This window comes from Fibrobacterota bacterium, assembly GCA_019509785.1.
In the GTDB taxonomy this organism is placed as follows: Bacteria; Fibrobacterota; Fibrobacteria; order UBA11236; family UBA11236; genus Chersky-265.
In genome coordinates, this window is record JAEKLQ010000056.1 from 1 (window position 1) to 42,505 (window position 42,505).

Consider the following 42,505-nt stretch of genomic DNA (forward strand, 5'->3'; position numbering starts at 1 on the left):
CGCAGCCGCCTTGCGGATGGCCTGCTTGGTCTGGGCATGGTATTCCCAATAAGTCGTTCCGTCCGAAACGAAGGTGCCGCCCGGGATCTCCAGGCGGAACTTGTCCGCGCCCTTGAGCAGGAAACGCCCTTGGTATGCATCATGCTTATCGAGGGCGGCGTTGTAGACCTGGGCGGTGAATTTCAGCGAGAGATCCTGGGCTTCGCGATGGAAGGCGATGGCTTTGCGGAGCGCGGCCTTGGCTTCCTTGAAGGCGGAGGAATCGGCCGGGGCGGCCGTGGCCGCGGGCCCGGCGGCTACGGGCGGGGCCGCCGGCGCATCGCCCGCCAGCGCCGTCCGCGCGGATGCGGCCATGCCGATCGCGATCAAGATCGCAATCGCCGGTAACAAGCCGCGCCCATTGGAATTCGCCGAATCCGCCACGAATCGTTTCCTATTCATTAACGCCAGGTTAATAAACGAAAAAGGCGATGGAAAGCCAACGAGGAATGGGCGACCAGGCCGCAAGCCCTTTTCCGGCGGGATTGGAGGGCCTTGCGCGGGGCCCGCGCCGGAGATGACGGCGGGAATATTTCTTAGTTTTATGCGCATGGAAAACGCCTCCCCCATGGACGAGAAGCTCCAAATACTGAAGCGCATCGAAGACATCGGGAACCGGGACTTCGACGGCGTCGACGTGACGAAATTGCTTCGGGGCTATTTGCAAGCCACCGATCCGGAGATCATGCTTTCCGCCTTGCAAGCCGCCAGCAATTACGCCAGCGACGAAGGGCTCTTCCAGGACATCTTCAAGATGGCCCACGAGTATCCGGACGAGGAAGTGCGGGCCATGGCCAATAGTTGCCTGGGCGCCGTGATCCAGGACGGGCTCGAATTCGAGGAAACCTTGCCGCAGGGATTCCCTTCCGGATACGCCCAAGTGTCCCGCGACTTCTATATGGAAGTGCGGGAATTCCTTTTGGAAAAAGTCGACGCCCCCATGGAAAGCATGGAAGTGCGCCGCCGGGCGCTGGAGGCCCTCGGTTATCTCGCCTTCCAGCCGGAAGTGCGCGCCATCGTAATGCGCTTCTACCATCAGGCGCCGAACCCCTACGTGCGCGTCAGCGCCCTGTACGCCATGGGCCTGATCAAGGACGCCGTCTTCGAACGTCTCATCCTGGAAGAACTTTATTCCACCAGCGAGCCCGCCCTCCTGGAAGCGATCCATTCCGCGGCTTGCCTGGAACTCCACGCCGCCGAGGATCGCCTGCTCGCCTTGACCAAGTCCGCCAGCACGGACGTGCGTTACGAATCCATCCTGGCCCTGGGCACGGTCGCCCCCTTGTCCCGCCTCCCCGAGATCCTGAAGACGGTCGAAGCCGTCGAGCAGAACGAGGAAGTGCGCGAAGCCATCAAGGCGGCCAAGATCACCCTCCAGCAACGCTCGGCCATCAAGCAGGGCGAACCCATCTGGGACGACAACCTCATCCTCAACGAGATCGAGGATATCCTGGAAAACCGCGAAGCCGGCGGAGGGGAAGATCTCCCCGGCAAGGACGGGGAGTAGGGACATCCTTTCCCGCCCCTTCTTCTCCGGCATCGCCGGAACGGGCATGAGCGCCCTGGCGCAATACCTCGCCTTCCAAGGTTCGGCCGTGGCCGGATCGGATCGCAGCCTCGATCGCGGAGCCGAGGCGGAAAAGCGCGCTTACTTCCAACGCATCGGCGTGCGCCTTTCCCCTCAGGACGGGACCGGGCTGGACGGTTGCACCTGCCTGGTCGTCTCCACCGCCATCGAGGACGCCAACCCGGAAGTGCAGCGCGCCCGCGCCCTGGGGATGCCCATCATCCACCGCTCCGATCTGCTCGCCGAACTGGCGCGCAGCAAGAAGACCATCGCCATCTCCGGCACCTCCGGCAAGTCCACGGTGACGGGCATGGTCTGGCATGTGCTGCAAGCCGGGGGCCTGGAGCCCTCCCTCATCACCGGCGCCAATCTCAACTCCCTGATGGCGGAGGGATGGCTGGGCAACGCCAAAGCCGGGTCCGGCGAATGGCTGTGCATCGAGGCGGATGAGTCGGACGGGAGCCTGGTGAAGTACGCCCCCGAGATCGGAGTCATCCTCAACGTCGAGAAGGACCACAAAGAAATCGCCGAACTCATCCCGCTCTTCATCCGCTTCCGCGATCAAACGGCGCGCCGCGTGATCGTGAACGCCGACGATGCCCATTGCCAGGCGCTACGGCGCCCCCAGGACGCCGTCTTCCGGAGCGCGGGGATGGCCGACGGGGCGGCGCAACGCGTCCGATACGGGGACTGGGAAACCGCCTTCAGCTTGGCTGGAACCGATTTCATCTTGAACGTTCCGGGCAAGCATAACCTGGCCAACGCCATGGCGGCCTTGGCCATCGGCCGCGAACTGGGGATCCCCTTGGAAGCCTGCGCGCGGGGCCTGGCGGCCTATCGCGGGGTGGAGCGCCGGCACGTGCGCGTGGGCGAAGCCGGCGGCGTCACCGTGGTGGACGATTTCGCCCACAACCCCGCCAAGGTGCAGGCCTGCCTCGCCACCGTGAAGGCCGCGCCCGACGGCGGGCCCCGGCGGGTGTTGGCCATCTTCCATCCGCACGGCTTCGCGCCCATGAAACTCATCGGCGAGGATCTGATCCGCGGGGCGGCCGACGCGCTGGACGCCGGCGATCGCCTTTTCCTGCCCGAGATCTACTACGCGGGCGGCACCGCCGACAAAAGCATTTCCTCCGCCGATCTGGCGCGGTCGGCCAACGCCCTCAAGCCCCAGGCCGGCGGGGCTTTCGCGCGCTTCTTCCCGACCAAGGACGAGGTCATCGCCGCCGTGGCCGCCGAAGCCCGTCCGGGCGATTGGGTGGTAAGCATGGGCGCGCGCGACCCTTCCCTGGGCGATTTCGCCGCGCGCTTGTTCGCGGCCATCCGCGCAGCGCGCGGGACCACCAGCCCCGGAACCTGATGAACGAGGCCCTACGCGCCCCCAGGTTGACAAAGGCCGACTCAATTACGACCTTCTAGGCCCGGTTTTTGAACGATCTCCATACGGAGAAAAGGAAGCAGATGCCTTGCGGTAAGAAGCGTAAGCGGAAGAAGATGGCGACCCACAAGCGCAAGAAGCGCCGTCGTCTGAACCGCCACAAGAAGAAGCTCGTGTAATCCTGCCGCGGGCGGCAGGCTCGCGGCTGGCAACCATTTCCGTCCATCGGAAGAAAAGGGCCCCTAGGCCCTTTTCTCGTTTAAGTCGTTTTTATGGCTTAGGCTTCCGTGGACGCGCGCTCGGAAGCGATGCGGATGGACGCCGCTTTCGGCGACAATGGCAGATTGGCCTCGGTGATCTGCCTTCGCATGTCCTCGATGATCTTGGCGTAGGTCTCCCCCACCTTATTGCAGGCCGCTTCCAGGGTCTGTAGATCGTCCCCCGGACGGAACTTCAGGCGATATCCCAAATCCCCGCTGCTCACGACTTCGGCCCATTTGCTGATGCGATAGATAGGCACCGAAATCTTCCGCGAGAAATACAGGCTCAAGGCCAGCCCGACCGCCAAGGACACCACATCGGCGATGACGAAGGCCGGCACGATCACGTCCATCAGGTTTTCTTCCAGCAGGGATTCCATGGTATTGAGGCTTCCCGCGTCGCCCGGCATAAGCGCGCCGGCGTCCTGGGCATGGTAGTGCAAATAGAACAAGGTGCAAATGGCCATTGCCATCACCACCCCGGCCAGGTTCACCACCGCCAGCAGACGGATGATGTAAGGCCATTGGAATTCCGGTAGGATGATGAAGTTGCGGACCGGGTGCCGGGGATTACGGGCCGGAGTCTTTTCGGGCATGCCCCATTATAGGGACCCGGCGCCCGGATCCGGCAAGCGCGGCCGGCCGGGCATTCGGTCCGGGGACCACAAGAATCACAAATCGGGACTCGTCGGGCCGGGAAACCCGGATCGGGCGCCCTTAGGGCAGCACCGCTCCCAGGAACCTCTTCTGCAGGGTAACCAACTCGTTACAGCCCTTCTCGGCGAGGTCCAGCATGGCGTTCAGTTGCTCCCGCGAGTAGGTCGACTCCTCCCCGGTGCCCTGCACTTCCACGAAGTGGCCCTTGTCCGTGCGCACCACGTTCATGTCCACCTCGGCCTCCGAGTCCTCCACGTAGCAGAGATCCAGCATGGGCTCGCCGCCCACGATGCCGACCGAAACGGCCGAGACGAAATGCCTAAGGATGGGCCCGGCGGGCGGCAGGGCCGTCGCGGAAGGAGGTTGGGCCGCCTTGATCCTTTGCAAGGCCTTGGCCAAAGCCATGAAGCCGCCGACGATGGAGGCCGTGCGCGTGCCCCCGTCGGCCTCGATCACGTCGCAGTCGACCACGAAGCTCCGCTCGCCCAGGGCTTCCAGGTCCACCACGCCGCGCAAGGCCCGGCCGATCAGGCGCTGGATCTCCTGGGTGCGTCCGGAGGCGCCGGCCCGCTCGCGCTTCACGCGCGTGGTCGTACTGCGCGGCAAGAGGCTGTATTCGGCGGTGACCCAACCCTTGTTCTTGCCCTTCAGCCAACGCGGCAATTCCTCTTCCAGGCTGGCGCAGCATAGGATGCGGGTCTTGCCCACCTCGATGAGATAAGATGCCTCGGCGGAGGAAACGAAATCCTCGGTGATCTTGATGGGGCGCAGTTCGTCGCGCTTGCGGCCGTCGATTCTAGGCATGCTTGCTCCGGTTGGCGGGTACGGGACGGGATCCGGCGCGCGGCGCGCGCGGATATCCGCCCAGGATCTTGAGACGGGAAACCAGGGGCTCGAGCTCGCGCAGGGCCTGGGCCACGGCCAGGGCGCCGGGGCCGCCGGCCAGATCGGCATAGAACCAATATTCGAAGGGCGAGAGCGGATTAGGGCGGGATTCGATCTTCAGCAAGTCGATGCCGCGCCCGGCGATTACCCCTAAGATGGCATGCAAGCTTCCGACCGCATTGCGCTTGGGCATGAAGGCCAGGCTGGTCTTGAAAGGCAGGCCCGCCGTGGTGGACCGCTTGGCGGGCAAGGGCCGTTTGGCCACGGCCAGGAAGCGGGTGAAGTTATCCGCATGGTTCTGCAAGTTACGCTTCAGCACCTTGAGCCCGTAGAGCTCGGCGGCGTAGGCGCTGGCGATGGCGCCGATATGGATGGGGGCTTCCCGCGCCAGGGATTCGGCCGCGCCGGCGGTATCGAAATAAGGCGCGGGCTTGATGCCTTTATTCTTTGCGAAGAATCCGCTGCATTGGGCCAGGGCCTGGGGATGCGAACGCACCTCGGTGATGGCCCGTAAGGAAGCGGAGGGATGGCAGAGCAGCGCATGCTCCACCTTCAGGTAGGCCTCCCCCACGATATGCAGATCCCGATCCAGAAGCAGATCGTAATTCTGATGGATACTGCCGGCCAGGGAGTTCTCGATGGGCAGGATGCCCCGCTCCGCCGCGCCGCCGGCCACCGCGTCGAACACGTCGGCAAAGGATTCGCAGGGAAGGGTACGTACGCGGGAACCCAACAACTGCTTGCTGGCCAACTCGCTGTAGGCGCCATGTACGCCCTGGAACGCGGCTTTCATGGGCCAAAGATAGGTGCACTCCAGCGGGGATTCAATCGGATGCGGCGTCCAAATGGGATGCGGCATCCAAACGGCGCGCCCCCGCGTAATGATCGCCGAAGTAGGGCGCGTCCAAGGCCGAATACGCCACGCCCACGCTGGTGGCCGAGTGGATGAAGTAGCCCTTGCCCATATAGATGCCCGCATGATCGATAAAGCCCAGGTTCTCGAAGAACACCAGATCGCCCGGCGCCAGGGAGGCCCGCTCCACGGCCGCGCCGCGATGATACAAGGCGGAGGAATTGTGGGGCAGATCCACCCCATAGACCTCGGCGAACACCTGCCGGATGAAACCGGAGCAATCCATACCCGAACGGCTCTGGCCCCCGAAGCTGTAAGGCACCCCGAGATAGGCCTCCGCCGCCTTGCGCAAGGGGTCCTCCCCGGTGGAGACATGCTTCAATGCGGCCGGTACGATGGGCGTGGGGGTCAGGGAGGGATCGGGCATGATGTAGCCGCCCGCATTCCGGTTATAGTAAGGACGGACCAGGGGGCCGCAGGCGGAGAGGAAGAGTAAAGGGCCGACCGCTAGTAGGATCTGGGGGAGCGACCGTGCGGCATGGGTCATTCCTGGAATCTAGCCATTTCGGAAGTCGCGCGCCGCTCCGAATGCGACCGCCAGCGAACCCCTAGGAGAAGGTTTTTTTAAGGGAAACCTTTTGCGATACCGCTAGGCCGCCGCGGATTCAGCGGCGGCGGCCACCTGGAGCAATTCTTCTTCGCCGAACGGCTTGCCGATGAACTGCAGACCCACCGGGAATTTACCGACCTTGGCCACCGGCTGTGAGGACGCGGGCAGGCCCGCCAGGTTCACCGCCACCGTATAGATATCGCCCAGATACTGCGCCATGGGATCGGCGTAGATGGCGCCTACCTTCGGCGGCAAGGTGGGCATGGTGGGCGTTGCCACCACATCGCATGTCGCGAAGGCGCGGTTGAAATCGTCGGTGATGAGGCGGCGGACTTTCTGCGCCTGCATGTAGTAGGCATCGTAGAAGCCCGAACTCAGCACGTAGGTCCCGAGCAGGATCCGCTTCTTCACTTCTTCGCCGAAACCCTGGGAGCGGGTCTTCGCGTAGAGGCTGAACAGATCCGTCACGTCCTTGGCGCGTACGGTATAACGGACACCATCGTAGCGCGACAGGTTGGCCGAGGCTTCGGCGGTGGCGATCACGTAGTAGGCGGCCACGGCGTATTTGAAACTGGGGATGGACACCTCGCGCAGGGTCGCGCCGGCCTTCTGCAAAGCTTCCAGCGCCTTCATCACCGCGTCGCGGACCTCGGGCTGCAGGCCCTCGCCGAAGCATTCCTTGGGGATACCGATGGTTTTCCCCTTCGCGCCTTTACCCAGGGAGGCGGTGAAATCCGGCACGGGCTGTTGGGCCGAGGTGCTATCGCGCTCATCCCGCCCGCAAATGGCGTTGAGGACCAAGGCCGCATCGGCCACGGTGTTCCCGAAGCTGCCGATCTGATCGAGGGACGAGGCGTAGGCCACCAGGCCATAGCGCGACACGCGACCATAGGTGGGCTTCACGCCGACCAGGCCGCAACAAGCCGCCGGCTGGCGGATGGATCCGCCCGTATCCGATCCCAAGGACGCGAGCACCGTACCCGAGGCTACCGCCACGGCCGATCCTCCCGAGGATCCGCCGGCGATCACGCCCTCGTCGAGCGGATTCTTGGGGGCTCCGAAGGCGCTGGTCTCCGAGGTCGCGCCCATGGCGAACTCGTCCATATTGGTCTTGCCCACGATCACGGCTCCAGCCGCCTCCAAGCGCGCCGCCGCGGTGGCATCGTAAGGGGATTCGAATTGGGCGAGGATCTTCGAACCGCAAGTGGTGCGGCCATGAGCGGTAACGATATTGTCCTTCACCGCCATGGGGATGCCCGCCAAGGGGCCCAGCTTTTCCCCGGCCGCGCGCCGCTTGTCCAAGGCCCGCGCCCGTTCCAGGGCGGAATCGGCCAGCACCGAGATGTAGGCGTTCAGGCTTTTCTTAGCCTCGATCCGGGCCAGCGAATCGAGGGCCAGGGATTCGGCGGTGATCTCCCCGGCTTGGACTTTCCGGGCGGTTTCGGCGAGGGTTGCCATAGAAAAAGGGCCTTGAAAGAGGAACCCGGCAATATAGAAAAGGGGCGAACGGATTAGATTTTCCCGTCGCTGTCGGGTTCGTTCTATTCGCGGCCGCCCGCCCAGGTTATCTTCCCAAGCAAGGAGGATTTTACCGATGGGCAGAATCGTGATTTCGGAATGGATGAGCTTGGACGGCGTTTTCGATGCGACCTTGATGGCGGAGTGGTTCAACCCTTTCCATAGCGATCGCCGGGGGGCATGGATCCGCGCGGGCATCGATGCCTGCGAATCCATGCTTTACGGCCGCACGACCTATCAGATGCTCGCGCCTTATTGGTCGGCGTTACAGAACAACGAGATGGGCGTGGCGGCGAAGCTGAACGGCGTGCGGAAGTACGTCGTTTCCGCGACCCTGGAAAAGGCGGATTGGGAAAATTCCATCGTCATCAAAACCGATGCGCTGAGGGAAATCTCCCGGCTCAAGGCGGCGGTGGCGGGGGACATGCTTCTGACCGGAAGCGCGACCCTGGCGAAAGCCTTGCTCGAGGCCGGCCTCGCCGATGAGTTAAGGGTGCTGATCCAGCCGATCGTCATGGGGAAGGGCCGGCGGTTTTTCCTGGAGGGGATGCGGAGCCGGTTGGAACTCATCGGGACGGAAACCCTCGATCTCGGCGTGACGGCCCTGACTTACAAGGCCGCCAAGCCATAGCGGTCCTGGGGGAATCGGACCGCGGCGATGGATGCGGCTGCGTCGGAAGCGGCGTCCCCCGCCATCTTATCGTTAACCGCGGTTGGACCACTTCATGAAATAAAGGGAAAGCGCCACCCCGAGGATGCTGCAAGCGTTGAACTTGAGGCCCAGCCCTAAGCGTAGCTTGACCGTATACAGATCGATGGCCCAGCCGTCGCGGTAGCCCAGATCGAGCTCGAAGGCTTTCACGAAGAAATTGCGGATCGGGTTATTCATATCGCCGCCGGATAGGACGCCGATCTGGCCGAGCACCACGCCCAGCACCTCGCCCAGGATGCCGCCCAGCACCAGGCCCAACAGGATGAAAACAACCAATCGGCCCACGCCGGCATTCCTATTCATGCTCTCCATCTCCTTCCCTCAGAAGATCTTCGTTTTATGCGGCTTTTCCTCGAGCAGGATCGAGGTTTTCCGCTTCTCGTTCCCGCGCTGGAACTGTATCTCCACCGACTCGCCCACTTGGAACAATTTGAACACATCCTGGATATCCTGCAAGGTGGCGATGCGCTTGCCGGCCACCTCGTAAATCAGATCGCCTACCTTCAGCCCCGACTTCTCGCCCGGGGAACCGCGATCGACGCCGGCCACGGTCACGCCCGGGCGGTTCTCGTCGATGTTCGGGTCGGCATAGATGCCGGTGGTGAACTCGCGGATGCGGCCGTACTTGATCAGTTCGTCCATCACCAGCTTGGCCTTCTGGATGGGGATGGCGAAGCCCAGGCCGATGGAGCCCTGCGATTGCCCGCCGCCCGTGAAGATGAAGGTGTTGATGCCGATGACCTTGCCGTCGGCGTTGACCAAGGCGCCTCCCGAGTTGCCGGGATTGATGGACGCATCGGTCTGGATCATGTTGTGGTAATGGATGTCGCTGTTGCTGCTGAAGGAACGGTTCACGGCGCTGATGACCCCGACGGTAACGGTTGGCTTGGTGTCCCCGATCAGATAGCCGTACGGATTGCCGATGGCTACGACCCATTCACCGATCAGATTGTCCGGTTTTTCCTGCAAGGATGCCACCGGAAGATCGTTGGCCTTGATTTTGACCACGGCCAGATCGTTGGCCCCGTCGGCACCGACGAGCTTGGCCTGCAACTGCCGACCGTCGGGCAAGGTTACCGTGATGCCTTCCAGCTGGCCGCCCTCTTCCCCTCCTCCGACCACGTGGCTGTTGGTCAGGATAAACCCCTCTTTGGACACGATGACGCCCGATCCCAGGCTGCTCATCTCCTTGCGGCGGTATTGGGGTCCGAACAGGTCGAAAAAGGGATCCTGGAAGAACGGATTGCCGTAGGCGACGACGGCGGACCGGCGCACGGTGATGGAGACCACCGAAGGCGCCGCCTTCTCGGTGGCCACCACGATGGCTGTGCGGCGCGCGTCGGAAGGGTTGCTGCCCTGGGGATTGATGGGGAGCGCGTTGTCGGCGGCCCAAGCGGACAGGGCCAGCAGGCATGCCAGGGTTAGGGATTTAGACGTAGTCATAGTCGGCGTAGGCGACCCTTTCCAGGCACAGGCCATGGGCCGGGGCCCAAATACGTTCGCCCCGGAAAGCTCCATCAAGGATCAGACGCATGGTTCCTTCGGAAAGGGCGCCGCGTCCTATCTCGAAGGCCGCGCCCACGATGGAGCGTACCATTTTGTGCAGGAACCGGTTCGCTTCCAACGTCACCTCAAGGAAAGCCGCATCGGCCGTGGCTTCGGCCCGGAGGACCTCGCACTCGGTCCCTTTCCCGTCGTCCCGGGGCACGCAGAAGTTAGCAAAATCGTGCTTGCCGACCACTTCGGAAAGCGCGCCCCGGAAGCGATCGAGATCGATAGAAAAGCCGGGATGCCATGCGAGCGCGCCGAACAATGCGGTGGGACGCAAGGCGATGCGGTAGCGGTAGCGTCGCGAGAGCGCCGAATAGCGCGCATGGAAATCCGGCGCGCATATTTCCAAGCCGCGGATATAAACGGCGTCGGCGGTAAGGGCGTTGACCGAGCGCTGCACGCGGCGGCCGTCGAGCTCGACCTCGCTATCGAAGTGGGCTACTTGCCCGGAGGCATGCACGCCGGCATCGGTGCGGCCCGCTCCGGTGACGGCGACGGGCGCACGCAAGCAAACGCCGAAGGCGCGCTCCAACTCCCCCTGAACGGTGGGCTGTCCTGGCTGGACCTGCCACCCGGCGAAAGCGGAGCCGAGATACTCGACGGCGAAGCGATAGCGCGGCATGGGCGGGAAAATAGGAAAAGCGGTGAGCCGCTGCCCCGAGGTGGGTCTGGGGCGGGGGTGCGGGGGGCGCGGCTCAGACAGGGCCTTGCGATGGGTTGGATCTTTTCGCAGCGCGCGAGGCTGGTGCGTCCGCGTATAGATGGGCTGGGTCGCGCATCGTTAACGCGGACTGTCGATGGGCGGGATCGGTCACGCCTCGCGCGCTACGACGGCCCTGATTCGCCGCTCCCCCCGCACCCCCGCCCCCGCTCCGCTGGGCGCGGATCCCCGCTTTCCTTTTGCGCGATGGACCTATGGGGCCGGTCTGGCGTAGGCCTTGTGCCATTGTCGCCCGCGGGTCGATTGCCTTCGCCGGGTTTTAGCCGCCGAGGCTGGATCGAAGGGGTGGGTCGCGGTGCGGAGGACGGGCCGTGCCGGTGCGGGGGGCGGCGAATCGAGGCGGAGCGAGGAGCGGGAATGGGGATCGATACCAGGGAGTCGAAAGCCCGCGCTCTTCAAATGCGCGGGCGCCCCCATTCCCGCTCCTCGCAACGACCCACTGCGGTAATTAGCCTCGTCTGCGCCGCACCCCGCACCGGCACGGACCGGGACCCACAAAGCAGACTCACCCCTTCAGATCAAGCAATCCCGAAGGCCGCACGCTTCCAGGCGAAGACAAAGCCGGCGCGTCTGCGGGAAGCATTTCGTAGCTCCACGAGGAGACCTTGAAGTCGAGCAGGGCCAGGGATTTCTCGAGCTCGGGCAGGGAGCGCGTGAGGAGGTCGCGGACGTCGGTGAATTGATTCTTGAAATCCAGGCGCGCGCCTTGGGGTTCCCAGGAAACCCCCACGTTCACGCGGCCCATATGCTTGGCCTGGGTCTCCACCTTCACTTGCAACGGCCCTTTGGGGCCCTTGCGGCCTCGCCCGTCCTTGCCGCCGTCATCGCGGCGCCAGGTCACTTGCAAGTTACGCCATTCCTGGCCCTGGTAATAGAAGAACTGCGTAGGCTGGCCTTCCGGGATGGGAGCCTCTTGCGGCAGCGACGAGGCGACCGCTTGGAGCAGGAATTTGGCGACCTCGTGTTCCTTGCCGGTCGTCGTCGCGGGGTCCTTGGCCAGGGACAGCAAATCCGCGGACCGGAAGGCTTCGGGCAAAAGCTTGCGAAGCCAAGCGACGGAGGCTTCCGGGCTTTCGCCCGCTTCCTTGGCCGCGGCCAGGAGAGTGCCGACGGTCTCCGAGGCGGCGGCAGGATCCGTCCCCGCGCGGAGTCGCAGGAGGGTTTCGGGACGAAGCAACGCGCTTTCTTCGTTCGGCTTCACGTCCTTCATCAGCTTAAGGAAGGCGCGGGGATCCCTCACGGCATCGCCCCAAGCCTTGGCTTGCCCGACCGGATCTTGCTTATCGCGGGGAAAGGAAACGAAAAGCTTGAGGAGATCATCCATCTGTTCTTGCTTGGGAATGGCGGCCGGTTGCCCGGGCGCGGGGGAAGCCAGCAACCCGCTCTGCGACAATACCGCGCCGAAATCCTGCACCAGTTTGCCGTAGTAGGGCTCCTGCTTGAATTCCTGCAAGTACCGCGAGGCCAGCAGCATCCCTTGGCGCATCCCGGGATCGGCGGCCTTCAAGGCATCGCGCAAACCGGCAGGTAAAGTTTGCGCCGGATCCGAAAAGCGCACCTGCAAGCGGCCAGCCTGCCGTTCCAGGGTGAAGTCGGAGAATTCGCCCGGCTCCAGCGCTTGCGGCGAGAATGCCTCCAAGGTATTCCCGCCCATGTCCAGGGCGTAACGGAACATCGGTTGACGAACGCCCGGAGCTCCGGTCGGGGCGGCTGTTCCGGCTGCGGGCAGGCCGGATGCTGCGGTTCCGGGCGTTCCGGCCGCACGCGGCGATCCAGACGATCCAGGGGAAGCGTAACTTCCGCGATCCGCGGCGAGGAGGATGCCATCGGCGGGCCGGCGCTCGGCGATGCGTCCGAACCAAGGCGCATGGCCCTCCCCGGCTTCGGCGGGCAAGAACGCGTCGGTCTTCCGGGCCGCAGGCGCTTGGGCCGGGGCCGACTCGTCTCCGGCAGGTCGGGTCAGGGGACGGAGCAATTCGGACATGGCCGTCTTGGAGGCGGGATCTCCCGGCGAAGCCTCGAGGGAGTCGAGCAAGGCCGAGGCCATTTCGGGATCAATCCCCGCCAGCGATTGGGCCAGGAATTCCTTGCCGCCTTCCTGGTCCATGGCTTGCAGCATCAGTTGGGGGAGGGTGAGGCCGGCAAATGCGCTGGGGGCGGGCGCCGCAGGGGTTCCGCCCGGAGCCGTGGGCCGGTTCCTGCCGCCCATCCAATTCACCAACTGCGCTTCGAAGGCCCGCAGATCCTTCAGGGCATCCAGGTTGCGGGGTAACGTGTAGCTTACCCCCTCCAAATCCCCCTGCCCTGCGGCCGCCGCTTGGCCCTTCGCGATCACCACCTCGCCGTTGCCGGGAAAGGACAGACGGACCTTGTCCCCCACCTGGAAATCCCCATCGGCCTTCAAACGCATGCGGCCCTGGGGGTATTGGATCTCGACGGTCTGGGCGCCCTCCTCACGCTTAACCCCCACCACGGTTCCCGCGAAAACCGGAGTTCCACCGGATCCACGATCCGAACCGGAAGGGCCTTTGAGCGGGGATGATAAGGATGCGCCGGAAGTATCCATAAGGGGGCATTGTATTATACGGTTGCGTGAGGGCAAACCTTGAACGCGCGACGAAGCCGTTACGGGGAGGGTTTGGGTTCTTTGGGGCGATGCGAAGATTGGGGTCGGTGCGTCGGGGTGGGCGGGCGCCTGGCTCAGACGAGGCCTGGTGTTGCGTTGGGTCGCCCGGCACCCCGTGCCGCGCAACGGTCGCGAATCCAGGGACTGGTCTTAAAGCGGAATCGCGACCTATCGATGGTGGGATCCGAATGCGCGGCACGGGATGCCGACGGCCTCGATTCGCCAGTCGCCCGCCCACCCCACCGCCCCGTCGCCACCCTCGGATTCGCCGCCCACGACCTCCCCCCTCGCGCCCTCTTGATCGCGGCGGGTGCGGAATGAGCGGCGTCGGAAAACGCGGCCCTCACCCAACGATTGACCTTTTTTCCAAGATCCGCGACCGAACATTGTTCCAAAGGCGAACCTTGCCGGGGGTAAGCTTTCCCGATTTAGCCGAGCCTCGCCTCGACAGCCAAGCGTTACCGCATGCGCCAAACCCCGTCGCAGAAACCCTTCTCACCCCCCCGGTTCGCAAGAGCAGCGTGGATCCCGCGCCGGGCGGGTGTGCGCGGGGCGGCCAGTCAACGCGGGCAGCCGGGCTTCCCGGCGCATCGCAACCTTAAGCAGACTGCCTGCGACGATAGCGTATTTGAAGCGGAGTTTTCGCGGGCGCGCGCCAGGAAGCCCGGCTGATCGACCCATCCCGTCCACTAGCGTTGTCCGCCGCCGCACCGCGCACACCTGCCCGGAGCGGGACCCCTGCTGATCAGCCCTTCTCGCGCCGCATCCGGATAATCACTTCCACCTGATCCTGCGAAATCCGCAGGCGGCGGGATATTTCCGAGGAGGTCATCCCCTTGCGCGCCAGCTTCAGCACTTCGTCCTTGCGCCGCTCCACCCGTTCCACCTCGGTGGTGGGCGGCATCACGCCCAGGGTAGCGTCCGTGTTACCTGAGGCGTCCTCGTCTTCCATGGACAATCCGCCCGGCGGAGGCGTATCGGGAGATTCTCCCCAGCCCGGCCCTACTTGGAACAAGTGGGTCTCGCGTCCGTCGCCTTGGGCGGGCGGATGCTCCTTGGGGATCAAAGGCAGGGCCTGGGTTTCCGGTTCCTTCGAGCGAAAGCCGGCGCCCTTGCTGGGCGTTCCGGGGAGCGGGAGCAGATCGGTCGGGGGCGGCTCGGCCATCGGTCCCGGATCCGGTCGGGATATCCGCGCCACCTTTTTCACGGCGTCCTGGAATTCGGAAAGAGCGCGCGCATGGGCTTCGGAGGGGGCCGGCGCCGGGCGAGGGGATTTACCGGCCCGTGCGCGGGGCGCTCGACAACGGTTGCGCCCGCTCAGGAAACCAGCCAAGCCGCAAAGGAGGATCGCCGCCGCCGCCCCGGGCCCGTCCCAGTAACGCAGGGAATACGTCCAACTCAGGAACCCGGGTCCGCTGGGCTGCGCGTGGATGCGGGCCATCTCGCCGACGCGCGTGCGCCAGGCTTTATAGTCCCGCCAGACGCGCGCCTGCTCGGCGCGCAAGGAATCGGCTTCGGGTCCCTGGAGCGCGATGCGGGCGTCCGCCTGATTCAGCCATTCCTGGTAGGTATCCAGGCGGGAGCGGGCCTCGGCCAGGGCGGGGTCGGCGGAGAAATAAAGCACCTGCCGCAGCGGCGATGCATACAATCCCGCCAAGACGGCCAGACCTAAGCCTAAGCCGGCCAGCGCACCTAGGAAGATGGGCTTGACGCTCTGCATACGGGATCGGGCTAATACTAACAATAATCCCCTCCCCGGCTCCAGCTTGCACATTCCCCCGGCCAGGGCTATCTTCAGGGCCATCCATGGCCAAAATCGTCATCCGCTTCCAGAATCAGATCCTGGGCGAGACCCATTTGCGGCCGGGATTCAACACCATCGGCCGCCTGCCCGCCCACCCCATCTGCATCGAGAACCTGGGCATTTCCCGCAACCATGCCTTCATCCTGGGCGACATCGACGGGAAAATCTTCATCCTTGAGGATCTGCGCAGCCTCAACGGCACCTATCTCAACAAGAAGCGCGTCCACAAATGCATGCTGAAAGCCAACGACGTCATAACCATCGGTCAGCACGCGCTGGAATTCGTCGTCGAGGCGCAAAAGACGCAAGAACCGCCCATGGCCTATGCCGAATCCAAGTCGCCGGAACCCTGGCTCGAAGCCGCAGGGACGGAGGATGCCATCCCCTTGGTCAAGGAGACCACCTACTTCGGCAACAGCAGCAGCGATGACATCCATATCCCCGGCCTGATGATCGGAAAGCAATTCGCGAGCATCGATCGCAAGGGTACGGTCTGGGTCATCAACCTTTTGGTGAAACGCTTTTCCCACATCAAGGTGAACGGCGAAGAGGTGACCTCGGCGCGCCTCAAGGACGGGGACGCCATCGAGGTGGGTGGCGTCACCTTCACTTTCCGCCTGCCAGCTTAGCTGGCCGCCGGCATAGCCGGCCGCACGCCTAAGCCTCCGCGCGCATCGCGGTCGCGCAGGCGAAAGCCTGGATCCCCAAGCCCTTCCCGAAATCGGTAAGCCCTTCCCCGGAAGTCGCCGTGATCCCCACGTCCTCCGCGGCCAGCCCCAGCAAATCGGCCACCTTGGCCGTCATGGACGCCAGCACGGGCAGGATCTTGGGCCTACGACACTCCAAGGTTACGGAAACATGCGTGAGACGGTAGGCGATGCTCGCGAGATCCTCCAGGGCGCGCTCCAGGTAAACGGCGCTATCGGTAATCCCCGCCCGGCACAGCTTGTCCGCCACCGGTCCCAGAATGGGCTTTCCGGTGATCCCCGAGATGGCGTTGGTGATCGCGTGCAGCACCACGTCCGAATCGCTATTGCCTTCCAGCGCGAAATCCTCGCTGAGGATCACGCCGCCCAACACCAGGGCCTTGCCCGCGGCGGGTTCTTGGATGCGATGGCTGTCCTGCCCGATGCCGACCTTGAACATGCGTTTCCCCGATCTCCCCGGCTATCCCTGCCCGCTCAGCCGCCGCATCAGTCCGGCAAGGCTTCCCCGGATCCCAAGCGGGACGCCATCCAGCGGGCCCACTCCAGGTCGGCGGCTCCCGTAATCTTGCGATTGACGTCCGACCCGGCCACCCAGCGCACCGGGTAACCCGCCTGTTCCGCCATCATGGCTTCGTCGGTCGGGATGTCGCCCGACCAGATACGCCCATAAACCATCTCCAGCACCTGGCGCGGGAACACCTGCGGAGTCTGCACCAGAACGAGGCCGCGCCGATCCAGGGTACGCGTCACCCGATCCTCGTCCACCTGCTTCACGGTATCCGGCGAGTGTACGGCGGCGATGGCGCATGTGCCCGGACCCACCCCCTCCAGGCAGCGGCGGATGACCGCCGCCGAAACGAAAGGCCGCGCCACATCGTGGATCAAGGCATAGGGCAGTTTGGGATCGAGGAACTGGAATGCGTTGCGCACCGAGACCCAACGCTCCGGGCCGCCCTCCACCAGGCGCAGCTTGGGATGGGAAGCCGCCAAGGCCGCGAAGTCGGCCAGCTTTTCCTTCGGAAGCGCCAGCACGATGGACTTCACGCAGACCAGCGCGTGGAAGGCCTCCAGGGCATAGACCAACATGGGCTTGCCCGCCGCCAAGGGCAGGAACTGCTTGGGCTCGGAGGCGCCGGCCCGCAAGCCTTTGCCTCCCGCCGGCAGTATCACGCCGACCGGCGGCAAATCGATGCCCAGATCGGCGTCCGCGCTTCCTACCAAGTCCGGCCTTCCCTTAAATCTTCACCGGGCTCTTTTTGCCCAGCAGCAAGGCGCGCATCTTCATCGGCAGCCCCAAGCATTTGATGAAGCCGGTCGCGTCCTGCTGGTTATAAGTGTCTACGTCCGAGAAGCCGCCCAATCCCGGATCGTACAGGGAGAAGGGGCTATCCATCTTGGCCAACATGGCATTGCCCTTGTATAGCTTCAGGGTCACCTTGCCCGTCACCACTTCCTGCGTCTTATCGATGAAGGCGTCCAGCGATTGGCGCAAGGGCGTGAACCAGAAGCCGTCATATACCAGCTGGGCGTACTTCTGCCCGATGGACTGCTTGTAAAGCAAGGTATCGCGATCGAGGGTCAGCTGCTCCAGGAACTCGTGGGCGCGATACAGCAGCGCTCCGCCGGGAGTTTCGTACACGCCGCGGGACTTCATGCCCACCAAGCGGTTCTCCACCATGTCCACCAGGCCGCAGCCATGTTCGGCTCCCAAGGCGTTCAGCTTCTCCAGCAATTCCACCGCGCCCAGCCGCTTGCCGTCCAGGCCCACCGGGATGCCCTTGTTGAATTCGATCTCGACGTAGCCCGGCTTGTTGGGCGCCTTCTCCGGCGTCTTGGTCCAGCGCAGCATGTCCCAGCCATGCTCTTGATCCGGATGCTCGAGCAAGCCGCCTTCATGCGACAGATGCCAAAGGTTGCCGTCCTCGGAGTAGATCTTCTTCTTCGAGACGGTGAGCGGGATGTTGCGCGCTTCGGCGTATTCGATGGCATCCTCGCGCGAGCGGATCTTCCACTTGGGATCCTTCCAAGGCGCGATGATCTTGAGGCGCGGATTCATGGCCATGTAGGTCAGCTCGAAGCGCACCTGATCATTGCCTTTGCCGGTGGCCCCATGCGAAACCGCGTAGGCGCCTTCCTTCTCGGCGATAAGAACCTGATGCTTGGCGATGAGCGGCCGGGCCATGGAGGTCCCGAGCAGGTACTGGCCCTCGTAGCGCGCCCCCGCCTTCAGCACCGGCCACGCGTATTCTTCCAGGAATTCCTTCTTGAGATCGAGCACGTAACACTTGGACGCGCCGGTGGCGAGCGCCTTCTTCTTGAGCGGATCGGTTTCGATCTTCCCCTGCCCGATGTCCGCCGCGTAAGCGATGACTTCGACATCGTAATTCTCGATCAACCAGGGGATGATCACCGACGTGTCGAGGCCGCCGGAATACGCCAATACAACCTTCTGTTTGCCGCCGCTCTTGGCGGAACCCTTCTTCGCCATGGTCCCTTTCGCGCGGCGCTCGGCCGCTGAATTTCAGGGGTCCTAATGTAGTAATGGGCGCGTTGGGCCGGGGGCGGGGCGTTCTTCCCGCGCTTCGGTTTGGGTCGCCGCTCGTTCGCATGGCGCGGGGCCGGGGCGCGAGCGCGGCTCGATGTGGGTCTCGGTCGGTGCGGGTGTCTCGGTCGGCTCAGGCGAGGCTCGCCGTTTGTTTCGGTCGATGCGCATTCGCGGAATCGGGGGCGCCCGCGCATTTGAAGAGCGCGGGCTTTCGATCTCATCCAGTCTATTCCGATTCCGCGAATGCGCTTCGCCTCGATTCGCCGCCCGAGACACCCGCCCCGCCCGGCCCCTGGATCGGCCGCGATCGCGCCCCGGTCCCGCGCCTGCGGTCTTGCGGGGTCCAAGCTCGCGGTCGGGATTGACGGCGCCGACGGGCCGGCGCGCTTTGGGTTCTCAACCCTCGAGAAGGGCGATCGGAATTCCGAATAGGGTCCCGATCAGCATGCCCAATAGGCCCGAGTCGAGAACTCTGTTTCCTGAGCTGGACCGGCCCAGGCCGCCGATCTGTCGGCTGTAATAGATTCCCATTACGCCTCCCGTCAATGCGGAAGCGAAGAGGGTGAGGCCCCCGCCGCCTCGATCTTTCCGGACCGTTCTATGCGGAATGGGAATGCGTAGAAAGACTTCTTCGATATCCTCGGTCCGGAGGTTTGCCTGTATGGAGTCGGGATTTCCCATTCCATCCCGGAAGGCGAGGGAAACCGTGGCGGTACCGTGCCTCCAGCCATTCCAGGTTTCCCCCGTCACGGGGAGCGCTGCTTGCGCGCGGCGGATGGCCAGCTCGGATATGACCAGGCGATTGCCGTGCGTCAATAGGCGAGCACTATCCTTGCGTTTCGCGAGGAGGACCCGTCCGGAATCCGCGTACCCGATGGGTAAGGTGTCTGGGCCGATCCGCAAATAAACGTGGCTGCCCTCAGGGATGACGGCCACCCCCGCCGGCACCAGTTTTTCGTCTGCCCAAAGCGATCCGATGGTAACGGCAACCAAAAGAATCTTGGTCAACATGGCTTCCGCCCGTCCTCTCCGTAGCCGCTCCAAGGCGCCTGGTCATGGCCGTGGATCGAATGTTTAGCTTTGCGTGGCTGGCCGGAAAAGTATGCGCCGTGGATAGCTTTGTCAATATGGGCCGGGATTGCCCGACCAGTTCAACACGATGTATTGACAATCAATGTCAATACATCGTGTTGATAAGCGCGCCTAAGATATGTCCGGCGTGGGCGGAAGGCTTCATGCTGCGGGAGAGACCGGACCGGGGGGAGCGGGTTTGTCTTCATCAAGCTTCAACCCGTTGGTTTCCAGCACTTGCATGACGGCGGCCAGGCGATCGTTGGTGTTGCGGAGGCGGTTGATCAGGATCTTCACGAAGTTCACCACCCAGGGCGCCAGCGAGGCCATTTGGCTCTCGAACATGTCGTTGGTGATGATGAGGACTTCGGTGAAATCCAGGGCGCGGACGGAGGCGTCGCGCTGGGTCTGGCCCAACATGGCCATCTCGCCGAACATGCTCCCGGGGCCCAAGGTGGCCAGTTCGATTTCCCGCGGGCCATTCGGTCCCGGCATGGTTTTGAAAACCGAGACCCGCCCGCTTTGGACGCTATAGATGCCGTCGGCGTCGGCGCCTTGCGTGAAAATGATCTCGTTGGCCGCGTAGGCGCGCACGACTTTCTTGAAAAGCTTGGCCACGGCGGGGCTCCGGGTGAGGGATGGCCCTATTCTACCATCGCCTTCCCGAGGCGTTCAATCAACTCCCCGATTTCCTCCCGGGCGATGTTCAAGGCCGGCAGCAAACGGATCACGTCCTGCCCCGCGCGGTGGACCAGCAAGCCTTGCTCGCGGCAGGCCCGTTGGAACGCCCCCAAATCCCCGCCATAGCGGAAGCCGATCAAGAAGCCTTTGCCCACCACCGGCCCCCAGGGCCCGCCATTCCCCTGCTTGGCCGCCTTAGCCGCCACCAAGGATTCCAGATCAGTCCGCAATCGCGTCATGCGCGCGCGCGCGTCGGCCATGAATCCTTCCCGGCTTAACTCGGCCAGCACGGCCAGGCCCGCGGCGCAGGCCACCGGATTGCCTCCGAAGGTGGACCCGTGATCGCCGGCATGGATGGAGGCGGCCACCGATTTCTTCAGGAGCACCGCGCCCAGCGGTAAACCCCCGCCCAGCGGCTTGGCCAAGGTGATCAGATCGGGATCCAGCCCCAGCGCGCGCGAGGCCAGGAACTCGCCCGTGCGGCCGCAACCGGTTTGCACTTCATCCGCGATCAGCAGTACGCCGCGCGCTTGGGCCTCCTTCAAGGCTTGTGCCATGGCCGGTTCCATGGGAATGATCCCGCCCTCCGCTTCCACGGGTTCGAAAATGATCGCGGCGGTATCGTCGTTCAAGGCCGTACGCAGGGCCCCGGCATCGTTCACGGGAAGGGCGCGGAAGCCTTCCGGCAAAGGCCCGAAACCCTTGCGGATCTTATCCTGGCCGGTGGCCGCCATGGCGCCGTAGGTCCGGCCGTGGAAGGAATGCGTGAAGGAGAGGATGCCGATCTTGCCGGGCTTGCCTTGTTCCGGCCAATGCCGGCGCGCGAATTTGATCGCGCCTTCGTTGGCCTCGGTCCCGCTGTTGCAGAAGAAGGCGGCATCCATGCCGGCCAGCGCGCAAAGTTCGTCGGCCAGCTTGGCCTGCGGCTCCAACAGGTAAAGGTTGCTGGCATGCATGAGCTTGCCCAACTGCTCCTGGATGGCGGCGACCACGGGCGGATGCAAATGCCCGAAGGCGTTCACGGCCACGCCTTGCACGCAATCGAGATAACGGTTGCCCATGTCGTCCCAAACCCACGATCCGCGTCCGCGTACGATGGCCAGATCCCGAGGGCCGTAATTCTGGAGGAGATGTGTTTGGTCCATAATTGATTGGGGTAAAGGGTTCAGGGTTCAGGGTACAGAAGGATCAACCTCACATGTAGACCCTGTACCCTGAACCCTGTGCCCCTTCCCCGCCTTTCACTTGATTATCGTCCCGCCATTCGCGCGTCCTTCGACCTGCGCGGCGAAAGCGGGTTTGTCGGTCCATTTGCAGATCTCCACTTGCCCGATGCCCTGCCCCAACGCCGCCAGGCATGATCGCAGCTTCGGGATCATCCCGCCGCTGGCCACGCCGTCGCGGATCAGGGCTTCGATGGCCGGGCCGTCCAGGGTCGGCAACCGCGTGCCGTCGGTCCCGCGCACGCCTTCCACGTCGGACACGAAAATCAGCTTGGATGCCTTGAGTGCTGCGGCCAGCGCCGAGGCCGCATCGTCCGCGTTCACGTTGTAATGCGCCTGCGCGCGGTCCACCGAAATCGGCGAGACCACGGGCAGGAAGCCGCCCGCCAAAAGCGTGGTGACCAAGGCGGTATCCACCTGGGCGATGCGCCCGACCTGGCCGAGCTCGGAAGAGATGGGTTCGCAGATGAAAGTGGGGCCGTCCACGCCCGAAAGGCCCGCCGCGGCCGCTCCGCCCGCGTTCAATAAGCCCACCAGCTTTTTGTTCACGTAGCCGCTCAAGGTCATCTCCACCACCTTGAGGGCCGCCGCGCCGGTCACGCGCATGCCATCCTTGAAGACCGGTTCTTCGCCCAACCAAGCCAGATGGCGGTTGATATCCTTGCCCCCTCCATGCACGAGGACCAAAGGTCCCGGAGCCGAACCGGCCGCGCCGCGGTGCAAGCCGGCAAGGGCGGCGCATAACCCGGCGAGGGATCCTTCATCGTCCATCATGGACCCGCCGATCTTGACGACGACGGGACGGGAAAGCGGGGGAGTCACGCGCCGGTTACCTATGTCAGGCGAGGCCGAGGGAAGCCGGCAGCCCTAAGGCCAGGTTCATGTTCTGCAGGGCCTGGCCCGATGCGCCCTTGACCATATTGTCGATCACCGATACGATGATCAGCTTGCCGCCGCCCGCGGGCTGGTAGGCCTTCATGTGGCACAGGTTGGAGTGCTTCACGTCCCCGGTGCGCGGGAAATCCTCCCGCACCCGCACGAAGGCCGCGCCGGCGTAGGCCTCTTTCAGGCAGGCGGTCGCCGCGGCCTCGTCCTTGCCCGGCATCAGATCGCAATAAATGGTGGAAAGGATCCCGCGCTCCATGGGGATCAGATGCGCCGTGAAAAGCAGTTCCACCTTGCGCCCGGCCGCCAGCGACACCTGTTCCATGATCTCCACGCGATGCCGATGCTTATCGCCTACGCCGTAAGCGGCCACGCTTTCGTTGGCGTAGACGTAATGCGTGGTTTCCGTGGCTTTCTTGCCCGCGCCCGACACGCCCGACTTGGCATCGATGATGATGCCGTCCGGCGAGACGATGCCGGCCTTGACCAACGGGAACAAAGGCAAGAGGGCCGAAGTGGGATAGCAGCCCGGGTTCGCGATCAGGCGGGTCCGCTTGATCTCCTCCGCATGCACCTCGGAGAGGCCGTAACACGCGCGTTTCAGGACCTCCGGCATGGGATGCGCGTGGGCGTACGCCTTCTGGTAGGCGTCCAGGTCCTGCAGGCGGAAGTCCGCGGAAAGATCGATGACCAGGGTCTTCCCGTTCGCGATGAAGGGGGCGGCGCAAGCCGCCGAGGCGCCGTGGGGCAGGCAGGAAAACACCACGTCGGGCCGCGAGTCCTTGATCTCCTCGAAAGCGCGCAGGATATCCGCCGAGGCGGGCAAACGTCCCTGGAATTGGGGGTACACCTTCCCATATGGGGTCCCGGGCTGGGATTCCGAGCTGAGCCAGGCCAATTCCAATTGCGGATGCCGTAGGGCCAGCACCATCAATTCCTGCCCCGTGAAGCCCGTGGCCCCCAGGATTCCGACCGTATACGCCATTGCTGTGCCCGCCATGCCTTGAAAGGTCCCCGCAAAGTTAGCAAGGGCAGGGGGGGCTGTGTAGCGGCGGTCCTATTCAAGATAGGTCGCAAACGCAATAAGTCCCGGCGTGGGGGCGACTTAAGCCGAGACCGGGATCGCGTGCCATTCTTGCCAAAGGGGTTCGCGCCAAGTATCTTCTCTGCTCCCGAAGGCAGTAAAAGCACGGTGCGGAAAAGCCTGCCGAAATGACAGGCATGATGCCGGGACGGCAAGCCGGGTAGTAGATTTATTCCGGATTAACAGGAGTTCGAGGCAATGGCCATCACGAAGGTTTGGTTGGACGAAAGCGAAAACGAATGCACCATGTGCGGGGCGTGCGAAGCCACTTGTCCCGAGGTGTTCGAAGTTCCGGAAAAAATGGTGATCAAGGCCGGCGCCAAGCTGGAATTGACCGATGAGATCGTGGAAGCCGCCGAAGGCTGCCCGGTCGGCACCATCGGGATCGAATACGACGGCAGCGGCAAACGCGACAATCCCATGTGAAAGCAGGTCTCCGCCCCGGCGGATCCTGATTCGACGCGAAGCGAAGGCCGGCCGCAAGGACCGGCCTTTTCTATTGCCCGACGTTAACGTCGCGGACTCAGTGGGGGCGAGGGAAAGCGAGCCAGGGAGCGCGTCCGACCCGTCCCAGCGCATCGCGGACGGGAAGGCGGAACGGCATGGGCATACCGGCCGCATCCAGGCGGACGGATCCACGGTTCATCGTGGTTGCCCCCCCTTGGCAGTTTTTCTTCCAATAGGCCGGCGTCCAATTGGCGTCGAATACGGCCTTGGAGTCCGAAGACGTGCATTGGTTGTCGGTCCTTCCGGCCCGCAAGTACATCTCACCCCACCCGTCCCACGAGCGCAGCGGATCATAATGGGTAGAATCGCCCAGGTGCCATCCCGGCGGCTTTTCCGATAGGCTATCGTAACTGAGGAAGTTCTTCGCCCAACGGTAAGCCAGGGGATTTCCCGCGCAGCCCGCCTTGGCCGAATCGACGAACTGGTTATAACCCCAGGAAACGAACATGCTCTTGCCCGCGCCGAAATCCGAAGCGGTGGTCCAGAACGGGATCTTCATTTCCACGCCCACCCAGGTGGTATCCGACGACGAATGCGGGGATACCGCCACGGTAATGCCGCTGGGGATGGTCGCGGGAGTCTGGAAACGGTCCGCGGAAGTGCGGTCGCGGTAAAACCACCTGCTTTCATGGTAAGAGATGGGCTTGCTTACCTGGATGGTATGCGGCGAGGTTCCGTAGATGAGGCCGCTGGCATCGGCGGTGAAATAGGATTGGTAGATGGCGGCGTCGGTGCTCCAGGGCGATGGATCCACGTAGACCTCGGCGGCGTCGGTCTTCCACAAATCCGAGGCCGCGCAACCGAAGGCCTTGGGATCGGCGAAGGAGCGCGCCCTGACGAGGAAGAAAAAGTACAGCGCCTTCGAATCGAAGGCCGCCATGAAGGTGACGCTTCCCGTGTCCGGATTCTTCACGTACTTGGCGGGATCATCGTTGCGCGGGCCTACGGGCTGCAAGATGACCATCTTGGAAAAATCCTCGAGGTTGATGAGGGAATAGGCGTCCTTGGCGTACAAGGTGCGCCAGAGGGAATCGGGTTTGCCGTCGATGGCAAAGGCGTTGTCGGCCACCTGGTAGGCGAATATGGGTCCGCCGCTATACAAGGCGCGGGCGGGTTGCGCGCAAAGGAGGGCGATGAGCGCGGGCAATACGCGGGCAGCGGAATGGATGGCGAACGGTCTCATGGCTGAACCGGAATTCTTTCCCAGGCGTTAAACCGATCCAGGGAAGCAATTCCAGGGCCAATGGGCCGGGCCGGGAGGCGACCGGGAATCCGAGGCATTTCCCAAGAAATATAATGGGTTTTATGGATCGAAAGCATGGGGGGAAACCGGAACCAGCAAAATTTGACCGGAACATTGAAGCTATATTTACCCACTTCCACTTTACGCGAGCGGGTGATTCGGATTGCTTTCCCTTTTTGAATTCCTGACGGCGGCCCCAAAATCCTTTGTTATCAAGCTCCATCGCCGAGATCAGCCGGGCGAAGGCTTGATGCAGGCGGGCAAGGTTATCGAGCTCGTTCACGAATGGGCGCTCCGCCCGGAACGCGTTGCCGCCGTTCTGGCCGGCGCCGATGCGTCGGGGCGGCATCTGCTGGCCCTGGTCTATGCCGCCGAAGAACGGGGCGCGACGGAAGCCGAACTGCTGGGTTGCCTCGACGGGTTCCCCCCTTCCCAGGCATTGATGCTTTTGGGCAAGTTGGAGCAGGACCTGCTCTTGTACTCCCGTGAAGGCGAGAAAACCCCCAGCTATCATGGCTTCCAGGATCTGGCCGGAATGGTATTGCCCACCGCCTTGGCCGAACTCGCCGCCGCGGGACAGGGCATAGAATCGGCGGCCTGGATCGCCTACCGCCACTTCCTGCTTTCGCACTTGTGCCATTTCCTGGCGCAAGTCGCCTTAGGAAGCGCCAAAATCACCCAAAGCGGTGAATTGCATCGCAAGGATGCGCAGGAACTGGCCAATCGCTTCGCCTTCGGAGAGCGCCTTTCCGGCGCCTTGGCCGACGAAGAGGTGCAATTCCTCCTTCATTTCGCCGTCACGGCCGGCCTCGTGCTTCAGGAAGACGGAACCCTGCGCCTTTCCTCCGAGGGCAAAGCCTTCCCGGGCCTGGAACGGGAAGAAGCCTGGCGCCGCTTCGCGGCTTGGTGGCTGCGCTCGCGGGTGCGCGGGTTGTCCGCGGCCTTGGAGGCCTTCGCGGGCTTTCCGGCGGAACCGATCGCGTACAAGGCTTCGGCCTGGGCCAACCTGCTGTGGATCCATTCCGGCGCGTATCGCAAAACCTATGGGGATCCAAAGACATCTTATACCTGGGAGAACCTGCCGCGGGCCTTGCAAGAAATGTGGTTATTGGGCTTGGTCGATTTCGGTTTGGCCAAGGGACGCATCGCCTGGGTCCGCCCGGACCGCGAGGCCATGGCGCGGGCGGTCTCCCAAGTCCCCGCGGTTCCCGTGCCGTCTCCCGCGCGTCCCATCAGCCTGCCCAATCTGGAGACCTTGGTCCCCTTGGACGCGCCCCTCGAGCGCCTCGCGCAACTCGAACTGGTCGCGCTCAAAAGCAATGATGAATTCATGGGGCGTTGGCGTTTCACCAAGGAGTCGGTGATCAAAGGCTTGCAGGCGGGGCTTACCCCGGAGAAGTTCGCCGGCCTTTTGACCTGGCTCGGCTTCGAAGCGCATGCCCGCCAGACCCTGCTCGAATGGGCCGCCACCTACTCTTCCACCATGTTCCTGGACACCTTGGTACTGAAGGTGTCCGATCCGGTACGCTTCCGGGAACTGCAAGAGATCCCCCAATTCCTCGAGCTCATAACGGAAGTCATTCCCGGTTATGGCTTCTCCTTAAGCCGGCAGAACAAGCCGCGCGTGCGGGAATTGCTCCACCATTTCGGATTGGTGCCGGGCGAAGACGCCCGCCGCATCGTCGAGCTCGCGCCCGTGGCCTTGGCCGGCGCCGCGCAGGCCTGGGAGTTTTCCAAACCCGATGCGGGACCTCCCGCCTATCGTGAGACCCCCGGCAACCTCAAGGTCGCGCCTCCCCAACCCCAGGATCCGGCCTCGCAAGCTTCCCGCGAGCAGGAACTGGCCGTCAAGATGGAAACCCTGGAGGGGGCCATCGCGGCAGGGAAGAAGGTGGAGTTCAGCTATGCGGCGCCTACCCTCAAGCGGCTCTCCTTCAAGCCGCTGCTGATCCTCAAGCATAAGGATCCGCCCAAGGTGATCGGCATCGAAGCCGATTCCGGCCATCGCAACGAATACGTGCTGGAGCAGATGAAGGCCCTCAGGGTACTGGAGTAGGATCGGGCCATGGAAGTCCCCTTCGCGCCTTCGGTGCCTTTCGTGCATCTCCACACCCACTCCGAGTACTCCATGCTCCAATCCTCGGCGCGCATCGGCGCCTTGGTCAAGAAAGCGCTGGAGCTGAAGCAGCCCGCCTTGGCCCTCACCGATCATGGCAACATGTTCGGGATGCTGGAATTCCACACCTACGCCAAGAAGAACGGCATCAAGGCCCTGCTCGGCTGCGATTTCTACGTGGCCCCGGACAGCCGCAAGAATACGGTTTACTCCGCCAACCAGCCGGCCTGGCATAAGCTGATCCTCATCGCGTATACCGATCAGGGTTACAAGAACCTGATGAAAATCTGTTCGGACGGGTACCTGGACGGCTACCACCAGAAGCCGCGCATCGATCATGAATCCCTGCAAGGCCGCAGCGAAGGCCTTATCTGCCTGACCTCCAATTACCAGGGCGAAGTGGGATACGCCTTGGGGAAAGGCAACGAGAAGAAGGCGAAGGAGCTGCTGGAAGCCTACGCGGGCCTTTTCGGCAAGGAGAACGTCTATCTCTGCCTGCAATCCCACGGCATGCCGGATGAGGAAGCCACCAACCGGCGTTTCCTGGAACTGCACAAATCCGAAGGCTGGCAGCTGGTGGCGGTGAACGACGTGCATTACCTGGATCGGCAGGACGCCGACGCCCATGAGGTGATGCTGTGCATCGAGAGCGGCTACAAGATGAAGGATCCCGCGCGGCCGCGCTTTCCTTCCGACCAATTCCATATGCGCACAGGCGCGGAAATGCACGCCCTCTTCAAGGATTATCCCGGCGCCATCGAGAATACCGTCCTTATCGCCGAACGTTGCAACGTGACCATCGAGTTCGGCAAGTTGCATCATCCCCAGTTCCCCATCCCGCCGGAGTTCACGGACTCCGACGCTTACCTGGCGCATCTCTCCCGGGAAGGCCTCGCCCGGCGTTACCCCGAAGTCATCCCCGCCCTCGAAGCACGGTCCCGCGATCCCGAAGGCCCCGCCAACCATCCCCTCATCGAACGCATGGAGTTCGAGCTGCAGGTGATGGCGCGCATGAAGGTCGCCGGCTACATGCTCATCGTGCAGGATTTCATCAACGCCGCGCGCCATAAAGGCATCCCCGTGGGCCCGGGCCGCGGTTCGGCCGTAGGCTCCCTGGTCTCGTACGCGGTGGGCATCACCGACGTCGATCCCATCCGCTTCAATCTCCTGTTCGAGCGCTTCCTCAATCCCGAGCGCGTGTCCATGCCCGATATCGACACCGATTTTTCCGACAACGATCGGCAAGAGGTGATCCAATACGTGGTGGACAAGTACGGTAAGGATTCCGTATCGCAGATCGTCACCTACGGCCGCATGAAGGCCAAGATGGTATTGCGCGACGTGGGCCGCGTGATGGGCTTCGAGCCGCAGCGCCTGAACCAGCTCTGCAAGCTGTTCCCGGCCAATAATCCTTTCGCCGATTTGCTTACCGCCTTCGAGGAATCGCCCGATCTCAAGAAGGAATTCGAAGCCGAACCCGGCCTGGAAAACCTCAAGGCCATCGCGCTCAAGCTGGAAGGGCTGGTGCGCCAGGCGGGGATGCACGCCGCCGCCGTCATCATCGCGCCCAAGGCCATCGTCAATTTCGCGCCCCTGTTCAAGCAGCCGGGATCCGATCAGGTGATGATCCAGTACGACAAGACGTACTCCGAGGATATCGGCCTGCTGAAGATGGACTTCCTGGGCCTGCGCAACCTGTCCGTGATCCAGGATTGCCTCCAGCAGGTGAAGGCCTCCGTGGGGCTCGACATCGATCCGCTCAAGCTTCCCGAAGACGACGGGCCCACCTTCCGCTTATTGGGCAAGGGCCTCACGGTGGGCGTGTTCCAGTTCGAATCCGGAGGCATGCAGGATTACCTGCGCAAGCTGAAGCCGACGGTGATCGAGGATCTGATCGCCATGAACGCCTTGTACCGTCCGGGCCCGATGGAATACATCCCCCAATACATCGCGCGCAAGAACGGCCACGAAGCGCCGGATTATTACCATCCCAACCTCGAACCCATCCTCAAGGAGACTTACGGCGTCATCGTGTACCAGGAACAGGTGATGCAATTGGCCCAGGTCCTTTCCGGCTTCTCCCTGGGCAGCGCCGATCTCTTGCGCCGCGCCATGGCCAAGAAGGACCTCAAGAAGATGGACGACATCAAGCCCAAGTTCGTGGGCGGCGCCAAGGATCGCGGCTACGATCCCAAGCTGGCGGAGCGCATCTGGGAAGTGCTGGTGCCTTTCTCCAGCTACGCCTTCAACAAATCGCACTCGGCCGCTTACGCGGCGGTGGCCTACCAGACCGCCTATCTCAAGGCCCATTACCCGGCCCAGTTCATGGCGGCCAACATGAACTCTGAAATGCATGACACCACGCGTCTGGTGATCCTGCTGAACGATTGCCGCTCCTTGGGGCTGGACGTGCTCTTCCCCGCCATCAACACCAGCCAAGCCAAGTTCACCGAAAAGGAAGGCAAGATCGTATACGGCCTGGCCGGCATCAAGAACGTGGGCCTCTCGGCGGTGGAGCAGATCGTCGCCGAGCGCGACAAGCGCGGGCCCTTCGTTTCCATTTTCGACTTGTGCAAACGCGTGGACGGCCAATACCTGAACCGTCGCGCGCTGGAATCCCTCATCCTGGCGGGGGCGCTGGACGAATTCCCGGTCAACCGGGCCCAGCTTTTCGCCGTGGTCGAAACCGCCTTGGCCTATGCCGCTTCCTTCCAGGCCGATCGATCCGTCGGGCAGGTCTCCTTGTTCGGCGACGGCAGCGTTTCGGCCGGCGCCTCCATGGATACCGGCGAGCCGCCCATGCCCGAGGTGGAAGCCTGGCCGTATAACGAAATGCTCGAGAAGGAAAAGGAAGTGCTGGGTCTCTTCCTTTCGGGCCATCCGCTCGAGCCCTTCCGCGCGGAACTGAAGGGCTTCGCCACCTGCCCCCTCGATCCCGATCGGCTGCGGCAAGCCGTGGGGGAAATCAAACCGGAAAAACCCAAGGACGGCGAACGCTTCCGCGGACCGCAAGGCGCGCCCGTGGTCCTCGGCGGGATGATTACCCGGCTCAAGACCAAGCTTTCCCAGAAAGACAACCGCACTTTCGCCTTCGCCGAACTCGAGGACTTCGTCGGCAAGGTCGAGGTCACCCTCTGGTCGGACGTTTTCGAGGAGGTACGCCACCTCGTGGAGATCGACTCCATGGTTTTAATCCGGGGCAACCTCACCTGGAACGAAGAACTGGCCATGTTCAAGCTCAACGCGCAGAAGGTGATCGGCCTGCAAGAGGCGCGGGAACGCCTGACACGCAGCGTGCACGTTCGCCTCCGTACCCTCGGCCTGCAACAGGAAGACGTCTCCCAACTGCATGCGTTGTGCGCGGGCCATGAGGGGAATTGCCATGTAGTGCTCCACCTGGAGCATCAAGGCGGCGAGATGGCTATGGTAAGCGAAAAGCTCAAGATTTCCGCCGAAAAAGCCTGCACCGCATCCCTCGCCGGCCTGGTGGGCGAGGAGAACGTTTGGCTGAGCGCCAAATCCGCCTGAAACACATCCTACTGCCCTGATTTCAGCTTTTATTGCCGGAGAAGGGGCGGATTTCGCCCTGTAGAGGGGGAAAATACGGGCCGCAAAATCAGGGATTTCCGATTACATTAAACGGCTGTTCGGGGGGGGCTCGGACCGAAAATTTTCCTGGAGTGGCGATGAATTGTTTGGCTCGCAACGCACTAATATATTCCATCCTTGCTGCGGGGACGGCGATTGCCGCTCCTGTCGAAAAATCCGGGGATTGCCCTGCACTTGAACGCCAGGCATTTCCCAATGCCAAAGATGATTGGACACAATTCCCGAACCGGCCCACAGATGACATTGATCCGGGTTGCGGCTCTTCCGCGAAGACGGGTTGTAGGATGCAGAAGCCGCTTAAGGCGGCGCAGTCCATCAACTGTATCGTACCCGCGACCGGCTTGAAAATGCAATTGTGGGCCTCCGAAGAGATGGTCGGGAACATGAAGTACATCCAGCACTTCTCCTTCGACGAAAAGGGCCGCCTCTGGGCCGTCGAGCCCAAGAGCTATCCCAACATTATCCGATCCGCGTCCAACAGCCTCACCGATCAGAAGTTCGTGGGCGGCAACGACCGCATCGTTATCCTCGAGGATACCGATGGGGATAAGGTGATGGATAAATTCACCGTTTTCAAGGACGGCCTCAACTTGCCCCAGTCCATTGAATGCGTCAATGGCGGCGTGGTGGTGAGCATGACCCCTTACGTCGTGTTCTTCCCCAACAATAACGACGTGGCCGGAACTCCCGTCATCCTGTTCTCGGGCATGGGATCGAGCGGGACGTCCTGGGATACCCACGGCGGCATCAACCAATTGATGTACGGCCTGGACAACTGGATCTACGGGCAAACCGGCTACAATACCTGCAGCGCCTTGCCCGGCATCACTACTGGTACCGGCACCAATTGCGGCAGCGGCAAGGTCTGGCGCTTCCGCAGCTCGAAGATCCCGGGCATGACCGATGACAAATTCGAAGTTTGGAGCACCGGTCCCGCCAATGCGGACGGCGTGGGGCAGATGGAAGACGGCCAGATCTTCCAGTCCGGCGCCACCGGGACCCCTCACCTGAACCATTCCGCCGTCCAGGGCGCCGCGACCATGGATATCCGTACCACCAATCCCGCCTTCAACTCCGGCTCGAACGGAGTGGACAAGTACTACCCCATTACCGGGGACCGGTACCTTTGGGAAGGATCCACCGCTAAAAACACGGATGGATGGTTCACCTCGAGCAGCACCGCCTCATCAAACGTGCAATTCTATACCGCCCGCCTGCTCCCGAAGAAATACTGGAACCGTTTCGTATTCACTTGCGAAGGCGCCAGCAAGCTTTGCAACCAAGATAGCCTGGTCGAATCCGGCAGCACCTGGAAGGGCTACCGCCTGCCCGGCCCCACCCACGCCAACCTCTTGGCTTCCACCGATGCCTGGGTTGCGCCCCTATTGGCCAAGACCGGCCCGGATGGCGCGGTCTGGGTGCTGGACTGGAACAACTACCTCTTCCTGCATAATCCGGCTGGCCCTTCGGGACCCGGCGGCGCATGGGTCAACGATCTGCGCACCAAGAATTCCAATCGCATTTATCGCATGGTGCCCACCGATGGCTCGCTTGACCCGGTTATGGATCTGAGCGCCGCAACCGAAGACCAGTTGATCGCCGCCTTCGGCAGCACCAACTTCTTCTGGCGCCTCACCGCCCAGCGCCTGCTGATAGGCAAGGGCGTCACCGCCACCCTCGTGGACAAGCTCAAGGCCATCTTGCAAACCGACAAATCGCTGGACGAGGTCGGCAACAGCCCGCGCGTGCAACATGCCTTGTGGACCTTGGACGGCCTTGGCCAGTTCACCAAGGATCCCACGACCTGGGTTCCCATCCTGAAGAGCCTCCTCAAGCATCCGGCCTGGTGCGTCCGCCGCAACGTCCTGCGCGTGATGCCGCGGACCGCGGACGGCGCAGCCGCCATCAACGATGGCTGCTCGGTCAACGACCCCCATGCGCACGTGCGCTTGCAGGCCTTGCTGGCCTTCGGCGCGATGACCTCCAAGCCCGCCACCTTGAATCCCATCCAGTCCTCCTATGCCAGCCTCGACAGAACGGCTACTTCGGCGGCCCAGGCTTCCGGCGTTCCCACCGGCACGCCCTCTTGCTCGGTAACCTTGGATCCCTCGGTGCCTTTCACCGGTGTTTCGAAAAAGGCCGAGGTCCCCCTGCAAGGCCTGCGCTTCCAATTGCAGGCGGGCGGATTCACCTTGCTGCCCCATGGGGAACTGCCCTCGGGCGAACTCTCCGTGTACGATATCCAGGGCCGCTTGTCCTTCAGCTCCCGGTACGATGCCGCCAGGGCCGCCTGGAGCGTGGCTTCCGCCCATGGCCTGAACCTGCCCATATACGGCTACGTCTTCCGCGGAACGGATGGCTCCGTCCGTCGCGGCAACATCGCCTTGGTAAGCGCGCGCTAAGAAGCTCGGCGCCAACCGGAAAAACGCTAGGTCACTTCGGCGCTCCCTGGATCCCAGGGAGCGCTTTCTTTTTCCCCGCCTTCTGAACGGCTCCCGAAACCGAATATCCGGATTCCGATCGTCCAATCGGGCATCGCGGAATTCCGGCCGGCGACTTATATTTCCCTAACTGCGATTTGACTAGAATTGTGGTCGATTCGCCCCCGCGGAGGCGGCATTGACGGTTTCCGGAGATTGCGGCGCCTTAGAGATTCTAACGGCCTCGACAAGCGCAACCCGGATCCGCGGCCCCGCCGGATAAACCGACCCCATCCGCCTCGAAGCGGCCGTTCTTTGCCGGAAGGAGCATCCGCGCGCTTCGGCGCCGGCCCAACTTCCGGGGATCAGGTCGGGCCCTTTCACAGCATACCGTAACATGGAGGTTTCGATGACCGGATTCGCCCGGGCCGTTTCTCGTTTCGCGATCCTTTCGGCCGTAACGCTTTCGGCCGCCGCGGCGCCCGTCGAAAAGACGGGGGATTGCCCGACCCTAGAACGCCAACCTCCGTTCGGCGGAGATGACTGGAGCCAATTCAAATCGGGTGGCGGGGCGCAACCCACATCCGAATTCGTCAGCAACTGTTCTTCCGCTAATCAGAGCGGCTGCACGCTCCAAAAACCCCTGAAGGCGGCGCAGTCCATCAACTGCATCCAGCCCGCGGCGGGCTTGAAGTTGCAACTGTTCGCGTCCGAAGAGATGGTCGGGAACATGAAATACATCCAGCACTTCTCCTTCGACGAAAGGGGCCGCGTCTGGGCCGTAGAGCCGCGCAGCTATCCCAACACCATCCGTCCGGCTGCGTCGACGCCGAGCATCACCGATCAGAAGTTCGTGGGCGGAAACGACCGCATCGTCATCCTCGAGGATACCGATGGGGATAAGGTGATGGATAAGTTCACGGTGTTCCTCGACGGACTGAACCTGCCCCAATCCATCGAATGCGTCAATGGCGGCGTGGTGGTGAGCATGACCCCATACGTCGTGTTCTTCCCCAACAACAACGACACCGCCGGAACGCCCGTCATCCTGTATTCGGGAATGGGCGCGGCCGGCACGTCCTGGGACACCCACGGCGGCATCAACCAATTGATGTACGGCTTGGACAACTGGATCTACGGGTTGACCGGATACAATACCTGCACCGCGAACCCCGGCAACGTGAACTGCGGCGGCGGCCGGAGCTGGCGCTTCCGCAGCTCGAAGATCCCGGGCATGACCGAAGACAAATTCGAAGTCTGGAGCACGGGTCCCGCCAATGCGGACGGCCTAGGCCAGATGGAAGACGGCCAGATCTTCCAATCCGGCGCCACCGGCACCTCCCACTTGAACCATTCGGCCGTCCAAGGCTCCGCGGCCATCGATATCCGCACCACCAATCCGGCCTATAACGCGACCTCCAATCCGAAAAACGTATACTACGCAATTACCGGCGACCGCTATCTCTGGGAAGGGACGAGCGATAAGAACGCCGATGGCTGGTTCACTTCGCAAAGCACCTCTTCCTCCGGCGTGCAATTCTACACATCCCGCCTGTTCCCGAAGAAGTATTGGAACCGTTTCGCCTTCACTTGCGAAGGCTCGCAAAAGCTCTGCAACCAGGACAGCCTGGTGGAATTCGGCAGCACTTGGAAGGGCTATCGCTTGCCCGGCCCCACGCATGCCAACCTCTTGGCCTCTACGGATGCCTGGGTCGCGCCTCTGCTGGCGAAAACCGGCCCGGACGGCGCGGTGTGGGTATTGGATTGGAACAACTATCTCTTTCTCCACAATCCCGCCTCTCCGGGCGGCACCTGCACCGGCGGAATTCCGAATAACGGGTGCGCATGGAACAACGATCTGCGCACCAAAAATTCCAACCGCATTTACCGCATGCTGCCGACCGACGCCACCCCTGAGCCGGTGTTGAACCTGGCGAATGCCTCCGAGGACCAGTTGATCGCCGCCTTCGGCAGCCAGAACTTCTTCTGGCGCCTAACCGCCCAAAGGCTTTTGATCGGCAAGGGCGCCACCCCAACCGCCATCGCGAAGCTTACGGATATCCTCAAGACCAATAAGGAATTGGATGAAGTCGGCAATAGCCCCCGGGTACAGCATGCCCTTTGGGCCTTGGAGGGTATGGGCGAATTCACCAAGTCGCCTTCGACCTACATCCCGATTTTGCAGGGCCTGCTGAAGCATCCGGCCTGGTGCGTACGCCGTAATGCGCTGCGGGTGATGCCGCGTACAATTGATGGCGCCGCCGCCATCAATACGGCTTGCTCGGTAAACGACGCGCATGCCCACGTACGCCTGCAGGCCTTGCTGGCCTTTGGCGAAATGGCATCCTTGCCTACCAGCCTGAATCCCATCCAGGCCTCCTTCGCGAGCGTTGACGCAACCGCTTCCGCCGCCCAAAAGGCATCCGGCATCCCGACCGGAACTCCCACCTGCACCACGGCCCCTCTTGATCCTTCCACCCCTTTCGTATCCTCCACCACCTCCTCCGCCTCCCGGCGCTTGGCCCAAGCTCCCCGCATTGGCTTGAAGTTCTACCTGCAGGACGGCGGTTTCCGGTTGCAGCCCCATCGCAACCTAAGTTCGGGCGTTATCACCGTATTCGATTTGAAAGGGCGGGTGGCCTTCACCTCCCGCTATGATGCGCCCACCGCTGCATGGAGCGCGTCTTCGGCACGGGGGCTGCATGAACCGGTTTACGGTTATTCCTTCCGCGGGTCGGATGGGTATCTGGAGAGCGGACTGGTGACCATGGTGGGGAACCATTGATAGGAGATTCCCGAAAGGCGGGTAGAGAGGGTTAATATCGGCCTTTTGGGAGTTATGCGAAAGGAACGGGAGCACAAGGGCCGCTTTTCGTTCAGGCAGTGGAGGCGCTCCCAGCTATATTTACCTTCTATGCACAACCATTCCATAATCGCATGCGCCTGGGCCTGCCTGGCGCTTTCCGCCACCGCCGGCCAAGCCCAAACGCAACCGGCCCGCAGCCTCTTCAAGGCGACCACCATTTTGACCGGACTGACCGATCCCACCCATATCGCCTTCCTGCCGGATGGGCGCCTGTACCAGACCCGCATCAACGGCGTCGTCCAGATCGTCGATCCCAAGACGGGCCAAACGACGGCGGCGGGGACCATCCCCACCACGAACGTGCATGAGGACGGCTTGCATTGCATCATCCTGGATCCGAAATGGTCGACCAACCATTTCATCTACGTCCTGTACGGTTCCATCACGCCGGACACGGCCATGGTCGTTTCGCGCTATACCACGGCGACCACCGGCGTGATCGATTTGACCAGCAAGCAGGAGTTGCTGCGGGTGCCCGAGACTTTCGGCTCGTCGGAAGAGCACACCACGGGATGCCTCGCTTTCGGTCCCGACGGCAATCTGTTCATCGGCTTCGCCGACAATACGCGCAACATCTTTTCCGGAACCGCCGCCGGCTACGCGCCGCGGGACCCGACGCGGCTGCTCTACGATTCGCAACGCTCGGCGGCGAACTCGATGGATCTGCGCGGGAAGATCCTCCGCATCCACCCGGAAACGACGGTAGGTGCCGACGGCAAGTGGTACACCGTCCCGGACGGGAACATGTTCCCCAAGGGCACGGATAAGACCCGCCCGGAAATCTTCGTCATGGGCTTGCGCCATCCCTTCCGCATCACCGTCGATCAGAAAACCGGCTGGCTGTTCTGGGCCGAGCCCGGACCGAACGCGACTGCGGACAATACCAACTTCGGCGTACGCGGTTACGACGAAGTGAACATCGCCAAGGATCCCGGCTATTACGGCTGGCCCTACTGCCTCGCGAACAACTTTTGCAATACCGTCCTGGACTACGGCACCGGCAAGGGCGGCGCGACCTATGATCCGGCCCATCTGACCAACACCTCCCCGAACAATACGGGCATCACCACCTTGCCCGCCGCCCGCCCCGCCTTGGTCTGGTATCCGTACAACTCCACCAACGCGGCCTTTCCCACCTTCGAAAGCGGAAGCACCAACACCTCCATGCTCGGGCCCGTATACCATTACGATGCCTCCAACCCCTCTACGGCCAAACTCCCTTCCTATTACGACGGCAAGTTGTTCATCTTCGATTTCTCGCGCAGCCTCATCCATACCGTCCAGGTGGATGCGGACGGGAAGCTGGTCAAGGTCGAACGCTTCTGGGATCAGACCCCCACCAATGCCATCACGAATCCCATCGATTGCAAGGTGGGCCCGGACGGGGCGCTTTACTTCCTGGACTGGTCGGACAACGCCGCTTATCCCCACAACGCGGCCCATGGCAACCTGGTGAAGCTCGAATACACGGGCCCGTCCGAGCCCGTGCAACCGGCCCCTGCCTTCGCGCCGCGGATGCCGGCGCCCGCCTGGACATTGGTCGCGCCCGGGGCCCGCTGGTCGCCGCCCGCGTCCGCCGCGCGCGCGCAAGCGTTCGATCCCCAAGGCCGCCAGGTATGGTCCTGGAGCAAAACCTCCCGCGCGGCCCTGCCGCGGACGAATGCGCAGATCCTGCGCGTGCGCATGGAAAACGAAGCCCCTTGATCTTCCTGCTGCTGGGCCTGCTGGTAAGCCTGGCCCCCGCGGCCGATCCGATCCGCGTGGTCTTCCTGGGGGGCGGCCACACCAACCATAACCCGGACAGCATGCAGACGGAAATCATCCCCGTATTCACCAAGGCCGGCATGCGCGTGGAATACCACACCAACGAATCGGTGCTGAACGCCGATAGCCTTGCGCGCTTCGACGCCATGTTCGTCTACAACGCCAAGAAAGGCAGCAAGACGGACGGATCGCCGGATCTGACCACGGCGCAGGAAGACGCGCTGTACGCCTGGGTGGAGGCCGGGCATCCTTTCGTGGCCGCCCATTGCGCCTCCAGTAGTTACCTGGAGAATCCGCGTTGGGCCCAATTGATCGGGGCGGAGTATACCGTGCATGGCAACGATTTCAAATACGTGACCATCGCCAAGCCCGATCATCCCGCCATGCAAGGCGTCTCCCCGCCCACGTCTTGGGATGAAGGCCGGCTGCACAATTTCCTGAAGCAGGATTTGACCATCCTGGAAACCCTCAACGACGAGAAGACGACGTGGACCTGGGTGCGCCCGCAAGGGAAAGGCTGGGTGTATTACACCAGCAGCGGGCATGACATCCGCGCCTGGAGCGATACGGCTTTCCAGGGGCAGTTGGTCCAGGCCCTGCGTTGGGGCGTATCCGCCTCCCACCCGGCCGCCCTGGCTCCCCTGCGGCCCGGTTCGCGGCCCCCGGCCCTCTTCCTCCTCTGGCCCCAGGACTGGGACCTGCTCGGCCGCAGGGTTAACGCCTACGTTACCCTCCCGCCGCTTCCCTGAAACCGAGCGTCCCCATGGGCATCCCGTCCGCCGACCCTTTTCCCGTTCGCTCCAGTCCAAGTAGGGGAACGCCGGCATCGCTCTTCGCCCGCTTCCGGTTCGGGACCCTGATCGCATGCCTTTCCGCGGCCGCCTTCGGCCAGGAATTCGTCCACCCCGGACTCTTGCATACGCAGGCCTCCCTGGACCGGGCCAAGACCCAAGTCGACGCCCAAGCCGAACCCTGGCTCTCGGGCTGGAAACGGTTGGCGGCCAATGGCCACGCCTCGGCTACCTGGCAGCCCCGTCCCTCCGACACCGTCTTCCGGGGCACGGGCACGCCCGAGAATTACGCCAACCTCTACACCGATATCGCCGCCGCGTACGCCAATGCGTTGTATTGGCGGCTCAAGGGCGATACGGCCCATGGCCAGGCCGCCGTCCGCATATTGGACGCCTGGAGCGGGAAGCTGAAGGTGATCGACGGGACCACGGACAAGTACCTTGCCGCGGGCATCTACGGCTACGAACTCGCCAACGCCGTCGAGCTGATGCGCGGCTATCCCGGCTGGAGCGGATTCGCGCAAAGCCGCGACCTTTTGCGCGCCGTATTCTACCCCTTGAATCATGACTTCCTGGCGAACCACCACGGCGCCTGCATCAGCCACTACTGGGCCAATTGGGATCTGGTCAACATGGCCTCCATGCTGGCCATCGGGATCTTGGCGGATGATCGCGCCATCTATGACGAAGCCGTAGCTTATTTCAAAACGGGAGCCGGCAACGGATCCATCCGCAACGTGGTCTGGTACCTGCATCCCGGAGGCCTGGGGCAATGGCAGGAATCCGGGCGCGATCAAGGCCATTCCCTGTTGGGTCCGGCCATCCTCGGATCGATTTGCGAAATGGCCTGGAGCCAAGGGGACGATTTGTACGGCTACGACGACAACCGCGCGCTGAAAGGTTTCGAGTACGTGGCCAAATACAACCTGGGCGATAGCGTCCCTTATGCCGCCTATGATAACTGCGATCACGTGCAGCAGGACACGATTTCGGCGGATGGGCGGGGAGGATTGCGGCCGGGATGGGAACTCATCTACAATCATTACGTGCTTCGCAAAGGCGTGGCGGCGCCCAATTGCCAGCGCTTCGCGGAAAAGGTCCGGCCCGAAGGCGGAGGCGGCGATTACGGCCCCAACAGCGGAGGCTACGATCAACTCGGCTACGGAACGCTCATGGCCACCCAGCCCCAGGGGACCTTCTTGCTTCCCAGGCCCTCGCGCCGGGCTCCGCTTACCCTTGATCCGCGCCTCCCCACCCTGGATGCCGAAGGTCGTTTATGGCCAGGGCGCGGGCAGGCAAACGGATGGCCGCGACCCGCCGATGTCCGTTTTCCCCTCCCCGCTTTTCCATGACCTGAATTGACGCCGATTCTTCGGCTTCGGGACTCGGTTTGGAAACGGACGTTTGGGTTTCCAGGCCCCTTTTTGGGGCCGTTCGCGTATTTTTGAGGCGAGTTGCGGAAGCGAGGCGCCGAATTCCGTTATCTCATGGAAACGATCTTGTGGCGAAACGTCAGGGCCAATCGCCCTGTTTGGCCTATTATTCCTCAGCCGGCGAGAAAAGCGCCTGGAGGGATGATCGTGACGACGGTACCACCCAAAGCAGGGGATAAGGACTGGGGCGAAGACCCTTCCGTTTTCGACTACACCGATTACCGTCGGTTCCTGAAGGCGTATTACGAACATCAGAAGCGGAAGAATCCCGCCTTCTCCTACCGGTATTTCGCGCTCAAGGCGAAAGTGAATTCCTCCGGCCTTCTCAAGAACGTCATCGATGGGAAGCGCGGACTGGGACGCGGCCTGATCGTGCGTTACGCCGAGGCCATGAAGCTGAAGAAGAAGGAGGCCGAGTACTTCGAATGCCTGGTCGATTTCAACGAGGCCCGCACCGTCGAGGAGAAGCGCATCTTCTTCCAGCGCCTGCTCGCGCTCCGCAAGCCCGAAATGCACCAGGTCCAGGCCAGCCAATTCGAGGTCTACTCCAAATGGTATTACAGCGCCATCCGGGAACTGATATCCGTGATCCCTTTCCGCGGGGACTACGCGGCCTTGGCGCGCGCCTTGGATCCGGCCATCCGACCCGAGCAGGCCGAGAAGGCCATCCGCGTGCTGGAAGAAGCCCAACTCATCGCCAAGGACGCGCAGGGGCGCTTCCGCCAGGCCCAGCCCTTGATCACCACCGGCCCGGAAGTGGAATCCGTAAGCGTCGCGCAGTACCAGATCGCCAGCATGGATCTCGCGAAAGAGGCGATCGATCGCCATGAGGCCGCGGTGCGCGACATATCGACCCTGACCTTGAGCATTTCCTCCGAAGGTTTCGCCGCGCTCAAGGAAGAACTGGTTTCCTTCCGCAAGAAACTGTTGTCGTTGGAGCGCAACTTCCAGGCCCCGGACCGGGTCTACCAATTGAACCTGCAGTTCTTCCCGCTCTCCAAGCTGCCCACGGCGCCGAACCCATGAGCGCGCGTTCGCCTTCGAATGCGGGCCAACGCGGCTCGCGCGCGGCTTCCCTCTGGGCGGTCGCGCTTCTGACGGCCGCCGGCCTGGGCGGATGCCTGGCGGGATCGGAAACCGGCAATACGGCTAAAGGGTTGACCGGCCAGATCCGGACCCTGGACGGGCTGCCTGCCGCGCGGACCCGCGTGGTGCTGGTCCCGGACGGTTTCGTTCCCGTCGATACTCATTCGGCCGCGGCCTTGCCCGCGGTGACTACCGACGCGCAAGGGCGGTACGCGTTCCGGGAAGTCGCCTCGGGCCGGTACAACGTGGAAGCGGTGAATCCCGCCGACGGCACGCGCGCCCGCATCGAGGGAATCGAAGCAGGGGATGCTTCGCTCGAGATCCCCGCCCAAACCCTGGGCATGCCGGGGTGCATCGCCGCGGCTTTGAAGGGCGCGGCCGATACCGTGACCGGATTCATTTATCTGCCCGGCAGCACCTACCGCGCCTCCGTGCGCTCCGCCGACTCGCTGGTCCGCCTGGACTCCCTGCCTCCCGGCCGGGTCGATTCCCTCGTCTATGGGAGCGCAACGGGGATCCCGCCCCGGACCTTCGCTTGGAACCTGCTCGTCCAACCCTCGACCGTAGGCCAGGCTTCCGGACCCTTCCTCGCCTGGCGCCGTTCCCTCGTGGTCAACGTGGACGGAGGGACGTCCGGCGCCAAGCTCTCCGCCAAGGTGGCGGGAATCCCCATACGAATCGCTTTGCCGGATTCCGTCCTGGGGTCTGGCGCCAAGGACGGATCCGACCTGCGGGTCGCCAATGAGCAAGGCGCGGAACTTCCCTGCGAGGTCCAATCGCAAGGCGGATCCGTTGCGCTGTGGGTAAGGATGGATACGGTCTATGCGGATCGGCCGACGCGCATCCGCCTGTATTGGGATTACGGCGGACGCGATCCCTTGCCCGCCGCCAAAGCGGGATCGGTCTTCGCGACGGCCGACGGCTTCGCGGGCGCTTGGCACCTGGACGAGGATCCCGCGGCCAACAACGGACGGCTTTCGGATGCGACGGGACAAGGGAACGAGGGAATGGCCGTTGGGTATTCCACCGCGGGAGCGACCGAAGCCGGCGTGGCCGGGAGCGCCCTGAAGTTCGATGGCAAAACCCAATTCGCGGGAACGAAGCTCGCCTTCGACGATCCTGAAGCCTTCACCGTCCTCATCTGGTTCCGGGCCGGCCATGGCCTGGGCGGCCGCATCTTCGAATTCGCCGACAAGGATACCAGCCGCGCCGCCTACTGGGACCGCTTGCTGCATCTCTACCCGGACGGCACCTTGCACTACGGGGTATTTCCGCCCGATAGCGCGGGTAAACCCC

General features: G+C 63.0%; 34 protein-coding genes. 14 read left to right on the forward strand and 20 right to left on the reverse strand.

From position 1 onward, the window contains the following. A partial coding sequence (locus JF616_16920; protein ID MBW8889440.1) for an outer membrane lipoprotein carrier protein LolA occupies positions 1 to 423 on the reverse strand: 423 nt, incomplete at its 3' end. 160 nt (positions 424 to 583) lie between these two features. Here JF616_16920 and JF616_16925 point away from each other — a divergent pair. After that, complete coding sequence (locus JF616_16925; GenBank protein MBW8889441.1) at positions 584 to 1,546, forward strand: hypothetical protein; 963 nt, start codon at positions 584 to 586, stop codon at positions 1,544 to 1,546. Between the two features lie 46 nt (positions 1,547 to 1,592). Then, on the forward strand, positions 1,593 to 2,963 hold the full coding sequence (locus JF616_16930) for a hypothetical protein (GenBank protein MBW8889442.1): 1,371 nt from the start codon (positions 1,593 to 1,595) through the stop codon (positions 2,961 to 2,963). Between the two features lie 295 nt (positions 2,964 to 3,258). On the opposite strand, the gene JF616_16935 is transcribed toward JF616_16930, so the two are convergent. The 5 genes from JF616_16935 to gatA form a co-directional block, all read right to left on the reverse strand. Further along, on the reverse strand, positions 3,259 to 3,837 hold the full coding sequence (locus JF616_16935; protein ID MBW8889443.1) for a methyl-accepting chemotaxis protein: 579 nt from the start codon (positions 3,835 to 3,837) through the stop codon (positions 3,259 to 3,261). Positions 3,838 to 3,958: 121 nt separating this feature from the next. Next, positions 3,959 to 4,702 carry a ribonuclease PH gene (gene rph, locus JF616_16940; protein MBW8889444.1) on the reverse strand — a complete coding sequence of 248 codons (744 nt, stop codon included), beginning with the start codon at positions 4,700 to 4,702 and terminating at the stop codon, positions 3,959 to 3,961. Continuing rightward, the gene (locus tag JF616_16945; GenBank protein MBW8889445.1) at positions 4,695 to 5,576 is read right to left on the reverse strand and encodes a prephenate dehydratase; all 882 of its coding nucleotides are present in this window, start codon (positions 5,574 to 5,576) and stop codon (positions 4,695 to 4,697) included. The genes rph and JF616_16945 overlap by 8 nt, the downstream gene beginning before the upstream one ends. Positions 5,577 to 5,607: 31 nt before the next feature. Beyond that, positions 5,608 to 6,183 (reverse strand): C40 family peptidase, encoded by a 576-nt coding sequence (locus tag JF616_16950; GenBank protein MBW8889446.1) that lies wholly within the window; start codon positions 6,181 to 6,183, stop codon positions 5,608 to 5,610. Between the two features lie 102 nt (positions 6,184 to 6,285). Next, positions 6,286 to 7,704, reverse strand: coding sequence for an Asp-tRNA(Asn)/Glu-tRNA(Gln) amidotransferase subunit GatA (gatA, locus tag JF616_16955; protein MBW8889447.1), 1,419 nt, complete (start codon positions 7,702 to 7,704; stop codon positions 6,286 to 6,288). Positions 7,705 to 7,840: 136 nt separating this feature from the next. On the opposite strand from gatA, the gene JF616_16960 reads away from it, so the two are divergent. Continuing rightward, a complete protein-coding gene (locus JF616_16960) occupies positions 7,841 to 8,395 on the forward strand; it encodes a dihydrofolate reductase (GenBank protein ID MBW8889448.1) in 555 nt (184 codons plus the stop codon). A gap of 72 nt (positions 8,396 to 8,467) precedes the next feature. Here JF616_16960 and JF616_16965 read toward each other — a convergent pair whose 3' ends face one another. The 5 genes from JF616_16965 to JF616_16985 all read right to left on the reverse strand — a co-directional run bounded on the left by JF616_16965 (position 8,468) and on the right by JF616_16985 (position 15,094). Beyond that, a complete protein-coding gene (locus JF616_16965; protein MBW8889449.1) occupies positions 8,468 to 8,779 on the reverse strand; it encodes a DUF4321 domain-containing protein in 312 nt (103 codons plus the stop codon). Positions 8,780 to 8,797: 18 nt separating this feature from the next. Then, positions 8,798 to 9,919 carry a trypsin-like peptidase domain-containing protein gene (locus JF616_16970; GenBank protein MBW8889450.1) on the reverse strand — a complete coding sequence of 374 codons (1,122 nt, stop codon included), beginning with the start codon at positions 9,917 to 9,919 and terminating at the stop codon, positions 8,798 to 8,800. Further along, entirely contained in the window at positions 9,906 to 10,649 is a 744-nt protein-coding gene (gene truA, locus JF616_16975) for a tRNA pseudouridine(38-40) synthase TruA (protein ID MBW8889451.1), read from the reverse strand. Before truA ends, JF616_16970 begins: the two co-directional genes overlap by 14 nt. 604 nt (positions 10,650 to 11,253) lie before the next feature. Further along, a complete protein-coding gene (locus JF616_16980; protein ID MBW8889452.1) occupies positions 11,254 to 13,218 on the reverse strand; it encodes a hypothetical protein in 1,965 nt (654 codons plus the stop codon). Positions 13,219 to 14,119: 901 nt separating this feature from the next. Further along, positions 14,120 to 15,094 (reverse strand): hypothetical protein, encoded by a 975-nt coding sequence (locus JF616_16985; protein MBW8889453.1) that lies wholly within the window; start codon positions 15,092 to 15,094, stop codon positions 14,120 to 14,122. A gap of 86 nt (positions 15,095 to 15,180) precedes the next feature. On the opposite strand from JF616_16985, the gene JF616_16990 reads away from it, so the two are divergent. Further along, a complete protein-coding gene (locus JF616_16990) occupies positions 15,181 to 15,807 on the forward strand; it encodes an FHA domain-containing protein (protein MBW8889454.1) in 627 nt (208 codons plus the stop codon). Positions 15,808 to 15,835: 28 nt separating this feature from the next. On the opposite strand, the gene JF616_16995 is transcribed toward JF616_16990, so the two are convergent. The 8 genes from JF616_16995 to JF616_17030 all read right to left on the reverse strand — a co-directional run bounded on the left by JF616_16995 (position 15,836) and on the right by JF616_17030 (position 23,290). Then, complete coding sequence (locus JF616_16995) at positions 15,836 to 16,324, reverse strand: 2-C-methyl-D-erythritol 2,4-cyclodiphosphate synthase (protein MBW8889455.1); 489 nt, start codon at positions 16,322 to 16,324, stop codon at positions 15,836 to 15,838. A gap of 47 nt (positions 16,325 to 16,371) precedes the next feature. Next, positions 16,372 to 17,106: a 2-C-methyl-D-erythritol 4-phosphate cytidylyltransferase gene (gene ispD / locus JF616_17000; protein ID MBW8889456.1), complete on the reverse strand. Its 735-nt coding sequence runs from the start codon at positions 17,104 to 17,106 to the stop codon at positions 16,372 to 16,374. 13 nt (positions 17,107 to 17,119) lie between these two features. Beyond that, a complete protein-coding gene (locus JF616_17005) occupies positions 17,120 to 18,373 on the reverse strand; it encodes an argininosuccinate synthase (protein ID MBW8889457.1) in 1,254 nt (417 codons plus the stop codon). Positions 18,374 to 18,826: 453 nt separating this feature from the next. Continuing rightward, entirely contained in the window at positions 18,827 to 19,441 is a 615-nt protein-coding gene (locus tag JF616_17010) for a hypothetical protein (protein MBW8889458.1), read from the reverse strand. 222 nt (positions 19,442 to 19,663) lie between these two features. Further along, on the reverse strand, positions 19,664 to 20,119 hold the full coding sequence (locus JF616_17015) for a cyclic nucleotide-binding domain-containing protein (GenBank protein MBW8889459.1): 456 nt from the start codon (positions 20,117 to 20,119) through the stop codon (positions 19,664 to 19,666). Positions 20,120 to 20,145: 26 nt separating this feature from the next. Continuing rightward, positions 20,146 to 21,327, reverse strand: coding sequence for an acetylornithine/succinylornithine family transaminase (locus JF616_17020; protein MBW8889460.1), 1,182 nt, complete (start codon positions 21,325 to 21,327; stop codon positions 20,146 to 20,148). 96 nt (positions 21,328 to 21,423) lie between these two features. Further along, positions 21,424 to 22,227, reverse strand: coding sequence for an acetylglutamate kinase (gene argB, locus JF616_17025; protein ID MBW8889461.1), 804 nt, complete (start codon positions 22,225 to 22,227; stop codon positions 21,424 to 21,426). Between the two features lie 16 nt (positions 22,228 to 22,243). After that, complete coding sequence (locus JF616_17030; GenBank protein ID MBW8889462.1) at positions 22,244 to 23,290, reverse strand: N-acetyl-gamma-glutamyl-phosphate reductase; 1,047 nt, start codon at positions 23,288 to 23,290, stop codon at positions 22,244 to 22,246. Positions 23,291 to 23,572: 282 nt separating this feature from the next. Here JF616_17030 and JF616_17035 point away from each other — a divergent pair, with 282 nt between their 5' ends. Further along, on the forward strand, positions 23,573 to 23,800 hold the full coding sequence (locus tag JF616_17035; protein ID MBW8889463.1) for a ferredoxin: 228 nt from the start codon (positions 23,573 to 23,575) through the stop codon (positions 23,798 to 23,800). 97 nt (positions 23,801 to 23,897) lie between these two features. On the opposite strand, the gene JF616_17040 is transcribed toward JF616_17035, so the two are convergent. Continuing rightward, positions 23,898 to 25,064 (reverse strand): hypothetical protein, encoded by a 1,167-nt coding sequence (locus tag JF616_17040; protein ID MBW8889464.1) that lies wholly within the window; start codon positions 25,062 to 25,064, stop codon positions 23,898 to 23,900. 310 nt (positions 25,065 to 25,374) lie between these two features. Between JF616_17040 and JF616_17045 the strand changes: the two genes are divergently transcribed. The 9 genes from JF616_17045 to JF616_17085 all read left to right on the forward strand — a co-directional run. Then, positions 25,375 to 27,180, forward strand: a complete 1,806-nt coding sequence (locus JF616_17045) for a hypothetical protein (protein MBW8889465.1) — start codon at positions 25,375 to 25,377, stop codon at positions 27,178 to 27,180. 9 nt (positions 27,181 to 27,189) lie between these two features. After that, on the forward strand, positions 27,190 to 30,768 hold the full coding sequence (gene dnaE, locus JF616_17050; GenBank protein MBW8889466.1) for a DNA polymerase III subunit alpha: 3,579 nt from the start codon (positions 27,190 to 27,192) through the stop codon (positions 30,766 to 30,768). Between the two features lie 365 nt (positions 30,769 to 31,133). Further along, positions 31,134 to 33,251, forward strand: coding sequence for a hypothetical protein (locus JF616_17055; protein ID MBW8889467.1), 2,118 nt, complete (start codon positions 31,134 to 31,136; stop codon positions 33,249 to 33,251). Between the two features lie 427 nt (positions 33,252 to 33,678). Next, on the forward strand, positions 33,679 to 36,054 hold the full coding sequence (locus JF616_17060; GenBank protein ID MBW8889468.1) for a hypothetical protein: 2,376 nt from the start codon (positions 33,679 to 33,681) through the stop codon (positions 36,052 to 36,054). A 129-nt stretch (positions 36,055 to 36,183) separates the two neighbouring features. Beyond that, entirely contained in the window at positions 36,184 to 37,839 is a 1,656-nt protein-coding gene (locus JF616_17065) for a PQQ-dependent sugar dehydrogenase (GenBank protein MBW8889469.1), read from the forward strand. Beyond that, positions 37,836 to 38,648, forward strand: coding sequence for a ThuA domain-containing protein (locus JF616_17070; protein MBW8889470.1), 813 nt, complete (start codon positions 37,836 to 37,838; stop codon positions 38,646 to 38,648). Before JF616_17065 ends, JF616_17070 begins: the two co-directional genes overlap by 4 nt. 14 nt (positions 38,649 to 38,662) lie before the next feature. After that, positions 38,663 to 40,042, forward strand: a complete 1,380-nt coding sequence (locus tag JF616_17075; GenBank protein MBW8889471.1) for an alginate lyase family protein — start codon at positions 38,663 to 38,665, stop codon at positions 40,040 to 40,042. 228 nt (positions 40,043 to 40,270) lie between these two features. Next, positions 40,271 to 41,149, forward strand: coding sequence for a TIGR02147 family protein (locus tag JF616_17080; GenBank protein MBW8889472.1), 879 nt, complete (start codon positions 40,271 to 40,273; stop codon positions 41,147 to 41,149). Next, the coding region (locus tag JF616_17085) for a hypothetical protein (GenBank protein MBW8889473.1) at positions 41,146 to 42,505 on the forward strand (1,360 nt) is incomplete at its 3' end. The genes JF616_17080 and JF616_17085, both read left to right, overlap by 4 nt.

What these genes read in the sequence shown, in the direction of transcription:
- JF616_16925 (MBW8889441.1), top strand. Translation starts at nt 584, where the DNA reads ATGCGCATGGAAAACGCCTCCCCCATGGACGAGAAGCTCCAAATACTG.
- JF616_16930 (MBW8889442.1), top strand. Translation starts at nt 1,593, where the DNA reads ATGAGCGCCCTGGCGCAATACCTCGCCTTCCAAGGTTCGGCCGTGGCC.
- JF616_16935 (MBW8889443.1), bottom strand. Translation starts at nt 3,837, where the DNA reads ATGCCCGAAAAGACTCCGGCCCGTAATCCCCGGCACCCGGTCCGCAAC.
- rph (MBW8889444.1), bottom strand. Translation starts at nt 4,702, where the DNA reads ATGCCTAGAATCGACGGCCGCAAGCGCGACGAACTGCGCCCCATCAAG.
- JF616_16945 (MBW8889445.1), bottom strand. Translation starts at nt 5,576, where the DNA reads ATGAAAGCCGCGTTCCAGGGCGTACATGGCGCCTACAGCGAGTTGGCC.
- JF616_16950 (MBW8889446.1), bottom strand. Translation starts at nt 6,183, where the DNA reads ATGACCCATGCCGCACGGTCGCTCCCCCAGATCCTACTAGCGGTCGGC.
- gatA (MBW8889447.1), bottom strand. Translation starts at nt 7,704, where the DNA reads ATGGCAACCCTCGCCGAAACCGCCCGGAAAGTCCAAGCCGGGGAGATC.
- JF616_16960 (MBW8889448.1), top strand. Translation starts at nt 7,841, where the DNA reads ATGGGCAGAATCGTGATTTCGGAATGGATGAGCTTGGACGGCGTTTTC.
- JF616_16965 (MBW8889449.1), bottom strand. Translation starts at nt 8,779, where the DNA reads ATGAATAGGAATGCCGGCGTGGGCCGATTGGTTGTTTTCATCCTGTTG.
- JF616_16970 (MBW8889450.1), bottom strand. Translation starts at nt 9,919, where the DNA reads ATGACTACGTCTAAATCCCTAACCCTGGCATGCCTGCTGGCCCTGTCC.
- truA (MBW8889451.1), bottom strand. Translation starts at nt 10,649, where the DNA reads ATGCCGCGCTATCGCTTCGCCGTCGAGTATCTCGGCTCCGCTTTCGCC.
- JF616_16985 (MBW8889453.1), bottom strand. Translation starts at nt 15,094, where the DNA reads ATGCAGAGCGTCAAGCCCATCTTCCTAGGTGCGCTGGCCGGCTTAGGC.
- JF616_16990 (MBW8889454.1), top strand. Translation starts at nt 15,181, where the DNA reads ATGGCCAAAATCGTCATCCGCTTCCAGAATCAGATCCTGGGCGAGACC.
- JF616_16995 (MBW8889455.1), bottom strand. Translation starts at nt 16,324, where the DNA reads ATGTTCAAGGTCGGCATCGGGCAGGACAGCCATCGCATCCAAGAACCC.
- JF616_17005 (MBW8889457.1), bottom strand. Translation starts at nt 18,373, where the DNA reads ATGGCGAAGAAGGGTTCCGCCAAGAGCGGCGGCAAACAGAAGGTTGTA.
- JF616_17010 (MBW8889458.1), bottom strand. Translation starts at nt 19,441, where the DNA reads ATGTTGACCAAGATTCTTTTGGTTGCCGTTACCATCGGATCGCTTTGG.
- JF616_17020 (MBW8889460.1), bottom strand. Translation starts at nt 21,327, where the DNA reads ATGGACCAAACACATCTCCTCCAGAATTACGGCCCTCGGGATCTGGCC.
- JF616_17030 (MBW8889462.1), bottom strand. Translation starts at nt 23,290, where the DNA reads ATGGCGGGCACAGCAATGGCGTATACGGTCGGAATCCTGGGGGCCACG.
- JF616_17035 (MBW8889463.1), top strand. Translation starts at nt 23,573, where the DNA reads ATGGCCATCACGAAGGTTTGGTTGGACGAAAGCGAAAACGAATGCACC.
- JF616_17040 (MBW8889464.1), bottom strand. Translation starts at nt 25,064, where the DNA reads ATGAGACCGTTCGCCATCCATTCCGCTGCCCGCGTATTGCCCGCGCTC.
- JF616_17045 (MBW8889465.1), top strand. Translation starts at nt 25,375, where the DNA reads ATGCAGGCGGGCAAGGTTATCGAGCTCGTTCACGAATGGGCGCTCCGC.
- dnaE (MBW8889466.1), top strand. Translation starts at nt 27,190, where the DNA reads ATGGAAGTCCCCTTCGCGCCTTCGGTGCCTTTCGTGCATCTCCACACC.
- JF616_17055 (MBW8889467.1), top strand. Translation starts at nt 31,134, where the DNA reads ATGCAGAAGCCGCTTAAGGCGGCGCAGTCCATCAACTGTATCGTACCC.
- JF616_17060 (MBW8889468.1), top strand. Translation starts at nt 33,679, where the DNA reads ATGACCGGATTCGCCCGGGCCGTTTCTCGTTTCGCGATCCTTTCGGCC.
- JF616_17065 (MBW8889469.1), top strand. Translation starts at nt 36,184, where the DNA reads ATGCACAACCATTCCATAATCGCATGCGCCTGGGCCTGCCTGGCGCTT.
- JF616_17075 (MBW8889471.1), top strand. Translation starts at nt 38,663, where the DNA reads ATGGGCATCCCGTCCGCCGACCCTTTTCCCGTTCGCTCCAGTCCAAGT.